We start from the raw sequence: 56,891 nt of genomic DNA on the forward strand, positions 1-56,891 counted from the left end.
CTCTAATTGTCCCTGCACGGCGGCCCGACCAGGCCGCCGTGGACAGATGCACGACCGACGCAGGACGGAAGGGAACGGACCCATGGACGCGCTCTACACCGCAGTGGCCACCGCGAACGGCCGGGAGGGCCGCGCCGTCAGCTCCGACGGACAGCTGGACCTCGCCCTGGCGATGCCGCCCGCCCTCGGCGGCAACGGACAGGGCACCAACCCCGAGCAGCTGTTCGCCGCCGGCTACGCGGCCTGCTTCGCGAGCGCACTGAGCCTGGTCGGCCGGCAGGCCCGGGTCGACACCAGCGAGGTCTCGGTCACGGCCGAGGTCTCCATCGGCAAGGACGGGGCCGGCTTCGGCCTGGGCGTGGTCCTGCGCGTGGAGCTGCCCGACTCCCTCGCGGGCGAGAACGGCCAGCTGCTGGTCAAGCAGGCCCACGAGGTCTGCCCCTATTCGCGCGCCACCCGCGGCAACATCCCGGTGGAGCTCGTCGTCGAGTGACCTCGCCTCACCCGCACGGGCGCAGGGCCCGTCCCGGCCCATCCCGGCCGCCTCGGCCAGCGGCGGGCACGGCTGCTTCGCTACCCGGCCGGGCCGCCGCCCGCCCGGCCGCCCGCTCCACCGGCTCCCGAAGCGGGCCCGCCCGGCGCCCCGCCACCCGAACCGGCACCACCCGAACCACCGGCACCACCGGCACCACCGACTGATCGGAGGACGTCGAGCCGGTGCCGGTACTCCTCCGTGTCGATCTCCCCGCGCGCGAACCGCTCGGCCAGCAGCTGCTCGGCCGCCGGTGGCGCAGCCCTGGGCGGCCCGCCGGGCCCACCCGGTCCGGCCGACCCACCCGGTCCGCCGGCACCGGCACCGCCCGACCCCCACGGAGCCGGCGCGACGGGCCGCGACGTCCGTGAGAGGTGGCGGACCAACGCGATCCCGGCCAGCACCAGCACCGCCAGGAGCAGCAGCATCCCGAACGCCAGCAGGCCCATCCCCCAGCCGCTCAAGCCGTTCCCGTGCCCATGCCCGTTCCAGTGATACATCGCGGACCTCCTCTGCCGGCCCGGGACCGGAGCCGCCGAGGCGCCCGGCCCCCACCCACCCATCGTGCGCCCGGAACCGACCGGACGAGCGTGAGGATTGTCTGAGAATGCCCGGAACCGACCTCCCGCCCCGTCGGGCGACCCACCGGGGGTAGCGTTACTGACCATGGACCGACACTCGCCGATCGACGACCCCGAGCGGCTCGTCGCGACCGGAGTGCTCCGCCGCTACGAGGACGGGCGCCTGCACCCGGCCCTCGGCTACTCGCCGATCTCCTACGTCTCGACCCGGCTCTGGGACGAGCTCACCGCCCTGGCCATCGCCCCGTCCGCCGCCACCACGACCGCACACGCGCTGCTGCGCGCCATCGCCGCCGATGCCGTCGACGCGGCGCTCGCCCCCGGCAACGAGCGGGCCCCGCACAACGACCTGTACGTGACCCACCCCGCGTACATCGGTCCGCACCGCAGGGTGGTCTGGTTCCAGCGCGCCGGCCCGCGCGGCCTGATCATCGCGACCCTGCCGCCCGGCTCCTGAGCCGGACCCGGAGCCCGCAGGCCCGGGCCCGCCCGCCGGCCCGATCCGCCGCCCCTGCCCCCGCTCTCAGCGCTCGACCCAGAGCGCGCGGCAGACCCAGCTGAGCCGGGGCGGCCCGAGCACGGGCGGCCGCGCGTGGTAGGTGCCGTCGGAGACGGACAGGTTGACGATCAGATAGGCGTGCCAGTCCGGACCGACGCCCCGCCGGTCGGCGTGGATCAGCGTGTCGTCGACGAACCAGTCCACGGACTGGGCGCCGAACACCGTGCGCAGCTCGAAGGTCGCGCCCGGGGCTATACCGGCCTCGGCCCCGTGCCAGTAGCGGTATCCGCCGCGGACGTGGTTGGAGATCTCCAGCAGGTCCGGGTTGTCAGGGTGGTACTCGAACACGTCCACCTCGTTGCCGCCGTCGCGCCACGTCCAGATCGCCGGCCACGCGCCGAGCTCGACCGGGAGCGTGACCTCTGCGCCGAGCACGTCCCCGGTGCGGACCTGGAAGCCCTCCGGGCTGCCCTCGGTGGTGAGCAGGTTGCAGGTCCACAGGTCGCTGCCGCGGCGCCGGGTGGCGGCGAAGACGCCGCCGGGGCAGTACGCGCGACTGAGGAAGTCGAGTTTGTGGTCGCCGCGGTTGGTCGGCCCCATCCGGGGATAGGCGCTGCTGCGCCCCGCCGTCCACTGCCTGGTCGAAGTGAAGTCCGCATCGAACACTACCGCCACGGCCGCCTCCCCGGTGCCCCTGCGCGCCGCCGGCCCTCCACCGGCGGACACACAGGGTGACTTACCCGGCACGCTCCGCATTATGCGAAGCGGACCGTCCGGATCCGTGGCGGCCGCGACGACCGTGCCGCGGCGGCGGTCAGCCGACCGGGGCCACCTCGGCGCCGGTCCCGCCGAAGCCGCGGAGGCTGGCGAGCCGGTCGGTGACCGAGACGACGCCGTCGACCGAGCGGCAGAGGTTCAGCACGATCGGGACGAGGTACGGCTCAGGGACGGTGCCGCTGAGCACCACGCGGCCCTGGTCGACCTCCACCCCCACCTCGGCCGGGCTGACCCCCTCGATCCGGCCGAGCACCTCCTCGACGATCTCGCGACGGATCACCCGGTCCTCGCGCAGGAACACGCGCAGCAGGTCACCCCGGCTGACCATGGCGAAGACCCGGCCGTCCTCGTCCAGCACCGGCAGCCGCTTCACGCCGTGCCGGGCCATCAGCCGCGCCGCCGCGACCACGCTCGTGCCGGGGGTGGTGCAGACCGGCGGACCGGTCATCAGATCGGCCGCGGTGACGGCGCCGCCCGGCCCGGTGCGGGTCAGCTCGGGGGCCGGCAGCAGGCTGCCCGGGTCCTCCTGGGCCGCCAGGGTGAGCAGGAGGTCCGCCTCCGAGACGATGCCGAGCGGCCGGCCCTCGGTGTCGACCACCGGCACCCCGGTGATGTCGTACTCGGCCAACAGGGCGACGATCTCCCGGAAGCCGGTCTCGGGCGCGACCCCGACCACCGGGCTGGTCATCACTGATTCGACGCTGGCATGCCGCACGCCGGTTCACCTCGTCCGCGAGCGATGTCGGCCGGACGACCGTCGTCCGGCCGCGGTACCTGGAGCATCGCCCCCGGCAGCGGGGGACCGCCAGGGGCCAAGGGGCTGAAAGCCCGGGACCAACGGCCCCTGCCGCCGAACACCCCGTTCACCACCGGCCGGCCGGGCTCGGCACGCCCCGGCGAGCGCCCGTGCTGTGGCGGCCCGCGTCCGGCGGGGTGATGCTGCTGGGAGAGACCGGCCCCCGGACCGCGCCGCGCCGTCCCCGCCAGCACCGCCCCGAGGCGTTGGAGCCGCCATGACCGCACCGACCGCCCCCGCGCCCCCGCTGCGCTGCCTGGTCACCGGCGCCACCGGCTACCTCGGCGGTCGCCTCGTCCCCGAACTGCTCGCCGCCGGCCACTCGGTGCGCTGCCTGGTCCGCGACCCGGGACGGCTGCGCGACCACGCGTGGCGTTCCCGGGTGGAGGCGGCCCGGGGCGACGTCACCCGCCCCGACACGCTGGCCGGGGCCTTCGCCGGCATCGACGTCGCGTACTACCTGGTGCACTCGCTGGGCACCGGCCGCGACTTCGAGGAGACCGACCGTGCCGCCGCCCGGGCCTTCGGCGAGGCGGCCGCACGCGCGGGCGTCCGCCGGATCGTCTACCTCGGCGGGCTGCTCCCCGGCGGTGTGCCGCCGCACGAGCTCTCCCCGCACCTGCGCTCACGCGCCGAGGTCGGCCGGGTGCTGCGCTCCTGCGGAGTGCCCACCGCCGAGCTGCGGGCCGCCGTGATCATCGGCTCCGGCTCCGCCTCCTTCGAGATGCTCCGCTACCTGACCGAGCGGCTGCCCGTGATGGTCACGCCGAGCTGGGTGGGCACCCGGATCCAGCCGATCGCCGTCCGCGACGTGCTGCGCTACCTCACCGGCGCCGCACTCCTGCCGCCGGAGGTGCACCGGGCCTTCGACCTCGGCGGCCCCGAGGTCCTCACCTACCGGGAGATGATGCAGCGGTACGCCGCCGTCGCCGGGTTGCCGCACCGGGTGATCCTGCCGGTCCCGGTGCTCACCCCCAGGCTCTCCAGCCACTGGGTCGGGCTGGTCACGCCGGTGCCGAACCGGCTGGCCCGGCCGCTGGTGGAGTCGCTGCGGCACGAGGTCGTCTGCGGCGAGCACGACATCGCCCGGTACGTGCCCGACCCGCCCGGCGGGCTCACCGGCTTCGACCGGGCCGTGGAGCTGGCCCTGCACCGGATCCGGGACGCCGACGTCACCACCCGCTGGTCCTCCGCCTCCGTCCCTGGCGCGCCGAGCGATCCCCTGCCCACCGACCCCGACTGGGCCGGCGGGAGTCTCTACCAGGACGTGCGGGAGCGCCGCGTGGGCGCCCCGCCGGCGGCGCTCTGGCGGGTGGTGGAGGGCATCGGCGGCGAGAACGGCTGGTACTCGTTCCCGCTCGGGTGGACGCTGCGCGGCCTGCTCGACAGGCTTGCCGGCGGGGTCGGCCTGCGCCGGGGCCGCCGCGACCCGGCCCGGCTGCGGATCGGCGACTCGCTGGACTTCTGGCGGGTGGAGGAGATCGAGCGGGGCCGGCTCCTGCGGCTGCGCGCCGAGATGCGGCTGCCCGGACTCGCCTGGCTGGAGCTCTCGGTCGCCCCGGACGGCAACGGCGGGAGCCGCTACCGCCAACGGGCCCTGTTCCACCCGCACGGACTGGCCGGACACGCCTACTGGTGGTCGGTCGCGCCGTTCCACGCGGCGGTGTTCGGGGGCATGGCCCGGCGGATCGCCGAGCGGGCCGAGGCCGGCCCGCGGGAGGCCGCCCCACGCGGCGCAACCATCACATGATCGACTCGTTGGACCGTCCACCACGACACACACGGCACCACGGACGGCCCGGCGGAGGACGCGTTGGCAGGACGGATAGACGCGGGGACACCGCCGCGCGGAACGACCGGGCGGCCGGTCGCGGATGCCGAGGCGGCACTGGTCCGCCACTACCGCCGGCTGGTCCGGCTGGCGTACCTGGCCCTGCCGGCCGACCGGGACCGGCACAGCCGGGTGCTCGCCGCGCACGCCGCCGTCCAGCGGGCGCTGCCGTCGCGCTGGACGCTGCGGGACCTGCTGGCCGAGCCCGTGGGGCCCGACGAGGAGCCGCTCTACGCCGCCCTGCGGCAGCGGGTGCTGCGAGCCGCGCTGCGGCCGCGGCCGGGCGAGCGCCTGCTCGCGCCACGGGTCTGGGGGCTGCGGCTGTTCACCCCCGGCGGCGGTGAGGAGGAAGCGGCGCTGGACCGCGAGCTGGCCGACCTCGACGCGCCCGCCCGCGCAGCGTTCGCCCTGCTCGCCGTCGACGGGCTCACGCCGGCCCAGGCCGCCGGGGCGCTGCGGCAGGCCGGTGCGTCCGAGCCCGGCCCGGCGGTCGAGCGGGCCGAGCGGCTCCGCGCGGGGTCGGAGCCGGCGCGGCCGGCCTTCGACCCGTGCGCGGTCCGCGTCCAGCCCACTGACCTGCTGCGCCGTCGCCGGGCCCGGGGCGTCTCGCTGGGGATCGCCGTACTCGCCCTCACCGCCTCCGCCGCCATCCTGGCCGGCGCGGGCTCCGGCTCCGGCGGGGGCGATGCTGCCGCCGCCCGCCCACGCGCCGTCCCGCCGAGCGGCACGGCGCCCGATCCGGGCCGGCTGGTCCGCACCCCGGCCGACCGGTGGCAGCACACCGCGCGGATGGACTTCTCCGCCTGGCCTGCCCGGGGCGACCGCCGGGACGACCCCGCGCTGCTCGGGCGCGCCCTGGCCGCCTGGGCACAGGCCGGCCCGCAGACCCGGGCCGAGCCGGGCACGGACACCGCCCCGCCGCAGGGCGCGCCGCACCTGCTCTTCGCCGGGACGGTCGACGGCACCGCCGTGGTGGTGCTGTACGACGGTGGCCGGCTCGCCCGCTACACCGACGGGCGCGGCGGCGGCCTGGACCTCGCCCGGGCCGACGACGCGGGCGTCACCACGGCCGCCGCCGTGGTGCTGCGCCGTGAGGGCACCTCGGCCCGGTACCTGCTCGCGCCGTGGATCGAGGCCGCCGACCTCCGGCGCTCGGACCGGCCCGACGCGCCCGCCAAGCCGCTGGAGCGGACGGACGGGGTGACCGCGGCGGCGGCGGCGCCCGCGACCGCCGCCTCCCCGGGGCCGTTCGCCGACTGCCGGGGCGCCGCGGTGCTCCAGCTGCGCTCCTCACCGGCCGTCGCCGAGAAGCACGTCTTCCTGCTGGCCGATCTCGGCGGGCTGGTTCCGGCGCACCTCGCCTACACGCCGCCGCCGGACCGCGCCCAGCCCGCCCGGCAGCCGCGCGAGGCGGCCGGCCCGGACGCGCTGCAGGCCTGGGCGCGGGGCGGCTGCGCGGCGCCGGACGCCTCGCCCGGGGTCAAACAGCTCAGCCTCTGGACGTTCGCCGTCCAGCAGCTGCCGCAGAACGCGGGCGCGGCGTCCTGGGTGTGCCTGCGGGCCGACCGCTGGGACGGCGAGGGAAGTGCGGCGACCGCCGTCCTGCTTCCGGGGGCGCGCGGGCCGCAGCGCACCGGCGGCGGCCCGGGGCGGGCATGCAGCCGGTTCGAGCAGGACACGGTCGGCTGGACGTGGTGGCGCTCCCCGCAGGGCACCGAGTTCCTGCTGGTCGCGGGCAGCCGGCGGGTCGCCCGGATCGGCGTCAAGGGGCCCGACTGGACGGCCGACCGCTCCACGCCCGACCACACCCTCGCCGTCGAGCGCCCGGCCCGCGCCCCGGTCACGGTCGAGGGCGTGCTCGACGGCGGCACCCGGATCGCCCCACTGCGCTGACTCCACGCCCCGGGACGGCTCCGGAGACCGGCACACCGGGAGCTGAGCCGGAGCGCCGAGGCCCGGGGCTCAGCGCGCGTGGCGCAGGGACTCCAGCTCGTCGGTCATCCGGCCGAGGAAACGGGCCACGGCGGCCAGCTCGGCGGGGGTGAACTCGCCGCGCACGGTCTCGGTGCGCCGCGCCACCGGCGCGAACCACTCGGCGGCCATCCGTCCGGCGCCCGGGAGGTAGTGGACGAGCACCTGGCGGCGGTCGGTGGCGTCCCGGGTGCGGCGGATGTGCCCGGCCCGCTCAAGCCGGTCGAGCACGGCGGTGACCGCCCCCGAGGTCAGGGCCAGCTCCTCGCGCAGCCGGCCGGGGGTGATCCCGCCCGGGCCGCCGCCCGGGCCGGGAGCCGCTCGCATGACGGCCAGCAGTGCCTGGACGTCGGTGGCGTGCAGGCCGCTGGCGGCGGCGAAGCCGTGGCCGAGCAGGTTGAGTTCGGAGGCGAGGTCCTGGAGCAGCCGGCCGAGCGCCGGTGCGTCCGACGCTGCCGGGTCGGCCGAGGCGGGCGCGCCGGGCAGGGCCGGCGGGGTCGTCCTCGGCTCCTGCTCCGACAAGGTGATCCGCTCCGGTCGCGTACGGCGTTTACCCGATCAGCCTATCGGCCGCACGCCGCACCCGGCCCCACCGCGTCGGCCCCTCCTCGCCAGCCCCGCCGACCGGCGCACCGTCAGACCCGCTCGCCGACCTGCTCCGGGACGGCCACCCGCTCCGCCGCCGGCCGCATCCGGGCCGGCCACCAGACCCGGTCGCCCAGGTCACGGACCAGCGCGGGCACCAGCAGCGAGCGAACCAGCAGGGTGTCCAGCAGCACGCCGAAGGCGACGATGAAGGCGATCTGCGCCAGGAAGGCCAGCGGGATCACGCTCAGCGCGGCGAAGGTCGCGGCGAGCACCACCCCGGCCGAGGTGATCACGCCACCGGTCGCGGTCAGCCCCTGCAACACGCCCTCCCGGGTCCCGACCCGCAGCGCCTCCTCCCGGACCCGCGTCATCAGGAAGATGTTGTAGTCCACCCCCAGCGCGACCAGGAAGACGAACCCGTACAGCGGCACCGAGGGGTCGGTGGCGGTGAACCCGAGGACGTGCGGGAAGACCACCGCACTGACGCCGAGCGTGGCCAGGTAGGAGAGCGCGACGGTGGCGGCGAGCAGCACCGGGGCCAGCAGCGAGCGCAGCAGCAGTACCAGCACGGCGAGGATGCAGAGCAGCACCGCCGGCATGATCAGCGACCGGTCGTGCTCCGCCGTGACCCGGGTGTCGTACTGCTGTGCGGTGTACCCGCCGACCAGTGCCTCCCCGCCCGGTACGGCGTGCACGGCCTCCCGCAGCCGCCGAACGGTGGCGATGGCCTCGTCGCCGTCGGCCGGGTCGGCGAGCGTGACGTCCAGCCGGACCCGGCCGTCGACCGTCCTGGGCTCGGTCCCCGGCGCCCCACCGGTGTAGGGCCGGACGCCGGCCGTCCCGGGCACGGCGGCCGCGGCGGCCACCGCCTCGGCACGATCGGCTGCGGCGAGCACCACCGCCGGGTTGCCGGCGCCGCCGGCGAAGTGCGCGGAGAGCATCCGCTGGCCGGCCGCCGAGGGCTGCGGTCTGACGAAGAGTTCGGACTGCGGGACGCCGCCGGAGTCCAGGGCCGGGGCGAAGGCGGCCAGCGCGGCCAGCACCGCGAGGCTCGCCGCCCAGGTGGTCCGGGGCCGGCGGCCGACCAGCGCGGCCACCCGCTGCCACACGGCGTGGACCGGCGCCCGCCCGTCGGCGGCGGGGCGGGCCGGCCAGTAGGCGGTGCGGCCGAGCAGGGTGAGCGCGGCCGGCAGGAAGGTGAGCGCCGAGACCACCGCGCAGCCGATCCCGATCGCGCCGACCGGTCCGAGCGCCCGGTTGTTGGTGAGGTCGGAGAGCAGCAGGACGAGCAGACCGAGGGCGACGGTGGCGCCGGAGGCCGCGATCGGCTCGACCGACTGCCGCCAGGCGGTGCGCATCGCGGCGAACCGGTCGCCGTGCAGGTGCAGCTCCTCGCGGAACCGTGCGGAGAGCAGCAGGCCGTAGTCGGTGGCGGCGCCGATCACCAGGATCGACAGCAGGCCCTGGACCTGGCCGTCCACCCGGACCACGCCGTGGTCGGCGAGCAGGTAGACCAGGGCGCAGGCGGTGGCGAGGGCGAAGACCGCGCCGAGGATCACCAGCAGCGGGAGCAGCACACTGCGGTAGACGGCGAGCAGGATCAGCAGCACCACACCGAGGGCGACGCCGAGCAGCAGCCCGTCGATGCCGGCGAACGCGCGGCCCAGGTCGGCCGCGACGGCGGCCGGGCCGGCCACGCCGACCTCGGTGTCCGGCACCTGCTCGGCCAGGGCGCGCACGGCCCGGACGCTGTCGCCGGTCTCCCGCCCGAGGTCGGAGCGGAGCTGGACGACGCCCTGGAGGGCTCGGCCGTCGGCGGCGGGCAGGGCGGGCGACACCCGCCCGGTGGCGCCGGGGACGGCCGCGGCGGCGCGCAGCGCGCCATCGGCGGCGGAGCGCTGCGCGGCGTCGACGGCGCCGGTGCGGCTCTCCCAGACCACGATCACGGGCAGCGTGGCGGGGGTCTGGAACTCCTGACCCAGCCGGGCGACTTCGGTCGACTCGGCGCTGCGCGGCAGGAACGCGGCCCGGTCGTTGGTGGCGACCTCGGAGAGCCGCCCGGCGTACGGGCCGAAGGCGCCGCCGAGGCCGAGCCAGGCCACCAGCAGGGCGAGCGGGATCAGCAGCCGGGCGCGGCGCCGGGCGGTGGGGCTGCCGGTGGGGCTGCCGGTGAGCATCGTGGAGCGCCCTTCGTGCCGGGGCCGGATACGGTTCGCCGCATCCTATCTCTCAATCATCGAGATACTTCACCGGCTGAGACTTCCGGCGGCGCGCCGCGGGCCCGTGCCCCTGGGCCGGCGGCGCGGGGGGCCGTGCCGCCGGGGCGTGTGCGCGGCGTCCCCGGGGTCCGTCTGCGGGCGCGCCAGCAGGCCGCCCACGGAGAGCGCGGCCCAGCCGACCGAGACCGCCACCGCCATCGTGCGGTGCCGCCGCTCCGGCAGCGCGGTGGCGAGCAGCGCGGCGTCCCCCAGGTCGGAGGCGATCCGCAGGAGGGTGGCGGTCCGCAGCGCGGACGCGTCCGGCGCCAGGACCATGGCGAGGCCGCAGGCGGCGTCGCGGAAGGCGAGCGGGCGCAGGCAGGCGGCCACGTCCGCGGGGACCGAGCCGTCCGGACCGCCGATCCCGGACGGGCGGGCCAGCAGTCCCGGGCGGCGGGCGACGGCGAACCCGTAGACGGCGGTGACGGCTCCGGTCAGGCGCAGCAGACGCTCGTTCACGGCGCGGCTCTCCTCGGGTCGGCGGGGAAACTCCCCGGACGCGTCCGCGGGGGCGCCTCCGCGGCGGCCCGCATCGTGGGCCCATCATGGACGACCGGACGGCCCGACGGGGGCCGACACGTCCGGCGGTGGCCCTTCCGGGGCGGGCTGACGGCCCGGTGAGCACCGCGGCCTCCGAGGACCGGGGGCCGCGGTACGGGCGGGAACGGCCGGGACGGCGTCAGGAGACGCGCTTCAGCTGCCAGCTGTTCTTGCCGAAGCTCGGCACCGCCGAGTAGGTACAGCCGGAGCTGTAGAACTCGCTGACCTGGACCCAGCCGGCCGGCGGCCAGGTCGAGGCGCAGGCGTTGACCACGGTGCCGACCGGGTAGCCGGTGAGCTGCATGATCTTCTTGCTGTTGGGCGTGAAGGTGCCCGACCCGCAGCCGGCGCTGTTCCACCACTGCACGTCGACGTAGCCGCTCGGGGTGAGCGAGCTGCCGCACATGGTCACCGTGTCACCGGGCGCGGCCTGCGCGGTGGTCATCGACAGCGTCAGTGCGGCGGCAGCGGCGCCCAGGGCCAGGACGGCGGGACGGAGACGGGACACGGAGCGGCTCCTCTCGTCGGCGCGGTCCGTCCGCACCTGGCACATTCCTATCGGCGGTCGACCGGACACGGACAGTGGTTTTCCGGTCCGGTCCCCGACGCGATTGCCGCCGTTGACAGGCGGCGCACGGCGTGCCGCAGGCCAACCCTCGATCGGCCGCTGCCGGGCGCCGGCCCGCGCGGGCGCCACCGACTCGAAGTCCTCGTCGAAGAGGTGTCCGGCCATCACCGGGGCGGCCCGGGGGCGGGTTCACCGTCGGCGGCCACGAAGCGGTCGCCGGCCGGCGCGCGGGCGGTCACCACGACTCGGCTGGTCGCGCCGTCGGGCACCTGCGCGGTCGGGGCCCGAGGCCCGGCGGTGCCGGCGGGCCCGCGCGGCATGACGCGGACCCGCCGGCACCGCTGCCGCTAGCCTCGATCTTTCGTGACGGTCCGTCGGTTCATCCGCCGGGCCGTTTCGGCTTCTCGGGCTGGTGATGGGCAGGGCGGTGGCCCGACTGTCGCGTCGGGTGGGCGCCGGGTTCCACGACTCCGGGGGTGTGGTTCTCGCTGGGACAGAGGCGTTGTCGCTGGTCAGCCCGGCTGCGGCAGAGCTTGGAGGCGGTCGAACGCGGTGGTGATCACGTCGGTCCAGGGCCAGTGGCGGGCGAGGCGGAGCCAGCGGCGGCGGCCGGTGGCGACGAGCTGGGCGGCGGCGGAGAACAGGCGAAGCCGCAGGCGCTTGGGCTCCCAGCGTCGGGTGTCGCCGGTCAGGGCGAGCATGGGCATCCAGGCGAGCAGGTCCAGGGCGATCTGAACGATCTCCAGCCAGACCTGGTTCTGGGCGGCGTCGTGCAGAGGCAGGTTGCGCAGGCCGGTGTCGCGGGCGGCGCGGATGCGGTCCTCGGCCCGGGCGCGCCGTCGGTGCCGCAGTTCCAGGACGGCGATCGGGGTGTGGGTGGTGTTGGTGGCGAAGCAGGTCAGCCGCATGCCGTCGGCGTCGGTGAAGCGCAACTGGGCGCCGGGGTGCGGGCGTTCTTTGCGGACGATCAGCCGCATGCCCTTCGGCCAGCCCTTGAGGACGTCGCCGGCGAGTTCGGCGACCCAGGCGCCGTCGCGGATCTTCCCGTCCGGCTCGACGGCCGCCGTCCAGGCAGAGGCGGGAACCAGCAGCACGGCCTGGTGGATCGCTTCCGTAATGGTCATCCCGATGGAGTAGGACAGCCATCGGCCGCGTGCGGTGAGCCAGTTGAGGAATTCGTGGGTGCCGCCGCCGGAGTCGGTGCGGATGAGGGTCCGCCGTCCGCGTCGGTGCTTCTTCGGCAACTGGGCCAGAGCCAGGCGGGTGGCGGCGATGTGGTCGGCTGCGGTGTTGCTGCCCGCGTTCCCCGGCCGCAGCAGGCCCGCGACCGGCTCGCCGGACCCTTCACAGCCGTGGTCGACGAACGCGAACAGCGGGTGGTGGCCGAAGGTCTTCTTCCAGGTCGCAGCCGCGTGCTCCTTCTCGGAGTGCGCCAGAACCAGCACTCCGTCGATGTCCACGATCACCTCGCTGCCGGTGTCCGGCGCGGCCTGACCGGCCAACTTCCATACCCGTTGCCGGACTTCGGACCGTGCCCGCCGGACGGCCGCGAGCGCGCGGGGACCGGCGGCGGCAAGGGCGTCGACCAGCCGGGACACCGTCGGATCCGAGGCCACCGGGCCGAACACGGCAGGCTCGGCCCGCAGCACGCCGATGTCGGACAGGCAGTCCCCGCCGAGTGCGACGGCCAGGGCGAGGTCGAGCAGGACCTTGCCGGGATCGTGTACCGCCCGGGGCTTGCGCCACGGCTCCAGCGCCGCCGACAACGCGGTGTCCAGGCCGATCCGGCGGGCGGTCTCCACCAGCAGAACCCCGCCGGCCTGTGAGACCGCCCCCTCACCGTCGCCCCGGACACGGACACGCGGATACAACCCACTACGCTTGTTCACCTGAGGAGTGCAGCTCTCTTGAGGATGATCAGGACCCTAGACAAGTCCCATCGTCCCAGGTCAGTGGCACTCCTCGTTCTCTTGATCAAGCCTCGGACAGCGCCGCTCGTGAAAGCGCGAGGCTAGAGCAGGCGCTTGATGTCACCGCGGGCCCGGTAGAAGGCCCCGGAGCCGGACTCCAGCACCTCGGCCACCAGGTAGCGGGCGCCGGGCACCCGGATGTCCTTCGGGAACTGCACCCGGCGGGCCGGGTCGAAGCCGGGCGACACCACCCGAACGCGCAGCCGACCACCCTCCGCGACGCACTCGACCTCGATGCCGCCCGCGGCCGCCGCCGATCCGGCGACCACCGACTCGACCTCGGCGCCGGCCACCGCCGCCGTCCAGCCGCTGCCGTCCACCTCGGCGGCCTGCGGCACCCGGCCGTCCTCGGCCGCCCGCACCGCCTCCTCGCTCGCGTCCAGGCAGACCAGCGAGCCGTCGGTGGTCACCAGGTACAGCCGGCCGTCGCGGTACTGCATGCTGTACGCGGAGCCGCAGCCGGTGCCGAGCTTCCAGAGCCGGGTGCCGTCCGCCGCGAAGCAGTACACCGAGGAGTGGTTGTCGCCGGCGAAGACGTAGCGGCCGTCGGGCGACGCGGCGCACGAGAAGACGGCGGCGTCGCAGCGGTAGCGGGCCGTCTCCGAACCGTCGGCCTTGCGCAGCCGGTGCACCGAACCGCGCGAGGTCGCGGCGAACACCTCGTCGCGCTCCTGCCAGCCGAACAGCACGCCGCCGTCGGTCCGGGTGTGCCACAGCGGCTCGCCGCCACGCGCGGCGTAGCGCGCCACCCCGCGCGAGTGACCGTGGTAGACGCCGTCCTCGTCGCAGCGGACCATCCAGCCGTCGGTGCCCTCGGCCTTGCGCCGCCACTGGAACTCGTCCTCGTGGTCGACGGTGGTGATCCCGCCGCGGGCGTCGGCCACGCCGAGGACGCCGTCGTGGATGTCCAGCCAGTAGATGTCGACGTCGGCGGCGATCTCGTACGCGACCCGCGGCACCTTGCCGCCGAGGTCGTACACCTTGCCGTCGTCGCAGCCGGCGTAGATCCACCAGTCGTCGGCGACGATGCACTTCACGCCGTCCGGGAGGCCGTAACGGCCGGTGACCTGCCCGTCGTGGGTGAGCGTGTAGACGTCGCCGCGCTCGTTGCCCACCCAGGCGTGCTCCTCGCCGACGAAGATGCCGAAGGCCGCGGCGCCGGAGCGGAACCGCCAGAGCACGGGGGCCTGGCGGGCGGTCGAGCGGCTGCTGGCGATCGCCCGGCGGGTCACCGCCCGGCGCTGCCGGACCCCGCGCACGGCCGGGGCGTAGCCCTTGCGGACCTTCTCGCCGATCTTCTTGGCCGCCGCGGCGGCCGCCTTCTCCGGCGACGGGTAGCTGGTGGTCTTCGCCTGGCCGCCCTCGCCGATCCGCCCGTAGGTGATCGTCACGTCCACGCCGGCGACCCGGACCTCGTAGAACTTGTGGGCGCTGCCGGTGTCCTCGGACAGCTCCAGGTAGGTGGTCTGCTCGTCGGCGGCGACAGGCATGCGGGCCCCTTCCGGGCGCTCGGCGGGAGTCGGTGCGGGCGGCGCGCCCGGCGACACCCCAGAAGCTATGCCCAGGGACTGACACCGCGTCCGGCGCCCCGGGTCCGACGGCGCAGCGGCCCGCCCGGGCCGGCCGGGCCGGCCGGTGGCCGACGTGCTCGGGCGGACGAACAGGGGAATCATGGGACAGTACCCCTCGAAAGGCGGAATGCGATGTTCCAGCTCCTGTGGATCCTCCTCATCGGCTTCGTCCTGGGTGTGCTCGCCAAGCTGCTCCTGCGCGGCCCGCAGGCGATCCCCTGGTGGCTGACCATGCTGCTCGGCGCAGGGGGCGCGCTGCTCGGCAACGCCGTGGCCGGGTGGATCGGGGTACGGCACACCAGCGGCATCGACTGGATCCGCCACCTGCTCCAGTTGGGCTTCGCCGTCGCCCTGGTCGCCCTGGTCGCCCCCGCCTGGACGAACTCCCGCTCCCGGCGCTAGGGCCTCTCCGCCGGATCCTGCCGGGCCCGCGCCGCCGGGCGAGGTCCGCGAGAGCGGACCGGGGTGCCTCGCCGGCGGCCCGGCAGCGGCGTCAGGCGACGTGGACGCGGGGGCGGCGGTCGCGGTCGGGCTCCGCCTCGCGCAGCACCTCGCGGGTCACCGGGGCGACCTCGCCCTGCCCGAGCAGGAAGAACCGGAAGAACTGGGCGAACGGGTTCCCCTCGGTCCACTCGAAGTAGATGTGCGGCTGCTGACCGGTCAGGTCGCGCACCTGGAGCAGCAGTGCGGCCAACGCGTTCGGCACGCTGGAGTGCTCCAGCGTGAGGACGCGGTAGCGGTCGTGCAGCACCTCGCCGTGGACGCTCAGCACCGCCTCGAACTCGGACGGGTCGCGGACCGTCACCTCGACGAAGACCAGGTCGTCCTCGGCCGGGATGTCGTTGTCGGTGCGGATCTGCCGGCTCTTCTCCTGGTACTCGGCGAGGTCGCGGCCGTTCGGCTGGTTGGCGATCAGCCGGATCGGGCGGTGGGTGTAGTCGCGGACGAAGCGCTCGGCGACCATGTCCAGCTCGACGTCGGTCACCCGCAGCTCGAAGGCGCGCTTGAGCCGGGAGGCCAGCGACACCAGGATGATGCCGGCGATGAAGCAGGCGCCGATCTTCACGCCGTCCGGCCGCTCGGCGATGTTGGCCGCGGTGGTGTAGACGAAGACCGCCGCGATCACGGCGAAGCCGACGGTCCGGTTGCGCTGGCGGGCCTTGTGGGCCGCGATGGTCACCGCGATGGCGGCGGAGCTGATCAGCACCAGCACGCCGGTGGCGTACGCGCCCCCCTGGGCGTCCACGTCGGCGTCGAAGATCCACGTCACCAGGAAGGCGATCGCGGTGAGCACCAGCACGGTGGGGCGGACCGCCCGGGCCCAGTGCGGGGCCATGCCGTAGCGGGGCAGGTAGCGGGGCATCAGGTTGAGCAGGCCGGCCATCGCCGAGGCGCCGGCGAACCAGAGGATCAGGATGGTCGAGAGGTCGTAGACGCTGCCGAAGGCGGTCCCCAGGTTCTCGTGGGCCAGGTAGGCCAGCGCCCGCCCGTTGGCCTCCCCGCCGGGCTCGAACGCCTCCGGGGGGATCAGCAGGGTGGTGATGAAGCTGGTGGTGATCAGGAAGACGCTCATGATCAGCGCCGCGGTGGTGAGCAGCTTGCGGGCGCCGCGGATGCGCCCGGTGGGCTTCTCCTCGGTGTCGTCAGGGTCACCCTCGATGTGCGGCATCACGGCGACGCCGGTCTCGAAGCCGGACAGGCCCAGCGCCAGTTTGGGGAACGTGATCAGCGCGACCCCGATCATCGCGATCGCGTTGCCGTGCTCGGCGGTCAGCGCGTCGGCCCAGTCAGTGATCAGGTGCGGGGACTCCAGGACGTGCCAGAGCCCGTTCACCACCACGATCACGTTCAGCGCGAGGTAGACGGCCACCAGGAAGACCGCCAGCCCGATCGCCTCGCTGAAGCCCTTGAGGAAGACACCGCCGAGCAGGGCGACCAGCAGCAGCGTGACCAGCACCTCCTTGTCGGTGAGCGCGCTGCTCAGGTGCGGGTTCTCGACCAGGTGCGCGGTGGCGTCGGCGGCCGAGAGGGTGATGGTGATCATGAAGTCGGTGGCGGCGAAGCCGAGCAGCGTCAGCACGAAGAGCTTGCCCTGCCAGAACGACAGCAGCCGCTCCAGCATGGCGATCGAGCCCTCGCCGTGCGGGCTCTCCTCGGCCACCCGCCGGTACACCGGCAGCGCGCCGCACAGCGTCACCAGCACCAGGACGACGGTCGCGATCGGGGAGAGCAGACCGGCCGCCAGGGCGGCGATGCCCGGCTGGTAGCCGAGCGTGGAGAAGTAGTCCAGACCGGTCAGGCACATCACCCGCCACCACCGGGCGCCCTTGTGCTCGACCGGCGCCTGGGCGTGCGGACCCGGATGCTGCTTCGCCATGTCGGACAGGCCTTCGAGCAGCCACGTGCGGAACCTCCCGCTCCGCGCCGACGGCGCCGCCCCCGGACCGGCCGAAGCTGACGAGCTCACCTGCACTCCTGTCCACGACTCCGGACGCCCGCCCGCACGCGGCTCCCGACCCACCGGCCCGGCACCGGCCACGGGCCGCCGGCACCCACGCGCCGGCCACCGGCCAGGCGCGCGACGGCCGCCGGTCGCCGGACGGGCGGCCCGGTCAGGCTATGTGACCGGAGCTCCGCTGCCCCGCAACGCCGAGGGCGCGCCCGGCCGCGTCCCCCGCTCGGCGCCCACCCGACCTGAGCAGGGGCGACGGCCGGGAGCCACGGGCGGTGGGAACGCACCCGCACCACCCCGGCTAGACTCGCCCGACCGGAGTGGACAAACGTCCGGTCGGGAGCGGGCGCCACGGGCGCGGCACCGGCCGTGGATCAACCGAGGGAGAGAACATGGTCGAGGCCTCCCCGAAGGTCGTCGTCGTCGTGCCCACGTACAACGAGCGGGAGAACCTCCCGGTCCTCGCGGGCCTGCTCGCGGACCTCCGGATGCCCGGTCTGCACCTGCTGGTGGTCGACGACAACTCCCCCGACGGCACCGGCGAGGTCGCCGACAAGCTCGCCGCGGACTCCCCCGGCACCGTCAGCGTGCTGCACCGCACCGAGAAGGACGGCCTCGGGCGCGCGTACGTCGCCGGCATGACGCGGGCCCTGGAGGACGGTGCCGACGTCGTCGTCCAGATGGACGCCGACCTGTCGCACCCGGCCTCGGTGCTCCCGCTCATGGTGGAGACGCTGCTGGCCGACGACACCGCCGTGGTGCTCGGCTCCCGGTACGTGCCGGGCGGCTCCACCGCCGAGGAGTGGCCCTGGCACCGCAAGGCGCTCTCCGCCTGGGCCAACCTCTACGTCAACACCATCCTCAGCCTGGGCGTCCGGGACGCCACCGCCGGGTTCAAGGCCTGGCGGGCGCAGACGCTGCGGGCGATCGACCTGCCGTCGGTCACCAGCAACGGCTACTCGTTCCAGGTCGAGCTCAACTACCGCGTGGTCACGCGCGGGCTGACCATCCGCGAGGTGCCGATCCGCTTCGAGGAGCGGGTCAAGGGCGCCTCCAAGATGAGCCTCGGCGTGCAGGTCGAGTCGGCGATGACCCCCTGGAAGCTGCGGCTCGGGCACCGCAAGCAGTCCTAGCAGCCCTCGGCAATCGGCCGGAACGGCTCTTTCGGGTATCCGTCGGCCGGATCGGCGGTGTGCGGGCCCGTCACGGGGAAGAACGGCCTCATGGCCCTTTCCCGGGAGTCCGTCGCCACCGTGGTGCGCCGAGGTGCCCGCGAGCCCTTCGTCGTCTACTCGATCCGGGCGACCGTCGCCGCCACGCTGTCCTACGCGGTGGCCACCCAACTGAGCAGCGAACCCGCGCCGCTCACCGCGCCGCTGACGGCCCTGCTGGTGGTCCAGGTGACCGTCTACTCGACGCTGACCACCAGCATCCGCCGAGTCAACTCGGTGGTGGTCGGGGTGCTGATCGCGATCGGCTTCAGCTCGGTGGTGGGCCTCTCCTGGTGGAGCCTCGGGCTGATCATCCTGGCCTCGCTGACCATCGGCCGGTTCGTCCGGGTGGACGAGTTCGTCCAGGAGGTGGCGATCAGCGCCATGCTCATCCTGGGGGTCTCGCAGGTGACCTCGCAGGCCTGGGACCGGGTGCTGGAGACGCTGATCGGGGCCGTCGTCGGGCTGGTGTTCAACCTGGTCTTCGCCCCGCCGGTGTGGCTCGACACCGCCGGCGAGTCGATCGAGGACCTCGCCCGGCGCGCCCGCCACCTGCTGCTGGGCATCGGAGAGGAGCTGGGGCGGCCGATCCCGGTGGCGCGCGCGGCCGAGCGGCTGCACGAGGCCCGGCGGCTCGACCAGGCGATCGCCGACGTGGACGCCGCACTGCGGCAGGCCGAGGACAGCCTGCGGCTCAACCCCCGGATCAGCGAGGGCCTGCTCTCCCGGCTGGTGCTGCGCACCGGCCTGGACACCCTGGAGATCTGCGTGGTGGTGATCCGGGTGCTGGCCCGTTCGATCACCGATCTGGCCAAGCGGCGGGCACCCGGCGAGCGGCTCTTCCCGGCCGACGTGGCGGTGGCGCTGGAGGAGCTGCTGGCGCACCTCGGCGGGGCGCTGGTGAGCTTCGCCGTCCTGGTCACCACCCCGGTCAGCCGCAACGCCGAGGAGGCCGAGCAGCGGCTCGCCTCCGAGCTGGCGGCCTCCTGGGCAAGTCGGGAGAACGTCGCCCAGCTGCTCCTGCAAAGGGTCCAGGAGCACCCGGAGGCCTGGCAGCTGCACGGTTCGCTGCTCGCCGAGGTGGACCGGATCCTGGACGAGCTGGACCTCGAACACCGAGGCCGGCGGCTGATGGAGGAGCTGGACCGCGCGGCGGTGGCGAGCCGGGAACGGTTCTCCCGGTTCGCCTGGCTGCGCCGGCTGGCACGCGGCGAGAGCCTGCGCGCCGACCGGCTGCGGCCGGCCCGGCGGCGGCGCGAGCGGCGTCCGCCGGCGGGCGACCGGGCCGGGCAGGCCTGAGGCCGGGCCCGGACCGAGGCCGGTCAGGGCATCAGCCAGGGCTCCTGCGGGAGCGGGCGGCCGGTCTCCAGGTAGGTCTTGAGGTTCGACAGGACCGCCGACCAGCCGGCCTCGGCGTCGGCCTGCTCACGCTCGTCGGCGAGGTTGTCGTGGGTGACGACGAGCCGGGTGAGGTCGCGGTGGCCCTGGAGCTGGAAGGTCACCCGGGACGGGCCGCCCGGGCGCTGCTCGTCCGGGCCGGCCCAGGTGGTGACCAGCCGGTGCGGGCGCTCGACCTCCGCGACGGTGCCGACCGCGTCGGCGATGCCGGAGCCGTCCGTACGACGGTGCTCCCAGGCGGCGCCGGGCAGCCAGGTGGAGACGTTGCGGTGCCCCCAGTAGACGCCCGACTCGTCCGCATTGGTGAGGGCGTGCCAGACGTGCTCGGGCGTGGCGTGCAGGTAGACGGTGTGGCGGACGGCCGGGACGGTCACGGCGTCACCCCCGCGCCGCGTCGAGGAGCGGCTGGATCTCGATCTTCCGCATCTGCAGGATCGCCGCCATGACGCGATCGGCCTTGGCGCGGTCCTGGTCGGAGATCAGCTCGGTCAGCACGCGCGGGACGATCTGCCAGGAGAGGCCGAAGCGGTCCTTCAGCCAGCCGCACTGGCTCTCCTCGCCGCCGTCCGCGATGAGCCCCGCCCAGAGCCGGTCCACCTCCGCCTGGTCGGCGCAGTCGACCTGGAGCGAGACGGCCTCGGTGAAGTGGAACACCGGGCCGCCGTTGAGGGCGGTGTAGCGCTGGCCGTCGAGTTCGAACTCGACGGTCATCACGGTGCCCGGCTCGCCGGGACCGACGTCGCCGTAGCGGGTGGTGGCGGTGATCCGGGAGTCGGGGAAGAGCGAGGTGTAGAGGCGGGCGGCTTCTTCGGCCCGGTCGTCGTACCAGAGGAAGGTGGTGATCTTCTGCATGGCCCGACGGTAGCCGCGGGCCCCGGCCGGGCGGCCGAGCCACGGCCGGGGGTCACCGGTTCGGCGCCCCCGGCCGGGTGGGGCGGCCCACGGTCGCCGCCGGCCGCCGCGAGGCCCCGTCAGTGCACCCGACCCGCGTAGCGCTGGGTGAAGCGCAGGCCGGTGCCGGCCGTCACCACGACGTCGTAGCGGCCCTGCCCGTCCAGCGGCCAGACCACGTCCACCTGCTTGCCGGGCCTGACCCAGACGGTCTGTGCGGTCCCCGCGAAGTCGTTGGGCGCGGCCGTGAAGCAGACGTCGGTCTGGCCGTCGTTGGCCAGCTGGAGCGTGAGCCGGGAGGAGTTGCTCAGATCGGCCGTCACGATCGGCACCCCGATGTCGTTCTGGCCGTCCCGGCCGTCCCGGACCACGGTGCCGGCGAAGCGGCGGACGAAGCCGTCCGGGCCGTGCACGGTGAAGTCGTACCGGCCGTTGGTCCCGGCCGCGTCCCAGACGTGGCCGGCGGTGGCGCCCGGGGCGACCGTGTACGGCGTGCCCGCGAACGGCAACAGGATGTTGGGGTAGACGGTGTACGGGAAGGCGACCGTGCCGTCGTTGGTCATGGTGCAGGTGACCTTGCCGGTCTTCCGGTCCACGTCCACGTCGGCCCAGGGCTGGTAGGGCAGCGGGCGGTGCGGGCGGTCGCCGCGCTCCTGGACCGGCATCGACTGGGTGCCGGCGGCGGGCAGCTGGACGCCGGGAAGCTTGGTCCCGGCGTCGGCCCTGGCCATCAGTGCGTTGGTGTCCGGGAGTTGCGGGATCGAGTGGTCCGGGGCGGCGAAGTCGAAGCAGCTGGTGAGGTCGCCGCAGACGGCCCGGCGCCAGGCCGAGATGTTGGGCTCGGCCACGCCGGTGACCTGCTCCATGAAGCGCAGGACGGAGGTGTGGTCGAAGACCTGGGAGTTGACCCAGCCGCCGCGCGACCAGGGCGAGACGACCCAGAGCGGGACGCGGTTGCCCAGACCGATGGCGCGGCCCTGGGTGAACTCCTCCGGGGTGCCCGGCTCGGGGGTGGGCGGGACCACGTGGTCGAAGTAGCCGTCGTTCTCGTCGTACATCACCAGGAACACGGTGTGCCGCCAGAGCGCCGGGTTGGACGTCAGCGACCGCAGCGCCGTGTCGACCCAGTGCGCGCCGTACGCCGGCCCGGCCTCCGGGTGTTCGCAGAACAGGTAGGGCGCGACCAGCCAGGAGATGGTCGGCAGGGTGCCGTCCTTGCAGTGCCGGTCGAAGGCGGCCGGGTCGAACCTGGTCATCGCGTTGACGTACCGCGGGTCGTCCTTCGGGAGGTCGTGGAACTGCTTGAAGTACGACAGGGCGTTGTCGTCGTAGTCGCCGGTCCGGTCGTCCTTGCTGGGGTTGTGGTAGACCCGCCAGGAGACGCCGGCCTGCTCCAGCCGCTCGGCGTAGGTGGTCCAGTCCGCGACGGGGTTGTCGGTGACGGGCGTGTTGTCGATCCAGGGACCGGTGGTGCCGTCCCGGCCGGGGCCGGCCGTGCCGGTCCACAGGTAGAGCCGGTTCGGGTCGGTCGGACCGGCGAGCGAGGTGAAGTAGGCGTCGCAGAGGGTGAAGGCGTCGGCCAGCGCGTACTGGTAGGGGATGTCCTCGCGGTTGAAGTACCCCATGGTGCGCTCGCCCTTGGCGGCGACCCATTTGTTCATCGCGCCGTTGTTGATCGCCTGGTGACCGGTGGCCCAGTCGTGCGGCAGGCCACCGGCGTTCTGCGCGTTGTACTTCGACGTGTCCATCCGGTACGGCAGCATCACACCGCCGTCACTGCGGCGCGGGTCGGGCTGGCGGAACACGTCGGTGCCGTTCGGGAACTGCAGCGCCTGCTTGTCGCCGAAGCCGCGGACGCCGTTCAGGGTGCCGAAGTAGTGGTCGAAGCTTCGGTTCTCCTGCATCAGCACCACGACGTGCCTGACGTCCTCGATGGTGCCGGTGAGACGGTCGGTGCCGGCCGCGGGTGCGGCGCCGGCCTGCGCGGCCGGAAGGCCGACCACGGCGGCGGCGCCGGCGGCCGCGGTGGCGCCGACGAAGGAGCGGCGGGAGAGATCGGGCATGACGATCGGGCCTCTCGGGGGTGGCGGAGGAGGGTCGGCGGGCGCCCCGGGGTCGGCGGACGCCTCAGGAGGGGGAGCGGCTGGACCGTCAGAGCCGGAAGGTCGCGACGGCGGCGGCCGTGTCCGAGGGCCACTCGTTGGCGGCCGCCGCCTGGTCGGTGCCGGTGGCGGGCCAGTCGGCGACCAGGGTGTGCGCCTCGACCAGCTTCAGCGGGCCGGCGTAGAACACGTAGTCGATCCGGTCCTGCGGCTCCGACCTGCCGGCGGCACGCTGCTTGCGGGTCGGGGACCAGGTGCAGCCCGGCGCCTTGACCGGGTCACGGTTCTCCTCGCGGAAGCTGTCGGTCAGCCCGGCGCCCTGGAGGGCGGTGGTGACCGGCCAGGCGACCGGGCCGACGCCGCCGTGCGCGGGGGCGGTGGCCGTGGTCCAGTCCAGGTGGGAGGGCGAGGAGAGCGCACCGGCGAGCACCACCGGCGTGCGGCCCGCGGCGTCGGCCCGGACCGCGGCGGCCAGCGCCTCGGCCTGCCGGAAGCGGACGGAGGCGTTCTCGGCGGCCGTCACCTGGGCGGCGCTCCGGCCGTCCTGGACGGCGTACGGGCCGTAGCCGGACTCGTCGAGGTGGGCGGCCCAGAACCGGACGGTGCGGCCGCCCGGGAGCCGGACGGTGGCCGCCGCGGCGGGCAGCGCGTCGGTCACCGGGATGACGGCGGTGAGCGGGTAGCGGCTGAGGATGCCGACGCTGCCGGCGCTCTGGTAGGCGTACCAGCCGAGGGCCGTGGCCAGAGTCCGGGCGGCGGAGCCGGCGGTCTCCTGGAGTGCGAGCACGTCCAGGCCCTGGGTGAGGACCACCCGCAGCTGCTTCTCCAGCGCGTCGGTGAAGGCGGCGCCCGCGTCGGCGAGGTTCCAGCTCGCGGCCTTAAGGCGCAACGGACCGGCCGGGTCGACGACCGGGATCTGCACGGTGACGGTGTCGGTGGCGCCGGCGCTGTCCTTGACACCGACGACGACCACCTCGGGGTTCCTGGCGGCGCCGGTGGGCGCCGTGCCGGCGAGGGTGCCGTCGGCGGAGACGGAGGCCCAGGCCGGCCCGGAGACCTTGCGGAACGCGGCGGTGCCGGCCGGGTTCCCGGCCGGGCGGCACCAGAGGCCGCCGAGCTCGACCGAGACGGCGGCACCCGGGGCGACCTGGGTGGTGGTCAGGGCGTCGACGGCGCTGTGCGGGCCCACCACGGCGGGCCGCGGGCGGAAGGTGAAGGGCGCGGTCTGGGCCAGGATGCCGTAGCCGTCCTTGGCCAGCAGGTACGCGGTGTACGGGCCGCCGGTCAGCGCCGAGGTGTCGAGCTGGACGTCGCCGGACGCGGCCGGCGTGTACTTCCAGAGCAGCGAACTGCCGGTGCCGGGCTTCCGGGTTCCGTCGTAGATGCCGACCCAGTTCTTGGCGTCCGGGGCGTCGGTGGTCCAGTGGAAGGTGAGCTTGTCGCCTTCGACCGGGTTGGCGGGTGAGGTGAGCGTCAGGGCACTGCCGGCCACGGTGGTCCTGTCCGCCGCGCTCGGGGTTCGGCCGTGCCCGGGTGGGGCGGTGCGGAGCCGGTACCGTCGGCGGCTGATCGCTGAGGGAGGGGAGGCGCTCGCAGTTGGCTGTACAACTGTGAGCGATCCCCATTCATCCGAAGGCCGGCGACCGGGACATGAACGACGTATGACGGGACATCGGGGGGTCCGGGAACTCCGGGCCCGGCGGAGCGGCGGGTGCGGCGGTCCGCCGGCCCGGCGGAGCGGGCGCACGTCAAAACCCTCGCCGGCGCACGTGCGGAGGCCCCTAAAAACTGCCGCCGTCTGCGGGAGGGGGGCCAGAGGGGGTGCGGCGGGGTCAGTCGAGACCGCGGCCCCGCCGGAGCCGGGCGGCGACGGCCTCCGGGTCCACCAGCGGCGCCGGGTAGTCGGCCGGCGGGCGGTCCTGGCGCCAGGGACGGTGCACGGACCGGCCGGGCAGCCCGGCCAGTTCGGGTACCCAGCGGCGGACGTAGGTGCCGTCGGGATCGAGCCGGTCGGCCTGGGCGAGCGGGTTGAGGACGCGGTTCGGGCGGGTGTCGGTGCCCGTCCCGGCCACCCACTGCCAGTTCAGCTGGTTGTTGGCCAGATCGCCGTCCACCAGCAGGCGCAGGAAGTACCGGGCCCCCGGTCGCCAGTCCTGGTAGAGCGTCTTGGTCAGGAAGGAGGCGGTGACCAGCCGTGCCCGGTTGTGCATCCAGCCCTCGTGGGCGAGTTGGCGCATCCCGGCGTCCACCAGGGGGAACCCGGTCCGGCCCGCCCGCCAGGCCTCGGCCTCCGCGGTGTCACGGAGCCAGTGATCGCCCTTGGACCGGTAGTCCCGGTGCGCGGCGTCCGGGCGGGCGGACAGCACCTGGTGGTGGAAGTCGCGCCAGGCCAGCTGCCGGACGAACGCCTCCGCCCCGCTGCCGCCGCGCCGTTCGGCGGAGGCGACCAGCTCGGCCGCGGACAGGCAGCCGAAGTGCAGGTAGGGCGAGAGCCGTGACGTCCCGTCGGCGGCGAGGTCGTCGTGCAGCTCGACGTACCGGTCCAGGTCGTAGCGCTGCCAGCGCCGGCGTCCGGCACGCTCACCGCCGGGTGGCAGGCCCGGCGACTCGGGCGCGGCGGTGGGCAGCGGCTCGCTCGCGATGTCCTCGGAAGTGCGCAGTGCCCGGGGCGCACGGTGGACGGTCCGGCGCGGGGCCTGCCGCCAGGCCCGGAAGTACGGGGTGAAGACGGCGTAGTGGTCCCGGCCGGCGGGGGTGACGGCGCCGGGCACGGCCACGGTGAGCACACCGTCGTGGACGTGCAGCCGGGAGCCGAGACGGGTGCGCAGGGCCTGTTCGCGGCGGTGGGCGAAGGCGCTCACCCCGGCGGCGACGTGCACCGAGGCGGCGCCGGTCTCGTCGGCGAGCCGGGCGACCGCGGCGGCGGCCGGCCCGCGGCGCAGGACCAGCCGGCCGCCGAGCGGGCGCAGCTGGGCGTCCAGGTCGGCGAGGCAGTCCGCGAGGAAGGCGGCGCGGTTGGGCGCGGCGAAGTCGGCGGCGTCGACGTCCGGGTCGAGGACGAAGAGCGGCACGACCTCGTCGGCGGCGTCGGCGGCGGCGCGGAGCACGGGGTTGTCGTGCAGCCGCAGGTCCTGGGTGAACAGCGCGATGGAGACGGTCATCAGTGGCGGGCCCGACGAGTGGAGGGGACGTGGCAGGGCATGCGAGCCTCCCACCCCGACCACCGGCCGGGCGAGCCGGCGCGCCGGGCGCGGGCATCGGTGCACGCGGGGCCCGTGCGGCCGGTCTCGCCGACCGCCCACCGGTTCAGGCCGACCGCCCACCGGTTGAGGCCGGCTGCGCCCCGGTTCAGGCCAGGGCGAGGAAGAGCTTCTCCAGCTCGGCCTCGCTCATCGGCGCACCGTTCTCGTCGGCGGCCGCCATGCACTGCCGCATCCCGCTGGCCACGATCTTGAAGCCGGCCCGGTCCAGCGCCCGCGACACGGCCGCGAGCTGGGTCACCACGTCCTTGCAGTCGCGGCCCGCCTCGATCATCGCGATCACGCCCGCCAACTGCCCCTGGGCGCGGCGGAGCCGGTTCAGGACCGCGCCGACCGCTTCCTCGTCCACCTGCATCTCTGGCCGCCTTCCACTCGTCGGACCGGCTGCCAGTGTACCCCGTGGGGTATCGACGCCGGTCCGGCCCGCACGCACCCGGACGGAGCCGCGGCGGACGGCGCGAGCGGAGCACGGCGCGAGCGGAGCACGGGACCACCGAGAGAGCTGGGCGGTCAGCGCCTGGCCAGGCGGCGCTCCCCGCCGGCCCCGGCGGCGTAGTCGAGCGAGTAGTGCGCGAAGACCGCCGGCTCGTCCCCCGCCGGCAGGATGTCGTCCGTGCCGATCGAGGGCGCCTGTTTGACCATGCTCTTCGGATACGCCACCCGCACGTACCCCGGCCCGAGGACGGCGCGGTCCAGGGGCACGAACACCAGCCGGCGCCGGGACGGCAGGCCGACCGTGACGGTGGCGAAGAACGGCAGGTCGCTCGCCGTCTCCACGTAGACGGATTCGAGCGTGCCGATCCGGCGGTCCTTCTCGTCGATCACGGCGTGGCCGCGCCACTCCCTGATGTCCGCCGAGCCGATCATCGCGGCCTCCCATCGCCGACCGGTTCCGGAGGTGTCCGGGAACCTCCATCCTGCAACGGCCCGGGCCGGTCCGCCCGGCGGGCGGTCCGCCCTGAAGATCCGGTCACCGGCGGCGCCGCTCGGCGACCGTTACCGCATCGACCGCAGTCCCGCAGTCCCGCAGTCCCGCCCGAACGGGCTGATCCGCCCGGCCGTGCCCGCCCGGCCGGACGCCGGAGACCTCTTCACGGACGAGCCGGCCCGGCTGAGCGCCGAGTCGGGCCCGGCGGACGGCCACCGCGCGCCCCGAGCCGGGCCGGACCGGTGCGGGCAGGCCGGGGCGGACCGGGGGCCGCCGGGTCAGGGGCCGCCGGGGTGGTGGACGGCGAGGAGGGGAGGGTCGATCGGCCAGGGGAAGGGGGCGGCGGCTGCCGCGGCGGCGGCGAGGCGGAGCGCACCGAGGAGGGGCGGGCCGTCCGGCCGGCGCAGGCGCGCGGCGGGGAGGCGGTCGGCCAGCGCCGCCTCGGTGGCCGAGCGGACACGTGCGAGGTTGAACAGTCCCCCGGTCAGGGCGAGGCGGGGCTCCGTCAGACCGGCCGCGGTCGCGGCGGCCGCCGCCGTGGCCGCGATCTCCTCGCCCGCCCGCCGCAGGACCACTGCGGCGACCGGGCAGCCGTCGTCGGCCGCCCCGGCCACGTCCGGCGCGAAGGCCGCGAGCAGCGCGGCCCGGTCGGGGCGCGGCTGGAGCGCGGCCGGCAGGCCGGTCACCGGGCCGTAGCGGCGCTCGGCCCGTTCGAGCAGTGCGGGCGATCCACCGCTCCGGCCGTCGTACGCGCGCAGCGCCGCTTCGAGCCCAGCCCGCCCGATCCAGCTGCCACTGCCGCAGTCGCCCAGCAACTGGCCCCAGCCGTCGGCCCGTTGCCAGCCCGCGCCAGGACGGTGGCCGATCGCCACCAGCCCCGTGCCGGCCGTGACGGTCACGCCGGCCCGGGTGCCGAGGGCTCCGACGTGGGCGGCGACGGCGTCCCCGGCCAGGACCAGCCTTCCCGCCCCGGTGGCGCGGGCCAGCGGACGAGGAAGCCCGGCGACCAGGTCACGGCCGAGCAGCGCCATCCCGGTCGCACCGACGGCGACCGCACCGATGTGCGCTTGGTGCGGCAACTCGGCCGTCAGTGATGCGAGTTCGGGGATCAGTCGGGCCAGCAGCGCGCCGGCGTCATGGCCGGCGGCCGCGATCCGCGCGGCGACCGGCAGGTCGCGGGTCCGCGCGCCGGCGAGGTCGTCCGACCGGTCGGCCGGGGCGAGGGCGAGCCGGGCGCCGGTACCGCCGACGTCGATGCCGACCACCCACACGGCAGCGACCGGGATCGGGGGCGGGGTCCTGGCCGGCCCCGCTGCCGCGCCGCGGTCACCGGCGTGGGTGCTCGCCCTCCCCGCCATCGGATCCCCCTGCTCCACCCGGTTCACCCGTTCCACCGCCGCCTCCCTCTCCCCCGGCGTTCCCCGCCCCGCCCGGGCCACGCCCCACGGGCGGGGGCCGGCGTCAGGGCCCACCCCACCCCGGCCCGGCCCGGCCCCGGCCCGGCGTCGGCTCAGCCCGTCCCGCCCCTCGGCTTGTCCTCGTCCACGATCTCGGCGTCGACGACCTCCTCCTCCCCCGCGCCGGCCTCTCCGCCGCCGGTACCACCCTGGGCCCCGGCGGCCTGCGCACCGGACGCCTGGCCACCCGCGGACTGGGCGTAGAGCGCCGCACCGATCTTCTGCGCGACCACCACCGCCCGGTCCATCGCGGCGCGGACGGCTACGGCGTCCTCACCCTTCAGCGTCTCCCGAAGCTCCGAAAGGGCCGCCTCCACCTCGGACTTCACGTCCTCGGGCACCTTGCCGGGGTTGTCGGCGAGGACCTTCTCGGTCGAGTAGACGAGCTGCTCTGCCTGGTTCCGCGTCTCCGCCGCCTCCTTGCGCAGCCGGTCCTCCTCCGCGTGCTGCTCCGCCTCGCGCATCATCCGCGCGATGTCGTCCTTCGGCAGCGCCGAGCCGCCGGTGACGGTCATCTTCTGCTCCCGCCCCGTCCCGAGGTCCTTGGCACCGACGTGCATGATGCCGTTGGCGTCGATGTCGAAGGTGACCTCGATCTGGGGCAGGCCGCGGGGGGCCGGCGGCAGGCCGGTCAGCTCGAACATGCCGAGCCTCTTGTTGTACGCGGCGATCTCGCGCTCGCCCTGGTAGACCTGGATCTGCACGGACGGCTGGTTGTCCTCGGCCGTGGTGAAGATCTCGGAGCGCTTGGTCGGGATCGTGGTGTTGCGCTCGATCAGCCTGGTCATGATGCCGCCCTTGGTCTCGATGCCGAGGGACAGCGGGGTGACGTCGAGCAGCAGGACGTCCTTGACCTCGCCCTTCAGCACGCCGGCCTGGAGCGAGGCGCCCACGGCGACGACCTCGTCCGGGTTGACGCCCTTGTGCGGGTCCTTGCCGGTGAGCGACTTGACCAGCTCCGTGACGGCCGGCATCCGGGTCGAGCCGCCCACCAGGATCACGTGGTCGATGTCCGAGACCTGGATCCCCGCGTCCTCCACGGCCTGGTGGAACGGTCCGCGGCAGCGCTCCAGCAGGTCGGAGGTGAGCTGTTCGAACTGGGCCCGGGTGAGCTTCTCCTCCAGGTGCAGCGGCCCGTCGGCGGAGGCACTCACGTAGGGCAGGTTGATCGTCGTCTCGGTGGCCGAGGAGAGCTCGATCTTGGCCTTCTCGGCGGCCTCGCGCAGCCGCTGCGCGGCCATCCTGTCCTTGGACAGGTCGACCCCGTAGCCGTTCTTGAACTGCCGCACCAGGTGGTCGACGACCTTCTGGTCCCAGTCGTCACCGCCGAGACGGGTGTCACCGTTGGTGGAATTCACCTCGACGACCCCCTCGCCGATCTCCAGCAGCGAGACGTCGAAGGTGCCGCCGCCGAGGTCGAAGACCAGGATCGTCTGGTCGTTCCCCTTGTCCAGGCCGTAGGCCAGCGCGGCGGCCGTCGGCTCGTTGACGATGCGCAGCACCCGCAGGCCGGCGATCTCGCCCGCCTCCTTGGTCGCGGTGCGCTGGGAGTCGTTGAAGTACGCGGGGACGGTGACCACGGCATCGGTCACGTCCTCGCCCAGGTAGGACTCGGCGTCCCGCTTCAGCTTCTGCAGTACCCGGGCGGAGATCTCCTGCGCGGTGTACCTCTTGCCGTCGACGTCCCCGGTCTCGGGAAAGCGCCACTGCGCATCGCCGACGTGCCGCTTCACCGACCGGGCCGTACGGTCGACGTTGGTCACCGCCTGGCGCTTGGCCACCTCGCCGACCAGCACCTCGCCGCCCTTGGCGAACGCGACCACCGACGGCGTGGTGCGGGCACCCTCAGCGTTCGGCACGACGGCGGGCTCACCGCCCTCCAGCACGCAGACGACGGAGTTGGTGGTGCCCAGGTCGATCCCGACTGAGCGAGCCATCGTGGTCCTCCCTCCTGAGCGACCCGGCCGACGCCGGGCCGCACGCCCGCACCGGATCGTGCGGGCGCACCGCCGCCCGGCGGGGCCTTGCCGCCGCTCTTCGCGACCGCTCATGAAAGTTGAGCGGATTCGTGTCAATTCAATTGTCACTCGATGCTGCCGGTAACGCCGCCCGGCGCGGGCGCCGGCGCTCCGGGCGACCGATCGCCGCGCTCCGACGGGCCACGCTCCGACCGCACCACGACCCGCCCGGGTCGGCCGGCCCCGCGAACCGGCACTGACCTGCGGCGCGCGGCCACGGGATCACCCGGGCGGGCGGCGACGACGGGCCCGGGCCGGGCGGGGGAAGTAGCGTGATGTGCCTGGCCCGACCGGTTCCTCCCGGTCCGCCCGGATCCGATCGTTCTGTCCGAAGCTGTCTTCACCCGCTGCCGGAGGAGGCCCGATGGGCGTGCCAGCCGCTCGCATCGTGTTCGACGAGATCGACCGTTCGGCCGTCGCGGACGCGGTGACCGAGATCCTCGCCACCGGCGCGCTGACGCTCGGCCCGTGGACCGAGCGGTTCGAGCAGGCCTTCGCCGCCGAGCACGGCGCCGCGCACGCGGTCGCCGTCGCCAGCGGGACGGCCGCACTGGAGATCGCGCTGCGGACCGTCGACGTCCGGGACCGCGACGTGGTCGTCCCGGCCGTCACCTTCTACGCGACCGCCGCCGCCGTCGTGCACGCGGGCGGCCGGCCGGTCATCGCCGACGTGGACGCGCAGACCTTGGCGCTGAGCCCCGCCACCCTGGAGACGGCGCTCACCCCGGACACCGCGGCCGTCGTCCTCGTGCACATCGGCGGGCTGGTCACCCCCGCGGTGGACGCCCTGCGCGCGATCTGCGACCGCCGGGGCGTCCCGCTGGTCGAGGACGCCGCCCACGCCCACGGCAGCACCCACGGCGGGCGCGCCGCCGGCACCTTCGGCCTGGCCGGCGCCTTCTCGTTCTACCCGACCAAGGTCACCACCAGCGGCGAGGGCGGCATGATCCTCACCGACTCCGCCGAGCTGCGCGACGAGGCCCGGATCTACCGCGACCAGGGCAAGGGCTCGTTCACCACCAACCACCACGTCCGGCTCGGCGCCTCCTGGCGGATGAGCGAGCTGAACGCCGCCGTCGGCACGGTGCACCTGCGCCGGCTCAAGGAGTTCGTGGAGACAAGGCGGCAGGTCGCCCAGCGCTACGACGAGGCGCTCGCCGCGCTCGACGGCCTGCAGCCGATCACCGAGCCGGCCGGATCCCGCGGCAACTACTACAAGTACGTGGCGCTGCTGCCGCCCGGCGTCGACCGCGCCGCGTTCAAGCGGGCCGTGGCCGAGGACTTCGACGTCCGCCTCTCCGGCGAGGTGTACGACCTGCCACTGCACCTGCAGCCGGTGCTCGCCCCCTATCGGCGGGGCCCGCTTCCGGTCGCCGAGGACCTCTGCGCGCGCCAGATCTGCCTGCCGGTGCACTCCGACATGACCGAGGACGAGACCGACCAGGTGATCGAGGCGGTCACGGCCGTCCACCGGCGGCTCGCCGGGTGATGCCGGAGCCGCCCCGGCGGGCGGCCCGAGAGAGTCCGTCCCAGAGTGCCCGTCCGAGCCGTCCGCCGAAGCGGACGAACCCCCGGGCGGGCCGGAGAAGGAGAGAGATCGTGCGCATAGCCGTCACCGGGGGGTGCGGATTCATCGGCTCGCATGTCGTGGACCGGCTGCTCGCCGCCGGACACGAGGTGCTCGCGGTGGACACCACCGACCAGTACCTCAACCCCGCCGCCGAGCACGCCCGGATCGACGTCCTGGACCTGCCCGCCCTCACCTCGGTCCTGGGCGGCAGCGAGGTGGTGTTCCACCTCGCCGCGATGGCCGACGTCGAACGCGTCGCCGCCGACCCGGTGCGGGCGGTGCGGACCAACATCGACGGCACCGAGGCCGTCCTGGAGGCGGCCCGGCGCAGCGGCCTCAGCCGCACCGTCCTGGCGAGCACCGTCTGGGTCTACGGAGCCGCCCTCACCGAGAACGAACTCGACAGCGGCGAGCAGGAGTTGGACGAGCACGTGCCGATCGAGCTGGAGCACAGCGGCCACCTCTACGTCGCCACCAAGCTCGCCGCCGAGATGCTGGTGCACAGCTACCGCGAGCTCTACGGGCAGCACTTCACCATCCTGCGCTACGGCATCCCGTACGGGCCCCGGATGCGGGACGAACTGGTCGTCGCCCGGTTCGTACAGGCCGCACTCGCCGGCCGCCCGATCACCATCGCCGGCGACGGCCGGCAGAGCCGCAACTTCGTCTACGTCGAGGACCTCGCCGACGCCCATGTCCGCGCCCTCTCCCCCGCCGCCGAGGACCAGACCTTCGCGTTGGAGGGCTCGACCGCGATCTCGGTGCGGGAGATCGCCGACACCGTCGACCGGTTGCTCGGGCCGGTCAGCATCGAGCACATCGAGGCCCGCGCGGCCGACTACGCCGGGCGGCGGATCTCGGCCGCCCAGGCGAAGCGGCTGCTGGGGTGGTCGCCGCGGACCAACTTCGCGGACGGCGTGCGGCGGTACGCCGACTGGTACCGGGAGGCGACGGCCGTCACGGCCCGCCCCAGGACCGGCCGCCCGTCCGGCGCCGCCTGAGGCGCGGCGCGGTGCCGCACGCGCTGCTGGTCTCCGGTTCGCTGGGCCAGGGCCACGACGTGATGGCCAGGGCCTGCGCGGACTCGCTGGAGGCCCGCGGCTGGACCACCGCCACCGTCGACGCGATGGCCCTGCTCGGCGAGCGTGCGGGCGCCGCCGGAGAGACGGTCTTCCGCCGGCTGCTCGACCTGCCGGGGGTCTACGACGCCTTCCACTTCTCGGCGCTGCGGCCCGGCGCGCGGATCGCCCTGGCCGCCGACGCGGCGGCCCGTCGACGGCTCGTCCCGGCCCTGCGCGCGCTGGTGGACGAGCAGCGACCGGCGCTGGTGGTGTCCGTGTTCGCCACCGCCACCTCGGCGGTGAACCGGTTGCTCGGGTGGGGCCGCGGGTGCGGGGCGGGGCCCCGGCCCGGGACGGAGCCGGCCTTCCGGCACATGGTGCTCTGCACGGACGTCACACCGCACCGCCTCTGGGTCCAGCCGGGCACCGACCTCTTCCTGGTCACCTCCGAGGTCGCCGCCTGCGCAATCCGGCGCTACCGCCCGGACGCGGCGGTCGCCGTGCTGCCGGCCCCGCTGCGCGAACCGTTCTACCACCCGCCCGGGCGGGCCGAGGCCCGGGAAGAGCTCGGGGTGCCGCCCACCGCCCGGTGCGTGCTGTTGATGTCCGGTTCCTGGGGCCTGGGCCCGCTGGCCCGCACGGCCGCACAGCTTTCCGACGCCGGGCCGCACGTGCTGGCCGTGGCCGGCCGCAACCGCGAACTGGAGCGCCGCCTGCGCCGCGCCGCCCGCCGCCGGGCCAACCTGCACCCCTTCGGCTACACCGACCGGATCCCCGCCCTGATGGCCGCCGCCGACCTGGTGGTGACCAGCTCCGGCGACACCTGCAGCGAGGCCCGCGCCCTGGGACGCCGCCTGCTGCTGCTGGACGTCGTCCAGGGCCACGGCCGCGACAACCTCCAGCACGAGCTGGAACTCGGCCACGCCGACGTGGCCTCCGCCCGCCCCGCGGAGGTGGTCCGCAACGCGCTCGCCGCCCTGACCCGCCCCGCTCCTCCCCCGTCCCCCGGCGCCACCCCCACCGCCTGGCGCACCGGCTTCACGGCAGCACTGCGGCATCTCGGGTTGGAGGGGAACGATCAGTAGCTGGCCGTCCGACCGCCACGGTGCCGTGTCACGGGGTTGACGCGCCGCGATTGGCGAAGTCAAGGAAGTCGGAGCCGTTTACGTGCATGTCCAGCTGGGTCGGGCTCGGTAGAGCGGCTCGGACGAACTGCTGGCCTGGGCGGATCCGGCTCATCTCCATGATCGCCATCATCGATCGGACGCCGTGGTAATAGGAGGGGATGGTCAGGAAGGCGTCGAGGACACCCTGCTGGACGTCGAAGACGTCGTGTTCCCCCTGGTCCGGACAGCTGGGCTCGACACAGCTGACCATCGAAATCCCCTTTCGTCGGAAGAGGGCGTTGAGTACGATCGCGCGCTGCAACATGAAGTCCGATTCGTTGTCCTGTTCGTCGATGCCGGCGATGTCCATGTAGCCACGAAGCCGGCTGAGGAAGTCCAGCACCTTCGACTCCGGCGGGGACGCCTCGGCCTGGTGCTTGAACTTCGAGAACCGGTCGAACTGGCTGCCGCCGAACACGAAGATCGAAGCGCCAATCCGATGCAGGGTCTCCGCCTGCTGGAAGGTGCCGTCCTGGATCGGCGCGAGGAAGTACCGGAGCCAGCCCAGCTCCTGGTCGTCCAGCGGGGTGTCGAACTCGTCCCAGAACGCGAGCGGGATCTTGCCGCCCAGGGCGATGTCGCGCACCCGGTGGAGCGCACTAACCAACTCCCCCGGGGAGTGGAACTGTGACAGATTGAACTCGATCAGCTCGATGGGCTCATCGGCCTCCTGCGTCTTGATGATCTGCTTCACGGCATACGACTTTCCCGATCCGGGCGCTCCGAAGGTCGCGATACCCAACGGCGGGGTGGTAAGTTTCACCGAGGCCCGGTAGTTCATGATGAGATTCTTGATCGAATTCAGCCCTTCGATCTCCATACGATCAATCGTCACAAGCTCCCCGAAGCGACCTATGGGAATGTCATGGCTATACGGAGAGTCATTGAGATTGATGCGGCGGAAGTACTTTGTGCCACCTACCGCAATATGCCTGGCGAGCCGATGCGTAACGACCGCGGGATTCTCCTGTCGCTTGCTGAGTGAAATGCCAGATTCGAATCCGTGGTTCAGCTCGACAGCCTTTACGACTGCAAGGTCAGGTTCATCGGCCGGCTCGAAGACACCCTGAAGGTTGATCACGACCCTTGTCTGATTGTCAATACGTCGGAAGCCCGCATCATAGAGGCGGCCCATTGCACCCAGGCCCGCCAAGAGGGCTCTTGGAAAGTCGGGCTCGTCCGGGTTTAGAAGGAGCTCCCGAGTGACGGTCGCACAGAGCGCGCTGCCGTAGCCGAACATGGTTCCGTCGCGGTGGCTCTCCCACCAGGAACGCTCCATCCGCTCACGATCGAAGGCGAGCGTACACAGTCGAGCGTCATCGATCCGGTCCAGGTACAACACGCCTGACGGGCCGAAGGAGACGATGATGCGTCGACAGGCAGCGAGGTCCTTGATGGCCGGGCAACGCTGGATCTCGCGCACTACGTCCTCAATGCACCGCTCCCAGGACAGGTCGCGGCTGATTCCGGCGCCAGCCTCGCGCAAACAGGCCGCGCTGGTCAGCAGGACCAGCCGATCGGCCAGCCAGTCATGCGGTTTCCGGATGCGGTCGACGACGTACTTCCAGAGGTCCCCGCCAGCAATGGACTTGCTGGCCTTGAGGAGGACCCATGGCCGGTCGTCCACGGCGAGGCCCGGCTGAATCACCTGCGCCAGCTCCTGCCAGTTCCCCCTCTCACGGAAATCCAAACCCGCATCGTCCACCACGACCACATTGAACGATCCACCCGCCGGGAGGGCCGGCACGAGCCTGTACCGCTCAGGTTTCAACTCCCCGCCAGGCATCTGCCCGAAACCCAGGTACTCCTTGACACGAACCTTCGGATCATATTCTGCGAGTACTGCAAAGGAGTGCCTATAGGGATTCTTAAAAGCCTTGAGGGTCCTCTCCTTGGGGACTCTTGGGGATGACACTAATACCTCTGACATGCGGACTGGCGGGCTTGAATTCGTCTTTCCGGGCCACTGATCAACCGCCTGCTCGATCATCGCCCTCAGGAGGAACACGCCGCCAGAAAGCCACCTAACCACGACCTCCGTCCGCAGCCTGTCCTCGTATTCATTGCTTCGCTGTTGCGACTTCTCTTCAAGAAACCAATCGATGGTCATGTCACCAATGGCCGCCACGCGCCATCCATCGAAAGTCATGCGAACCATCTTCTTCAAGCACTGTCCGATAATTCCATTAGCCTCGATCTTTCGTGACGGTCCGTCGGTTCATCCGCCGGGCCGTTTCGGCTTCTCGGGCTGGTGATGGGCAGGGCGGTGGCCCGACTGTCGCGTCGGGTGGGCGCCGGGTTCCACGACTCCGGGGGTGTGGTTCTCGCTGGGACAGAGGCGTTGTCGCTGGTCAGCCCGGCTGCGGCAGAGCTTGGAGGCGGTCGAACGCGGTGGTGATCACGTCGGTCCAGGGCCAGTGGCGGGCGAGGCGGAGCCAGCGGCGGCGGCCGGTGGCGACGAGCTGGGCGGCGGCGGAGAACAGGCGAAGCCGCAGGCGCTTGGGCTCCCAGCGTCGGGTGTCGCCGGTCAGGGCGAGCATGGGCATCCAGGCGAGCAGGTCCAGGGCGATCTGAACGATCTCCAGCCAGACCTGGTTCTGGGCGGCGTCGTGCAGAGGCAGGTTGCGCAGGCCGGTGTCGCGGGCGGCGCGGATGCGGTCCTCGGCCCGGGCGCGCCGTCGGTGCCGCAGTTCCAGGACGGCGATCGGGGTGTGGGTGGTGTTGGTGGCGAAGCAGGTCAGCCGCATGCCGTCGGCGTCGGTGAAGCGCAACTGGGCGCCGGGGTGCGGGCGTTCTTTGCGGACGATCAGCCGCATGCCCTTCGGCCAGCCCTTGAGGACGTCGCCGGCGAGTTCGGCGACCCAGGCGCCGTCGCGGATCTTCCCGTCCGGCTCGACGGCCGCCGTCCAGGCAGAGGCGGGAACCAGCAGCACGGCCTGGTGGATCGCTTCCGTAATGGTCATCCCGATGGAGTAGGACAGCCATCGGCCGCGTGCGGTGAGCCAGTTGAGGAATTCGTGGGTGCCGCCGCCGGAGTCGGTGCGGATGAGGGTCCGCCGTCCGCGTCGGTGCTTCTTCGGCAACTGGGCCAGAGCCAGGCGGGTGGCGGCGATGTGGTCGGCTGCGGTGTTGCTGCCCGCGTTCCCCGGCCGCAGCAGGCCCGCGACCGGCTCGCCGGACCCTTCACAGCCGTGGTCGACGAACGCGAACAGCGGGTGGTGGCCGAAGGTCTTCTTCCAGGTCGCAGCCGCGTGCTCCTTCTCGGAGTGCGCCAGAACCAGCACTCCGTCGATGTCCACGATCACCTCGCTGCCGGTGTCCGGCGCGGCCTGACCGGCCAACTTCCATACCCGTTGCCGGACTTCGGACCGTGCCCGCCGGACGGCCGCGAGCGCGCGGGGACCGGCGGCGGCAAGGGCGTCGACCAGCCGGGACACCGTCGGATCCGAGGCCACCGGGCCGAACACGGCAGGCTCGGCCCGCAGCACGCCGATGTCGGACAGGCAGTCCCCGCCGAGTGCGACGGCCAGGGCGAGGTCGAGCAGGACCTTGCCGGGATCGTGTACCGCCCGGGGCTTGCGCCACGGCTCCAGCGCCGCCGACAACGCGGTGTCCAGGCCGATCCGGCGGGCGGTCTCCACCAGCAGAACCCCGCCGGCCTGTGAGACCGCCCCCTCACCGTCGCCCCGGACACGGACACGCGGATACAACCCACTACGCTTGTTCACCTGAGGAGTGCAGCTCTCTTGAGGATGATCAGGACCCTAGACAAGTCCCATCGTCCCAGGTCAGTGGCACTCCTCGTTCTCTTGATCAAGCCTCGGACAGCGCCGCTCGTGAAAGCGCGAGGTTAGACACCCGATGTCGGCGCATGAAAACCCTTCGTACACACGACGGGCGTGCACCCGACAGTTCCTATCCCAGCGCATGGTGAAGGAGGGGGCCGAGGGTGAGGGAGTGGGCTCGGCAGTGGGCGGCGATCAGCGGGAGGGCGGCGAGGGTGGCGCGCCAGGAGTCGGGGGCCGAGGTGCAGTCGGAGTCGTGCAGGAGGAGGGTGGCGCCGCCGGTGAGGCCGGGGCGGGCTGTGGCGTAGACGGAATCGCCGGTGGCCCGCCGCGTCCAGTCCCTCCCCCAGGCCGTCCAGAGCACGGGGCGCAGGCCGAGGCGGCGGGCGGCGAGGGCCGGACCGGCGGTGAGGACGCCGTAGGGCGGGCGGTACCAGCGCGGGCGGGCGCCGCAGAGGTCGGTGACGGCTTCGGTGGCCCGGCGCAGTTCGCGCAGGTCGCGGGCGGGCGCCGGGTACCACTGCTGCCGGTGGTGCCAGCCGTGGACGGCGGCCTCGTGGCCACGTTCGGTCAGTTCGCGGCCGAGGTCCGGTGCCCGCTCCAGCATCGCGCCGAGCAGGAAGAAGGTGGCGCGGATGCCCAGCCGGTCGAGGGCGTCGAGGATGTCCGGGGTGCTGCGCGGGTCGGGCCCGTCGTCGAAGGTGAGCGCGATGTGCCGGGGGTCGGCCCCGTAGCCGGCCAGCGGGCGGGCCACCGTCCTGCGCAGGGGCGTCAGGCGGACGGCGGCCGGGGCGAGGTGGAGGAGCTGGACGCCGGCGGCCGCGAGGGCGGCCCGGCGGGCGGCGCGGGCCCGGTCCATCGGCGGGCGCTCAGCCGAAGCGGGACGCCATGCGCCGGAACACCCCCGGCGCGGCGCCGTGGATACGGGCCGGGAAGCCCAGCCAGTGCGGGACGAAGAGGCGGTCCTGCGGGGTGGTGAGGGTCGCGAAGACGGTGTCCGCGACGCGTTCCGCCGTCACCGGGCGCGGGCGTTGCCGCTGGTAGTCCATGCCGCGGCGGGCGAAGAACGGGGTGTCCACCGCGCCCGGGAGGACCAGTCGGACGCCGACGCCGGTACCGCGCAGCTCGTACCAGAGGCTCTCGGCGAACATCGCGAGCCCCGCCTTGGTGGCCGCGTAGGCGGCCTCGTCGCGGACGCCGACCTGCCCGGCCATCGAGCCGAGCAGCACGATCCGGCCGCGGCCGCGCTCCAGCATGCCGGGCAGGAGCAGGCGGGTCAGCCGCAGCGGGGCCGCGAGGTTGACCTCCAGCATCTTGTCCAGGGTGTCGGTGGGGGTCTCGGCGTAGGCGCCGCGCCAACCGAGCCCGGCGCCGGCGATCAGGGCGTCGACCCGGCCGCCGGCTGCGAGAGCCGCTTCGGCGAGGCGCTGCGGCCCGTCGGGCTTGGCGAGGTCCTCGGGCAGCGGGCGTCCGCCGGTCCGACCGGCGACGTCGTCCAGGCGGGTGCGGTCGGTGCCGGACAGCAGCAGCCGCCAGCCGGCGGTGGCGAGGCGGGCGGCGGTGGCCGCGCCGATTCCGGAGGAGGCGCCGGTGATCAGGGCCACCGGCGGGCCCGCCGGGCGGAGCCGCGGTTGCCGGGAGGGTCGATGGGCTACGTCCGTCATGGCTCCTGCCGCTCTGCTCGCGCCGCGCCGTCCGTTTTGTCCGGCAAGTCACCTTCGCATGGCGAGGCCGTTCGGGCTACCGGGCCGAGGAGGTGCGGTCGGCGGAGGCGGCGGCGGGCGCGCTGGGGGCCGTGGGGCCGACCTCCGGCTCGACCTCCCCGAAGCGGGAGAGCACGAACGTGCCGCCGACCGCCACGGCGAAGCCGGTCACGGCGCACCAGCCGTAGCCGGGGCGCGCCGCGTCACCCAGGGCGGCCACCCCGACCAGGGCCGGGCCGAAGGTCTCGGCGACCGTGCCCGCGGCGGTCGCCGCCGTGACCGTGCCCCGCTGGAGGGCGAGCGCGTACGCGAGGTAGCCGCCGAGGCCGCCCAGGGCGAGGCCGTAGGCGGCCGGGTCGGTGAAGACGGCGGCCACACCGTCGACGTCGAGGACGCGGACGGCGAGGCTGGTCACGCCGAAGCCGACGCCGGCGAGCAGGCCCAGGCCGGCCGCGGCGGCGTTGCCGTTCAGCCGGGCGAGCACGAGGGTGAGCAGGAGCATCACCACCGTGGTGGCGAGCAGGGCCCAGTGGAACGCCGGGGGCGCGTGGTCGCGGCCCTCCCGGCCGGAGCCGAGTGCCAGCAGCGTCAGGCCGACCACCACGGCGGCGATGCCGAGCAGATCGCTGCGCCGCAGGTGCGCGCCGAGCAGCCAGACGGCGGCCAGTGCGGTGACCGCGAGGCTGGCGTTGGTCACCGACTGGACCAGGAACAGCGGCAGGGTGCGTAGCGCGACGATGCTCAGTGCGAAGCCGGCGATGTCGAGCCCCGTGCCGAGCAGGAACTGCCAGGACCGGACGAGCGCGGCGAGCAGCCCCACCCGCACCCGGTCCGCGCGGGGCGCCGACCTCGCGCCGCGGGCCTGGAAGACCGACCCGAAGCCGAAGCACACGGTCGCGACCAGGGCGGTGGTGAGTCCGAGCAGCATGGCTCTCCCAGCCTCGGCGGCAGGATCCACCACCAGTCTGGTCCCCCGCCCCGCGCCCCGCTTCCCCGTCCTCGGCGGCGACGGCCGGAGCGGCGAGTGGTCACGGGAGCACGGCGCGGGGCGGTGACCGCCGTCGGCGGCCCCCGTCAGGCGAGGCCCGGGTGGGCGGCGGCGATCTCGGGCGAGCGGCCGGCGCCCCTTCCGGTCACCGGGAGGGCGCTCCAGGCCGGGGGGCCGACCGGGTGCTCGCCCGCGTCGGCGGCGGGGTCGGCGGAAGCCGGCGAAGCCGCGACCGGGGCGGCTTCGAGGGCGTGGACGGTGTAGTGGTGCGGGGCCATGGCGGTGTCCCGGCCGGGGAGGGCGGCGACCACCGCCCGGTGGGCGGTGAGCGGGGTGACGTCCGGGTCGGCGGTGGCGATGCGTGCGGTGATCCGGCCACCGGCCACGTCGACCGCGGTGACGGCGTCGGCGCCTAGGGCGTCGGCGACCAGGCTCCGGACGGCGTCCAGGTCGATCCAGCAGTTGTCGATCCGGTGCCAGGCGCCGGTCCGGTCTGCGGATCGCAGTCCGGTGAGGGCGGGCAGGGCGGAGAGCGGGACCGGGCCCCGGGCGGCGGACTTGAGGAGTGCGGTCAGGGCGAGCGCGAACCGCTCGGTCTCCGCGCGGTCGAGCACCTGCGGGCAGGCGAGCAGGACGAACTCCAGGCAGTCGACGGCCCGCAGGACGTTGAGCATGACGCGGACCGCGAGCGGCTGGTCGGGCAGCCGGGTCAGCTCGGGGTCGGTGACCGGGGCCGGGCGGGCGTCGGACATCAGATCGGGGATGGTCAGGCTGAGATCGTTCACGACCACGTGACGGACGAAGCGGGCGCCGCGCAGGTGGGTGACGTCCTCGATCAGCTGCCACACCTTCTCGGAGTCGAGGGTGCCGTGCCAGTAGCCGGCGAGCGAGGCCGCCTTGGTACGGCCGATCAGCTGGTCCAGGTCTGCGGTGTCGGTGTCCAGGACGAGCAGGGCGTCCTGGGCGAGGGTGCCGATGTGGTCGGCCATGACGGCGCGCTGGCGGTTGGCGGAGAGGGCGGCGAGGACCAGCTCCGACCGGCCCGCCCGGTGGGCGACGAGGGCGGCGAAGGCCGCGAGCAGGACGACCGAGGGGGTGGCGCCGGTGCGCTGCGAGGTCGCGGCGAGGTCGGCCGCGGCGGCGCGGGAGCGCAGGACGACGGCGGCGAGACCGTCCGGCGGACCGGTGATCCGGGAGTCGGCGAAGACCGCCTGCGGGCCGGTGGCCAGGACCTTCTCCCAGTGCCGCAGGCTGGCGGCGGTCTTGCGCCGGCCCTGGTCGCTGTGCTCCAGGGCCGCCACCTCCAGCGGCGTGCGGGCGGTGACGGGCGGGAGCTCCATGCCGGCGGCGAGGGCGATCCAGTCCTGGAGCAGCAGGGTGGTAGCAGCGCCGTCGGCGCCGGCGTGGCAGACCGTGACGACCAGGCGCCGGACCAGGTCCGCGTCGGCCAGCAGGGTGAAGCGGAGCCGGATCCCGCTCGCCAGGTCGAACGGGACGGCGACGTCGGCCCGGCCCGATTCGTCGGCGAGGCGGTCGAGTCCGGCGTCGCCGAGGCCCTCGGCGCCGAGCACGGTGACGGTGAACTCGCCCTCGGCGCGGACCTCCTGGCATTCCGGAAAGCCGTCCGGCGCAGGGCCGGGCGGGAAGACGGTACGCAGCGAGTCGTGCCGCTCGACGAGGGTGCGCAGGGCGTCGAGGGCGGCGACGAGGGTGGTCCCCGCGGGCACCGGCCAGACGGACTCCTTGTTGATCTGCTCGGGCCGGTCGCGCCGGATGCAGCGGACCATGTTGTCCTGGCCGAGGGTGAGCGGGCCGGAGCCGCTGCTCGCGCCGCTGAATCGGACGGTGATCCGCCGGTCGTTCTCTGTCACGTCGTCCGCGCCTTTCGGCTCGCCGGGCCCCGCGGGTGTGCCGCCTGGGGGTGTGGTCGGCGGCGCCGCCAGCGGTCCGCCGAGTGGTCCGGGCCGAGGACCCGGGAGGGGCGCTCGATCCTCAGTGCGTTGTCAGTCAGTGATGTCCGGTGCAGCGGCGGGACGCCACCGGTGGATGCGCAGCCGGAACGGGCGGTCGCCGACGGCGGCGACGGCGGCCCGGAACGGGCCGGGCACCGGGGCGTCGTCGATCGTGCACGGACCCGGGCCGAGCGCGCCGGCGTCGGCCAGGACGCGGGGCGCCGGGCCGGCCAGCGCCAGTCCGAAGCCCTGGACGAGGCGGCCGCCGTAGGCCTTGACGCAGGCCTCGCGGCGGCACCAGAGCTCGGTGAAGCGCTCGGCCCGGGCGGCCGGTGTCGGGGCGGCGGCCAGCAACTCGGCCTCGCGGCCGGGGAAGTAGCGGTGGGCGATGCGGGAGGCCACCCGTGCGTCGCGGATCTCCTCGACGTCGGCACCCACCTCCCGCCGTTCGGCCAGGGCGAGCACGGCGAGCGCACCGGAGGCCGACCAGCTCACTCCGAGCCGTCCGCCGGCCGGTCCGCGCCCGTCGACCGGCTCGGGCTTGCCGTGCCGACCGTACCGCCAGCCGAGTTCGGCCGCCGGGACGCCGAGCCGTTCGGCGACGAGCAGCCGGACGGCGCCGCGCACGACCGTGAGCCGCCGCCCCAGGGCGGGATCCGGTCCGGCCGCGCGGGCCCGCTCGTCGGGGTCCAGGACCGTGCGCAACTCGACCAGGACATCGTCCGGCTGGTCGGTCGGGATGATCCACAGGTCGACGCGGTCGGTGGGGGGCGGGGCGGTCACGGGCCGGACCCGAGGGTGAGGGTGCTGAGCACGCCGAGCCTGCGGTCGAGTCCGGCGGCCACGACGGGGCGCTGCCGGGCCCGCCAGGCGGGCAGCGCCCGGGCCAGCTCGGTCCAGAGCCCGGTGAACGGTTGCCCGCCCGGGGCCACCGCCGTGGCGGCGCCACCGAGGGCGGGTTCGCCCGCGAGTCCTGCGTCGAGCACCAGCGCCGCGTCCGCCCCGGCGGATCGCACCCGGTCGCACACGGCCGCGACCGCCGGCCCCGGCTCCGTGCAGGGCTCCTGGGTGACCGCCAGACAGCCGCCGCGCTCGCCGCTCCCGTGGGCCGCGCCGGTCTGAGCGGTCTCCTCGATCTCGTCGCAGACCAGGACCACCGCGCAGTGCCGCTGGGGCAGTTCGACCGGCGCGGCGGGCCGGTAGTGCAGCGCGGTCTGCTCCGCCAGGACGACCACCGCCCGCCGGCAGCCACCGGTGCGGTGATGGGCGGCGGCGATCCGCAGTGCGCCGAACGCCCCCGCCGTGCCCTGGTCGCAGAGCGCGAAGGCCAATGGCTCACCCGGGCAGGACCGGCTCAGCGCCAGTGAACTGGGAGCGCCGGGACGGACGTCGGGCGAGTCGAAGGCCAGGATCAGCAGGTCGACCGGCCGCCCGTCGGCGACCGCCTCGCACAGCAGGGCGTCGGCCAGCTCCGTGTAGGAGTGGCCGGCCCCTTTCTGCAGCAGGTCCTCGCGCAGCGGCAGCCCGTACGGGCGGACCAGGTCGGAGACGAAGACCCGCAGGTCCGGATCGAGCGAGGTCTCCGACCGCCCGTCGGTGTACGCCGACAGGACCCGGGTGATTCCCAGCCCGGTTCCGGGCGACGGGGCGGAGGAGGCGGGCACCCGGTCAGTCCTCGGCGATGACGTGGCCGGCGACGTAGTCGGCGAGGCTGGTCACCGAGCGCAGGTCGTCCTCGCCGATCTGCTCGACGTCGACCTGGATGTCCAGCGCTTCCTCGATCTCCAGGATCAGCTCGATGATGCTCGCCGAGGTGAGGCCGAGGTCGTCGAAGAGGCAGGCGTTCTCCGGGATTTCGGGCAGGTCGCGCTTGAGGACGCGCGGCAGCAGCTCGCCGAGACCGTGCAGGATCCGGTCACGCAGCTCGGTGTCGATGGTCTGGACCACTTGGTCTGACATGGGTGTCCCGTCCCGTCGTGCTGAGAGGTGGATGGGGGCGCGGGGCGCACTCGGCGGCGGTACGGCCGGTCCGGCGCACAGTCGCTCCGGCGTGCAGCGCCGACGAAGCGTCAGTGCTCGACGGCCATGGCGGAGAAGGTGGCTCCGACGCCTGCGGCGGCGATCAGGTAGCGGTCGCCGCGGCGCAGCAGCCCCCGCGTGGTGGCGGTGTGAAGATTGATGAGGCTGTCCGCAGCGAAACTGTGCCCGACCGAACGCACGTTGTCCAGCACCACCTTCTCGACCGGGAATCCGATCCGGCGGCAGATCATCCGCCAGGAGGCCTGGTTGACGTTGTGCGGAAGGATCGCGGCGAGGTCGGAGAGCTCCAGACCCGCCTGGTCGAGGGCTGCCTCCATGGCCTCGACCATCACCGCCGGGTACTCGCGCTGGTAGCGGGCGAGCAGGTCCGGGTCCCCGGCCAGCCGGCCGTCGAACTCGGGGCGGTGGCGCACGGCGAAGGAGAGCACGCGGTCGCGCTCGCCGCTCGCGCGGACCAGGCAGGCGGCGGCACCCTCAGCGAAGATCCCGGTCTCGGGCACCACTTGGGCGTCCCTGGTGAAGGTCTTCTCCCCGGCGAGCACCAGCGCCAGCGCGTCGGAGTCCTGGCAGCCGGACAGCAGCCGGCCGGCCAGGTCGACGGCCAACAACCCTACTGCGCAGGCGTGGTGGGTCACGGTGAAGGCAACGGCCCGGGACAGGCCGCGACGGGCGATCAGGTCGTGGAGCGGGTTGAGCGGATAGGGCACCGCCACCGGCATGCTGCGGGCGTGGATCACGAAGCGGACGTGCCGTTCGCGTCCGCGCAGCTGCGGCAGGGCCTCGACGGCGGCGTCGAGCAGGTCGGGCAGCGTCCCGTCCGGGTCCAGTCGCAGCTGGTCCAGGCCGTGGAAGCGGCGGAAGAGTCGAAGTTGACGTGGGGTCAGGCCGATCCGGTCGCCCACCGCCTCGATGGGCACGGCGTGGTGGGGGAGGTGAACGGCCACTGCCTCCAGTGCGGTCACGCGGGCTAGTATTCCGACGCCCGGCGGGTCGCACAAGTGATCTCCGGCCCTTCGAGGAATCGTCCGCCCCCTGCCGTCGAGCTGGTGGAGCCCCCCATGACTGATGCCGAACCGCCCGTTTCCCCTGCCCCGGTACGCCCGGCGCCGCTGCACACCGCCGCGGCACCCGGCGATTCGCCGCGCCCCGGCCCGGTCCGCCCCGAGCTGGTCGCGCTGCTGGTCGAGGCGGCCGACGCACCCCCGGGCTGGGCCGAGCAGGTCACCCCGCAGGCCCTCCTGGACGCCGATCTGATGCTGGACGAGTACGAGATCGCCGCCCTGGACGCCCTGCTGTGCGACCGTTTCGGGCCGTCTGCCGGCCTCGGCCGGCTCCGCGCCGGTCTGGACCTCGCCGCTCTCGAGGCGCTGACCGTCGCCGACGTGCAGCGCCTGCTGCCCGCCGGGGAGGGCGACCGGTGAGCCGCTTCCTGTTCGTGGTCCCGCCGCTGACCGGCCACGTCCACCCGGCCGTCGGCATCGCCCGGGAGCTGGCCGCCCGCGGCCACGACGTCGCCTGGACCGGGACCGAGACGGTGCTGCGCCCGCTGCTGGGGCCGCAGGCCCGGGTGCTCGGCACCGGGACCAGGGCGTTCCGCACCCAGGGCGGGTACGGTCTGGCGGCCCTGCGCTCACTCTGGGAGGGCTTCATCGTCCCGTACGCGCGGTTCACCGCGAAGCCGCTGGACGCGGCCGTGCGCGGGTACCGCCCGGACGCCGTGCTGGTGGACCAGCACACCCCGGCCGGGGCCCTGGTGGCGCACCGGCACCGGCTGCCGTGGGCGAGCCTGGCACCGGGGGCGATGGAGCTGGGGCGGCCGTTCCGCGGCCTGCCACGGGTGGAGGCCTGGATGACCGGCCTGCTCCGGAACCTCTGGCGGCGGGCCGGCCTGCCCGAGGAGGAGTTCACCGACCCGCGGTTCTCGCCCGCGCTGGTGCTGGCGCCGACCGGCCCCGCGCTCACCGGTCGCGTGCCGACCGGGGCGGCGGCGCTGCCGGCCCGGGTCGCGCAGATCGGGCCGGTCCTCGCCGAGCGCCCGGCCGACCCGGCGTTCCCGTGGGAGCGGCTGGCGCCCGGGCGGCGCCGGGTGCTGGTCACCATGGGCACCCTGGCCGGGGACGTCGGTGCCGACTTCCACATCCGGGCCGTCCGGGCGCTCGCCCTGTGCGGCGACGACGTGCAGCCGGTGATCGCGGCGCCGCACGATCTGCTGCCGGAACTGCCGGACCACGCGGTCGCCGCGGAGCGGGTGCCGGTCCTGGAGCTGCTGACCCGGGGCGCGCTGGACGCGGTGCTCTGCCACGGCGGGATGAACACCGTGGGCGAGGCGCTGGCGCACGGCGTTCCGCTGGTGACGGCACCGATCCGGCACGACCAGCCGTTCGTCGCGGCGCAGGTGGAGGCGGCCGGGGCCGGGCTTCGGGCACCGTTCCCCCGGGCCACGCCGGTTCAGCTGGCGGCGCGGCTCCGGGCCGTCCTCGACGAGCCCCGGTACCGGGCGGCGGCCGCCCGGGTCGGGGCCGAACTACTGGCCGGCGGTGGGGCGGTGACGGCGGCCGACCGGCTGGAGTCGCTGGTGGCGGGCCGGGCAGAGCAGCGGAATCCATTGGTCTAGGCCATTGTTTCCGGAGGCCCGCAGACCCTAGGGTGGGCCCGCAGCACCACCTCACGGTGCCCCGGCAACCCATCCCCGCACGGGAGTTCTGGTTGATCGAGACCAAGGGACTGCGTAAGTCCTACCCCTCCGGAAAGCGCGGCCAGGCCGCCGTCGACGCCGTGCGCGGCATCGATCTCGACGTCGCCGCAGGCGAGATCTTCGGCTTTCTCGGCCCCAACGGCGCCGGCAAGACGACCACTCTGCGCATGCTCGCCACGCTCATCCGCCCGGACGGCGGCGAGGCCCGGATCGCCGGAGCGGACCTGCTCGCCGACCCGGCCGAGGTCCGCCGCCGGATCGGCTACGTCGCCCAGGGCGGCGGCACCACCGACGCCGTCACCGGCCGCGAGGAGCTGGTGCACCAGGCCCGGATGCACGGCACCCGCAGGGCCGAGGCCCTGCGCCGCGCCGACGACGCGCTGCGGGCCTTCGGGCTCACCGAGTTCGCCGACCGCCCCTGCCGCACGTACTCCGGCGGCCAGCGCCGCCGGGTGGACATCGCCCTGGGCGTCATCCACGCGCCCAGGGTGCTCTTCCTCGACGAACCCACGGTGGGCCTGGACCCGGCCGGCCGCGGCCACGTCTGGGCGGAGATCCGCCGCCTGCGCGCCGAGGGCATGACCGTGGTGGTGACCACCCACTACCTCGACGAGGCCGACGCCCTCTGCGACCGGGTGGCCATCGTCGACCACGGCGGGATCGTCGCCGAGGGAGCCCCCGACACGCTCAAGCGGGAGATCTCCGGCGACGTGGTGCTGGTCGGCCTGCCTGCGGGCGAGGCCGAACGGGCCGCCAAGGCCCTGCGCGAACAGCCCTACCTGCACCGGCTGGAGGCGCAGGGCGACGACGGGCTCCGGCTCTACCTGGACGACGGCGCCGCCGCGATCCCGCTGCTCATGCGCGCCCTGGACGGCGCGGGCGTCGCCCCCGGCACCGTGCAACTGCAACGCCCCAGCCTGGACGACGTGTTCCTGGCCCGCACCGGCCGCTCGATCGAGCAGTCCTGATCCGAGAACGAGAGGCGCGATGAAGCTCGCCCGCGACACCTGGCTGGTCTTCCAGCGACAGCTGCTGCTGATGTGGCGGACGCCGATCTGGATCGCCGTCGGCATCATCCAGCCGGTCTTCTACCTGTTGCTGTTCGCGCCGCTGCTGAAGAAGGTGCTGGCCCCGATGGGCGCGACCACCTACGCCGAGGCCTACCAGATCTACGTGCCGGGCCTGTTGGCGGTGCTCTGCATCTTCGGCGGCCTCTACACCGGGTTCAGCCTGCTCGGCGAGCTGAAGGCCGGCATCATCGAGCGCTCCCGGGTCACCCCGGTCAGCCGGCTGGCGCTGCTGCTCGGCCGGGCGCTGCGCGAGACGGTCGCCCTGCTGGCGCAGGCCGTCATCATCACGCTGATCGCGCTGCCGTTCGGCCTCCGGGTGCGGCCGGTGGACCTGCTGCTGGCCTACCTGCTGCTCGGCCTGCTGGCGCTCATGACCTCGGCGATCTCCTACGGCATCGCCCTGCTGCTCCCGGCCGACGAGGCGATGGCCCCCGTGGTGAACACCCTCGCGCAGCCGATCGCCCTGCTCTCCGGCGTCCTGCTGCCGCTGGCGCTGGCACCGGTGTGGCTGCAGACGATGGCCAGGTGGAACCCCTTCTACTGGGCCGTGGAGGGCATGCGCGCGCTGTTCTCCGGGCACGTCGGGGACGACGTGGTCTGGCAGGGGCTGCTGGTGGTCGTGCTGATGACGGTGGCGGCGGTCTCCTGGTCGGCCCGGCTGTTCTCCCGCCGGGTGCGCTGAGCGCGGGCACCCGAAGGGGCGGGGCGGGTGGTCGACGACCACCCGGCCCGCCGCCGTCCCCGTACGGTGGGCGCTCTCCCCCGCCGGCCGGTCGGCGCTGCCGCGTCAGCCGGCCTCGGCGCGGACGAACCCGGCCAGGGCGGCCACCCCGTCGACGATCTGACGTTCAGTCAGCGAACTGACCGAGAGCCGGAGCCGCCGTTCTCCCCCGCCGGCCGGGTAGAACGGCGCCGTCGGCGTCCAGAGCACGCCGTGGTCGCGCGCGCACCGCTCCACCGCGGCCTCGTCGGCCGCGAACGGCACGGTCAGCACGGCGAAGAAGCCGCCCTCCGGCTCGTTCCAGGAGATCCCCAGCCGGCGTCGCTCCGACGGCGGGAAGTGCCGCTCCAACTCCCCCAGCAGCACGGCCGTGTTGGCCGCGTAGTAGGCCGCAGCCGGGGCGTTGGCCTCCCGCAGTCGGCAGTCGTGCCGCAGCAGCATGCCGCCGATCACGGCCTGGCTGAGCGCGGGCGTGTTGACCGTCGTCATGCTCTTCAGCCGGGCCAGCTCGTCCGCCAGCAGCGTCCGCCGCCCGCCGGGGCCGACCACCTCCTGGTCGGCCACCACGTAGCCGAGGCGGGCGCCGGGGAAGCAGGTCTTGGCGAAGGAACCGAGGTAGACCACCTGGCGGCGGCGGTCCAACGCCTTCAGAGTGGGCCGTTCACCGGCGTCCCGGGCGAAGAATCCGTACGGGTTGTCCTCGACGACCAGTACGCCCTCCTCCGCCGCCACGTCCAGCAGCCGGCTGCGGGCGCGCACGGGCATGCTGGTGCCGGAGGGGTTGGCGAAGTCCGGGACGACGTAGAGCGCGCGCGGGCGCCGGCCCCCGGCCCGGACGGCGCGTGCCGCGGCGCGCACCGCCGCCGGATCGGGCCCGCCCCCGGGCCCCTCGGGCACCGGCAGGGTGGTGAGGTCGAGCAGCCGGGCGGCACCGGTCACCCCGACGTAGCACGGCGAGCTGACCAGCAGCACGTCCTCCGGGCCCGCGCAGAGCGCCCGCAGCGTCAGCAGCATGCCCTCCTGGGCGCCGACGGTGAGCACCAGGGCCTCCGGCCGCACGGTGAGGCCCTCGTCGTTGGCCAGGGTGCGGGCGACCAGGTCGGCGATGACGCCCTTGGTCGGACCGTACTGGAAGAGCGTGCTGCGGACGGCGTCCCGGCCGGCGCCGCGGGCGGCCAGGTGGTCCAGGTAGGTGTCGAGGTACCGGTGGACGTCGGCGGGCTCGAAGAAGCCCTCGTAGGGGCGGCCGGGCGCGAAGGAGACGGCGTGCGGGTAGCGGGTGGTCGCCTCGTTGAGGAAGGTCATCGCGTCCAGCAGCGGATCGGCGAGGGAAGCGTGCAGGTCGCCCAGCCGCAGGGGTGCCGGTGGCCCGCCCCGGCCACGCTCGGCGGCCCTCTCGGCGGCCCCCTCGGGGGCGGCCGGCGCATCGCGGGCGCTCACCGCAGGGCCTCCCGCAGCCGCTCGGCCGCGTAGCGCTGCGCCTCGCCGGCCGTGTCCAGCACACCGGTCATGGCGAAGAAGCCGTGCGGCATCCCGTCGTACCGCCGTGCCGCGACCGGGACGCCGGCCGCGCGCAGCGCCTCCGCGTACCGCTCTCCCTCGTCGCGCAGCGGGTCGTACTCGGCCGTGATCACGGTGGCGGGCGGCAACCCGGCGAGGCTCGGGGCGCGCAGCGGGGAGGCGTGCGGGTGGTCACCGTCGGCGGGGTCGGCCAGGTAGTGGCCCCAGTACCAGGCGACCGAGCGGCGGTTGAACAGCAGCGGGTCGTCGTGCTCGCGCAGTGAGGCGGTGTCGGCCCGGTGGTCGGTGTTGGGGTAGACGAGGAGCTGGTGGCGCACGGCCGGGCCGCCCCCGTCGCGGGCGAGCAGGGTGAGCGCCGCGGCCAGGTTGCCGCCGGCGCTGTCCCCGGCGACGGCGAGACGGGCGGCGTCGATGCCGAGCGCGCCGGCCTGCTCGGCCAGCCAGCGGGCGGCCGCGTGGCAGTCGTGGACGGCGGCCGGGAAGGGGTGCTCGGGGGCGAGGCGGTAGCCGACGGAGGCGGTGACGCAGCCCACCGCGTTGGTGAGGCGGCGGCAGATCGCGTCGCTGGTGTCGGGCGAGCCGAGGGTCCAGCCGCCACCGAAGAGGTAGAGCAGCGCGGGGAGCTCGCGGCCGGGCGGCTCCGGCCGGTAGAGGCGTACGGGGAGCGGGCCCCCGGGGCCGGCGATCCGGTGCTCCTCGACGGCGGCGACGGGCTCGGGGGTGCCGGTCGAGGCCCGGATGTCGGCCAGGTCGGCCGCCCGGGCCTCGGCCGGGGTGAGGCTGTAGAGCGGTGGGGTGCCGGCCCGGGCGCGGCGCTCGCGCAGGGCCTGGGCCTGGGGGTGCAGTGGCATGGGCGATCGTCCCGTCGGGTTGGTGGTCGGGTCGCCCGGGGTCGCCCGGGCGTTCGGGTGGTCGTACCGGGCGACGGGGCCTAGCGGTCGGCCTCGACGTAGACGGTCTCGTCGCTGCGGAAGGCCGTGTCGAGATCGGCGACGTCGGCGCGGGCTCCCCGGCGGTAGCCACAGCGGCGGATCCGCTCGGGCTCGAAGCCGGCCAGGGCGAGCACGTGGCGCAGCTCGTCCAGATCGTAGATCCAGTGGTGGCCGTAGTACCGGAAGATCTGGTTGACCAGGAAGGCCGGGCGCTGCGGCATCGGCGGGCCGAAGCCCATGGTGGTGAGACGGCGGCGGTGCCGGGCGAGGAAGCCGTCGCCGGTGGCGTAGCCGACCAGGTAGCGGGCGAGGTCGGGGGTGGTCAGTCGCAGCACGCCGCCGGGGCGCAGCACCCGCCGGGCCTCGCGCAGCCAGCCGGTCGCGACCGGCAGGGTGACGTGCTCGATCAGGTGCTCGGCGTAGACCCAGTCGACGCTCGCGTCGGCGAAGGGAAGCGGCCGCGCGATGTCGAGCTGGGTGAACCAGCGGTCGCCGTCCACGCGGTAGAGGGTGCCGGGTTCGGTGGTGGCGTCGGGGCTGCGCAGGGCGGTCAGGTCGGTGCCGAGGCCGCTCGGGTGGGCGGTGCGGAAGGCCGCGAACTCGATTCCGGTGAGGCCGAGTTCCCGGAAGTCGGCGTGGCTGTGCGGGAGGCGGTCGGCCGGTTCGAGGGTCTTGCAGGTGGCGACCCGGGCGCTGATCCCGTCGAGGCGGGTGGCGAGGCCCTCGGGGTCGTCCCAGTCCCAGCCGGGGAAGGCGTCCTGCTTCGTCATGTCGGTGCTCTCTCGGTCGGGTGTACCGCGCCGGGTCGGGGCCCTGGTGCGCGGGTGCGGGTGCGGGTCGGGTGCGCGGGCGGGTGCGGGTCGGGTGCGCGGGCGGGTCCCGCGGTGCGGCCGGCCCGTACGGGCGACCTCCCTGGAACGTGGGGGTGCCGTCGCAGGATCGGGCGGGCAGTGCCGTGCCGGCCTGCGGTCGGAGTACTGCACGGCTACGGGCCGCACACGCCGGCGTCCGGGCGGTGCACCGGCCACGGCGCCAGCACGGTGCGGTCGAGGTCGGCCGGGGTCGGGCGCCCCAACAGGGCCAGGGTGTGTTCCAGTTCGGCCCGGAGCAGTGCGAGGACGTCGGCCACGCCGTCCGCACCCCCGGTGGCCAGTCCCCAGAGCACCGGGCGGCCGACCAGCACCGCGCGGGCGCCGAGGGCGAGGGCGACGGCGATGTCGGCGCCGGTGCGGACCCCGCCGTCGAGCAGTACCGGCAGGTCCGGCGGGACGGCCGCGGCCACTTCCGGGAGGGCGGCCAACGCGGGCAGCGCGCCGTCCAGCTGGCGGCCGCCGTGGTTGGAGACCACCACGGCATCGGCTCCGTGCTCGGCGGCCAGCCGGGCGTCCTCGGCGGTCAGGATGCCCTTGAGGACCAGCGGCAGGGCGGTGCGCTCGCGTAGCCAGGCGAGGTCCGCCCAGGTCAGGCTGGGGTCGAACTGCTCCAACGCATGCCCGGCGATGCCGGAGGAGCCGGCGCCGGCCCGGTGGCTGGCGGCCATCAACGCCGGGTCGAGGTTGACCGCGCGGATCTCCGGCGGGACGGCGAAACCGTTGCGCAGGTCGCGCAGGCGGTGCCCGATCCGCGGGGCGTCCACGGTGAGCATCAGCGCGGCGAAGCCGGCCGCCTCGGCGCGTTCGACCAGCGCGGCGAGCGCGTCGCGGCGGCGCAGCCAGTAGAGCTGCAGCCAGAGCGGCCCGGTGGCCTCGGCCGCGATGGCCTCCAGGGTGCGGCTGGCGAAGATTCCCGCGACCAGGAGAGCGCCCGCCCGGCCGGCCGCCCGGGCGGTCGCGGTCTCGCCGTCCGGGTGGACCAGACGGTGGTAGGCCATCGGGGCGATTCCGACCGGCAGTCCGAGCTCGGCGCCGAGGAGCGCGGTGCCGGTCGCGCAGGCCGAGACGTCGACGAGCGTGCGCGGCCGCAGTGCATAGTGGCCGAACATTTCCCGGTTCCCGGCGAGGGTGCGTTCCGCCCCACTCCCGCCCTCGATGAAGTCCCATATTTCCGGCGGAAGTTGGGCGCGCGCAGCGCGCTCGATCCCGGCCAGCGTGAGTGGTCCCACGGGCATCCTCGCTCCCGGACGGCCGCGCTCGGACCAGTCCCGGCTCGGCAGCGTAGGAGGTTCGGACCACATTGGTATAGACCTTGATTTGACCAATCGTCTGTGCAAAGGTCTGGCAACGGAATTGGCCGTTTCCTGTGAACGGCGTCCATGACAAATCTCCTCACTGTGTGGAGTGGCGTTGACCGGCATTTCCCCTTCTCCGCTTCCGCCTTCTTCGCCGCCGCACTCCGACGCCCCCGACGGCTGGGTCGAACGGTTCCTGCTGGCCGGTCCCGTGGGCGAGGAGTGCCTGCGACTGGGCACCCCCGTCGACCGCGGCGCGCTGCGCGCCCTGGTCGACGAGCAGATCGAGCGGCTGGCCGCGGCCGGCCTGGGCCCCGGCGGTACCGCGGCCCTGCGGCTGCCACCCTCCCTGGGCTTCGTCGCGGCGCTCCTGGCGTGCTGGCAACTGCGAGCTCAGGTGGCCCTGCTGGACCACCGGCTGACCGACCACGAGATCGAGCTCGCGGTCGAACAGCTGGCTCCACAGGTGCTGGTGGGGTCCGCCCACCGGCCGTCGGCGGCGCTGCGCGGCTTCGCCGACGCCGACCCGGTCGCCGTCCGGCTGCCGGACGGCCGACCGGCCCGGACCGGCCACGCGCTGGTCCAGCTCAGCTCCGGGTCCACCGGCCCGGCCAAGGTCATCGCGCGCACCACCGGCGACCTCCTGCGCGAACTCGGCTGCTACCGGCAGCTGGCGGGGTTCCCCGGGGAGGGCGAGCGGGTCGTCCTGCTCTCCTCGGTGGTGCACGTGCTCGGCCTGGTCGGCGGACTGCTGAACAGCCTGCACGCCCGGGCCCCGCTGACCGTGCCGGAACGGATGACGGCCGCGGGCATCCTCGCCGCCGTCGCGGAGGAGGAGCAGCGCCCGACCACCGTGATCGGTGTGCCCTTCCACGCCGAACTGCTGGCCGGCGCGGCCGTACCCCCGCCGCTGCCGAGGCTGCGCCGGATGGTGGTGGCCGGGGAACTGGTCCGGCCGGGCCTGCCCGCCGCCTTCGTCGCCGCGTACGGCGTCCCGCTCGGCACCATGTACGGGATGACCGAGCTCGGCGTCATCGCCACCGACCTCGACGGCACCCTGCACCCGGCGAAGCAGCCGGTCACCGGGATGGAGATCCGGCTGGTGCAGGGCGAGTTGCAGATCCGCACCGCCGCCTCTCCCTACCCGGGGCTGGACGACCCGACCCGCTGGTCGGACGGCTGGCTGCACACCCGGGACGCCGCCCGGCTGGACGAGGCCACCGGACGGGTCACCGTCCTCGGTCGCCGGGACTCGCAGGTCTCGATCGGCGGCCTCAAGGTGGACCTCACCGAGGTCGAGCAGGTCCTCACCGCCCTGCCGCGGGTCCGCGAGGCCGTGGTGGTCTTCGACGAGGGCGCCATCGAGGCCTACCTGGCCACCGAGGAGGGCGCGGACCAGGACCTCGTCCGGGACGGACTGACCCGGCAGCTCGCCGCCTACAAGCGGCCCCGCCGGCTCGCCTTCCTGACCCGACTGCCGCGCACGGCCACCGGCAAGCTACTGCGCGACCCGGCGGCGCTGCGCGCGGCCACCGGCTGACCCGCCTTCCGCCCGAACCGCCCTCCCCCAGCACCGGACCCGCCCCACCCCCGACGATCACCGCGCACACCGCACGTGCGCGGCCCTAGGAGCAGACCATGCAGGACCGCATCCGCGCGTTCGTCCTCGCCGCCCTCACCGAGATGCAGTACGACGTCTCCGAGGTCACCGGCGACACCGACCTCGGCCCGGCCGGGCTCGACCTCGAATCGCTCGCCCTCGCCGACCTCTCGGTGCAGGTCGAGGACGAGTTCGGCGTCAAGTTCGACATGGACGAGATGGAGAGCACCGCGATGATGACGCTGGACGAGTTCACCGCCGACGTCGCCGCGCGTATCGCCGCCACCGCCGCCGCCTCGGGCAGCGCCGCGTGACCAGCCCCGTCCTCCCCGACCGGGCCGAGGTCCGGACGATCCTCGCGGCGTTCGGGCAGCGCGCCGCCGAGGATGTCCCCGAGGAGCTCGGATCCCTCGAACTCACCTGGCTGATAGCCGAGTTCGAGCAGCGCTACGGCGTCCAGCTGGACCTCGACGACGAGCAGTTCGAGGCCGTCCGGACCGTCGAGACCGCGGCCGAGGTGCTCCGGGCGGCCGTGCTGGCCGCCGGTGCCACCGCGGCGGCCGCCGCCGCGACGTCCGGGGCCGCGCAGCCATGACCGGCCACGCCCCGCCCGCCGTCCGGCCCGTGGTGACCGGGGTCGGCGTGCTCAGCGCGGCCGGCGCCGGACTCGGCGCGCTCGCCGAGGCCACCGCCCACGGCAGGGCCGCCTTCAGCGCGGTGGACCGGTTCGACGTGTCCGCGCGCCGCACCACCCGCGCCGCGCTGCTGCCCGGGCAGCTGCCACTCTCCGACGCCGTCCTCGCCGCGGTGGACCAGGCCTGCCGCCAGGCCGGCCTGCCCACCGGCCCGAACACCGCCGACGGCGCGGGCGGGGGCGCCGCCCTGCCGGTGCTGCTCGCCCTCCACAGCGGCCTGCGCACCCGGGAGGTCGCCGCGGCCGTCGCCGCCGGTGTGTCGGCCGGGTGGGGCGCCGCCGGCGTCACCCGGGTCTACACCGGCGCCTGCGTGGCGGCCGGCACCGCGGTCGCCGACGCCGCCGCGTCGGTCGCGACCGGACGGCACCGGCGCGTCCTGGTCGTGGCCGGACACCTGGTCGAGCCGGGCGTCTTCGCCGCATTCGACGCCGGCCGGGCCCTCGCCCGCGACGGCGTGCTGCGCCCTTTCAGCGCGGGCCGCACCGGCACGCTGCTCGGCGACGCGGCGGCCGCCGTGGTCGTCGAGGCCGAGCCGGCCGCCGCACGGCGCGGTGCGCCCGTGCTGGCCCGGCTGGCCGGTTGGGGCCGGGCCGGCGACGCCCACCACGTCTGCCGCCCCGACCCGGAGGGCGACGGCGCGGCCCGGGCCATCGAGGCCGCCCTGGCCCGGGCCGGGGTCGAGCCTTCGGACATCGGCTACGTCAACGCCAACGGGACCGGCTCCCCGTTGGCCGACCGGGCCGAGGCCGGCGCGCTGCGCCGGGTATTCGGAGCGCACGTCGCCCGGCTGCCGGTCAGTTCCAGCAAAGCCGTCCACGGCCACGCCCTGGAGGCCTCGGCCCTGCTCGAACTCGCCGTCACCATCGCGGCGTTGCGCGACGGCCGGCTGCCCGTGAACGCCGGCTGGCTCGGGCCGGACCCGGAGCTCGGGCTCGACCTCGTCCTGGACGGCCCGCGCGCCGCCCGGCCGCACCACGCGCTCACCCTCAACTCCGCGTTCGGCGGCGCCAACACCGCGCTCCTGGT

51 protein-coding genes (1 of these 51 cut by a window edge) are annotated in these 56,891 nt (G+C 74.5%); 18 read left to right on the top strand and 33 right to left on the bottom strand.

Translation table 11 applies throughout. From position 1 onward, the window contains the following. The first annotated feature begins 82 nt into the window (after positions 1 to 82). On the top strand, positions 83 to 493 hold the full coding sequence (locus tag ACF9IK_RS03155) for an organic hydroperoxide resistance protein (protein WP_395292697.1): 411 nt from the start codon (positions 83 to 85) through the stop codon (positions 491 to 493). Positions 494 to 573: 80 nt separating this feature from the next. Here the strand turns inward: ACF9IK_RS03155 and ACF9IK_RS03160 are convergent, their stop codons facing one another. Beyond that, the gene (locus tag ACF9IK_RS03160; RefSeq protein WP_395292698.1) at positions 574 to 1,032 is read right to left on the bottom strand and encodes a hypothetical protein; all 459 of its coding nucleotides are present in this window, start codon (positions 1,030 to 1,032) and stop codon (positions 574 to 576) included. 166 nt (positions 1,033 to 1,198) lie between these two features. On the opposite strand from ACF9IK_RS03160, the gene ACF9IK_RS03165 reads away from it, so the two are divergent. Continuing rightward, the gene (locus ACF9IK_RS03165) at positions 1,199 to 1,570 is read left to right on the top strand and encodes a hypothetical protein (protein ID WP_395292699.1); all 372 of its coding nucleotides are present in this window, start codon (positions 1,199 to 1,201) and stop codon (positions 1,568 to 1,570) included. Between the two features lie 66 nt (positions 1,571 to 1,636). On the opposite strand, the gene ACF9IK_RS03170 is transcribed toward ACF9IK_RS03165, so the two are convergent. Next, positions 1,637 to 2,287, bottom strand: a complete 651-nt coding sequence (locus tag ACF9IK_RS03170; RefSeq protein ID WP_395292700.1) for a beta-glucanase — start codon at positions 2,285 to 2,287, stop codon at positions 1,637 to 1,639. A gap of 139 nt (positions 2,288 to 2,426) precedes the next feature. Beyond that, entirely contained in the window at positions 2,427 to 3,104 is a 678-nt protein-coding gene (locus ACF9IK_RS03175) for a CBS domain-containing protein (RefSeq protein ID WP_395292701.1), read from the bottom strand. Positions 3,105 to 3,402: 298 nt separating this feature from the next. Here ACF9IK_RS03175 and ACF9IK_RS03180 point away from each other — a divergent pair, with 298 nt between their 5' ends. Further along, positions 3,403 to 4,935, top strand: coding sequence for an SDR family oxidoreductase (locus tag ACF9IK_RS03180; RefSeq protein ID WP_395292702.1), 1,533 nt, complete (start codon positions 3,403 to 3,405; stop codon positions 4,933 to 4,935). A 63-nt stretch (positions 4,936 to 4,998) separates the two neighbouring features. After that, positions 4,999 to 6,909 (top strand): hypothetical protein, encoded by a 1,911-nt coding sequence (locus ACF9IK_RS03185; protein ID WP_395292703.1) that lies wholly within the window; start codon positions 4,999 to 5,001, stop codon positions 6,907 to 6,909. Between the two features lie 69 nt (positions 6,910 to 6,978). On the opposite strand, the gene ACF9IK_RS03190 is transcribed toward ACF9IK_RS03185, so the two are convergent. The 6 genes from ACF9IK_RS03190 to ACF9IK_RS03215 form a co-directional block, all read right to left on the bottom strand. Further along, positions 6,979 to 7,509, bottom strand: a complete 531-nt coding sequence (locus ACF9IK_RS03190) for a MarR family transcriptional regulator (protein ID WP_395292704.1) — start codon at positions 7,507 to 7,509, stop codon at positions 6,979 to 6,981. 113 nt (positions 7,510 to 7,622) lie between these two features. Next, positions 7,623 to 9,752 (bottom strand): MMPL family transporter, encoded by a 2,130-nt coding sequence (locus ACF9IK_RS03195; RefSeq protein ID WP_395292705.1) that lies wholly within the window; start codon positions 9,750 to 9,752, stop codon positions 7,623 to 7,625. A gap of 69 nt (positions 9,753 to 9,821) precedes the next feature. Beyond that, positions 9,822 to 10,292 carry a hypothetical protein gene (locus ACF9IK_RS03200; RefSeq protein ID WP_395292706.1) on the bottom strand — a complete coding sequence of 157 codons (471 nt, stop codon included), beginning with the start codon at positions 10,290 to 10,292 and terminating at the stop codon, positions 9,822 to 9,824. 220 nt (positions 10,293 to 10,512) lie between these two features. Next, on the bottom strand, positions 10,513 to 10,881 hold the full coding sequence (locus ACF9IK_RS03205; RefSeq protein WP_395292707.1) for a hypothetical protein: 369 nt from the start codon (positions 10,879 to 10,881) through the stop codon (positions 10,513 to 10,515). A 572-nt stretch (positions 10,882 to 11,453) separates the two neighbouring features. Further along, entirely contained in the window at positions 11,454 to 12,830 is a 1,377-nt protein-coding gene (locus tag ACF9IK_RS03210; RefSeq protein WP_395292246.1) for an IS1380 family transposase, read from the bottom strand. A gap of 122 nt (positions 12,831 to 12,952) precedes the next feature. Then, positions 12,953 to 14,401 carry a WGR domain-containing protein gene (locus ACF9IK_RS03215; protein ID WP_395292708.1) on the bottom strand — a complete coding sequence of 483 codons (1,449 nt, stop codon included), beginning with the start codon at positions 14,399 to 14,401 and terminating at the stop codon, positions 12,953 to 12,955. Between the two features lie 213 nt (positions 14,402 to 14,614). Between ACF9IK_RS03215 and ACF9IK_RS03220 the strand changes: the two genes are divergently transcribed. After that, positions 14,615 to 14,884, top strand: coding sequence for a GlsB/YeaQ/YmgE family stress response membrane protein (locus tag ACF9IK_RS03220; protein WP_395292709.1), 270 nt, complete (start codon positions 14,615 to 14,617; stop codon positions 14,882 to 14,884). Between the two features lie 91 nt (positions 14,885 to 14,975). Here the strand turns inward: ACF9IK_RS03220 and ACF9IK_RS03225 are convergent, their stop codons facing one another. After that, on the bottom strand, positions 14,976 to 16,949 hold the full coding sequence (locus tag ACF9IK_RS03225; protein WP_395292710.1) for an amino acid transporter: 1,974 nt from the start codon (positions 16,947 to 16,949) through the stop codon (positions 14,976 to 14,978). A gap of 377 nt (positions 16,950 to 17,326) precedes the next feature. Here ACF9IK_RS03225 and ACF9IK_RS03230 point away from each other — a divergent pair, with 377 nt between their 5' ends. Continuing rightward, entirely contained in the window at positions 17,327 to 18,067 is a 741-nt protein-coding gene (locus tag ACF9IK_RS03230; RefSeq protein WP_395292711.1) for a polyprenol monophosphomannose synthase, read from the top strand. Positions 18,068 to 18,157: 90 nt separating this feature from the next. Beyond that, a complete protein-coding gene (locus tag ACF9IK_RS03235) occupies positions 18,158 to 19,444 on the top strand; it encodes an aromatic acid exporter family protein (RefSeq protein WP_395292712.1) in 1,287 nt (428 codons plus the stop codon). Positions 19,445 to 19,467: 23 nt separating this feature from the next. Here the strand turns inward: ACF9IK_RS03235 and ACF9IK_RS03240 are convergent, their stop codons facing one another. From ACF9IK_RS03240 to dnaK, 9 genes are all read right to left on the bottom strand, one after another. Further along, positions 19,468 to 19,917, bottom strand: coding sequence for an SRPBCC domain-containing protein (locus tag ACF9IK_RS03240; RefSeq protein WP_395292713.1), 450 nt, complete (start codon positions 19,915 to 19,917; stop codon positions 19,468 to 19,470). 4 nt (positions 19,918 to 19,921) lie between these two features. Then, positions 19,922 to 20,395: a VOC family protein gene (locus ACF9IK_RS03245; RefSeq protein ID WP_395292714.1), complete on the bottom strand. Its 474-nt coding sequence runs from the start codon at positions 20,393 to 20,395 to the stop codon at positions 19,922 to 19,924. Between the two features lie 119 nt (positions 20,396 to 20,514). Beyond that, the gene (locus ACF9IK_RS03250; RefSeq protein ID WP_395292715.1) at positions 20,515 to 22,497 is read right to left on the bottom strand and encodes a phosphocholine-specific phospholipase C; all 1,983 of its coding nucleotides are present in this window, start codon (positions 22,495 to 22,497) and stop codon (positions 20,515 to 20,517) included. Between the two features lie 88 nt (positions 22,498 to 22,585). Next, positions 22,586 to 24,028, bottom strand: coding sequence for an endonuclease/exonuclease/phosphatase family protein (locus ACF9IK_RS03255; protein WP_395292716.1), 1,443 nt, complete (start codon positions 24,026 to 24,028; stop codon positions 22,586 to 22,588). Between the two features lie 340 nt (positions 24,029 to 24,368). Beyond that, on the bottom strand, positions 24,369 to 25,697 hold the full coding sequence (locus tag ACF9IK_RS03260) for a cryptochrome/photolyase family protein (protein WP_395292717.1): 1,329 nt from the start codon (positions 25,695 to 25,697) through the stop codon (positions 24,369 to 24,371). A 187-nt stretch (positions 25,698 to 25,884) separates the two neighbouring features. Beyond that, a complete protein-coding gene (locus tag ACF9IK_RS03265) occupies positions 25,885 to 26,151 on the bottom strand; it encodes a metal-sensitive transcriptional regulator (RefSeq protein ID WP_395292718.1) in 267 nt (88 codons plus the stop codon). A 155-nt stretch (positions 26,152 to 26,306) separates the two neighbouring features. Then, the gene (locus ACF9IK_RS03270; RefSeq protein ID WP_395292719.1) at positions 26,307 to 26,663 is read right to left on the bottom strand and encodes a PRC-barrel domain-containing protein; all 357 of its coding nucleotides are present in this window, start codon (positions 26,661 to 26,663) and stop codon (positions 26,307 to 26,309) included. Between the two features lie 339 nt (positions 26,664 to 27,002). Beyond that, the gene (locus tag ACF9IK_RS03275; protein ID WP_395292720.1) at positions 27,003 to 28,118 is read right to left on the bottom strand and encodes an N-acetylglucosamine kinase; all 1,116 of its coding nucleotides are present in this window, start codon (positions 28,116 to 28,118) and stop codon (positions 27,003 to 27,005) included. Between the two features lie 116 nt (positions 28,119 to 28,234). After that, positions 28,235 to 30,118, bottom strand: a complete 1,884-nt coding sequence (gene dnaK, locus ACF9IK_RS03280; RefSeq protein ID WP_395292721.1) for a molecular chaperone DnaK — start codon at positions 30,116 to 30,118, stop codon at positions 28,235 to 28,237. A gap of 451 nt (positions 30,119 to 30,569) precedes the next feature. Between dnaK and ACF9IK_RS03285 the strand changes: the two genes are divergently transcribed. From ACF9IK_RS03285 to ACF9IK_RS03295, 3 genes are all read left to right on the top strand, one after another. Continuing rightward, positions 30,570 to 31,688, top strand: coding sequence for a DegT/DnrJ/EryC1/StrS family aminotransferase (locus ACF9IK_RS03285; RefSeq protein WP_395292722.1), 1,119 nt, complete (start codon positions 30,570 to 30,572; stop codon positions 31,686 to 31,688). 110 nt (positions 31,689 to 31,798) lie between these two features. Further along, complete coding sequence (locus ACF9IK_RS03290) at positions 31,799 to 32,770, top strand: NAD-dependent epimerase/dehydratase family protein (protein ID WP_395292723.1); 972 nt, start codon at positions 31,799 to 31,801, stop codon at positions 32,768 to 32,770. A gap of 11 nt (positions 32,771 to 32,781) precedes the next feature. Continuing rightward, on the top strand, positions 32,782 to 33,915 hold the full coding sequence (locus ACF9IK_RS03295) for a hypothetical protein (protein WP_395292724.1): 1,134 nt from the start codon (positions 32,782 to 32,784) through the stop codon (positions 33,913 to 33,915). A gap of 28 nt (positions 33,916 to 33,943) precedes the next feature. Here ACF9IK_RS03295 and ACF9IK_RS03300 read toward each other — a convergent pair whose 3' ends face one another. The 10 genes from ACF9IK_RS03300 to ACF9IK_RS03345 form a co-directional block, all read right to left on the bottom strand. After that, positions 33,944 to 36,163, bottom strand: a complete 2,220-nt coding sequence (locus ACF9IK_RS03300) for a hypothetical protein (RefSeq protein ID WP_395292725.1) — start codon at positions 36,161 to 36,163, stop codon at positions 33,944 to 33,946. Positions 36,164 to 36,347: 184 nt separating this feature from the next. Further along, the gene (locus ACF9IK_RS03305) at positions 36,348 to 37,724 is read right to left on the bottom strand and encodes an IS1380 family transposase (RefSeq protein WP_395292246.1); all 1,377 of its coding nucleotides are present in this window, start codon (positions 37,722 to 37,724) and stop codon (positions 36,348 to 36,350) included. Positions 37,725 to 37,911: 187 nt separating this feature from the next. Then, positions 37,912 to 38,640 (bottom strand): polysaccharide deacetylase family protein, encoded by a 729-nt coding sequence (locus tag ACF9IK_RS03310; protein ID WP_395292726.1) that lies wholly within the window; start codon positions 38,638 to 38,640, stop codon positions 37,912 to 37,914. Between the two features lie 10 nt (positions 38,641 to 38,650). After that, positions 38,651 to 39,445 carry an SDR family NAD(P)-dependent oxidoreductase gene (locus ACF9IK_RS03315; protein WP_395292727.1) on the bottom strand — a complete coding sequence of 265 codons (795 nt, stop codon included), beginning with the start codon at positions 39,443 to 39,445 and terminating at the stop codon, positions 38,651 to 38,653. A 76-nt stretch (positions 39,446 to 39,521) separates the two neighbouring features. Beyond that, the gene (locus ACF9IK_RS03320) at positions 39,522 to 40,412 is read right to left on the bottom strand and encodes a hypothetical protein (RefSeq protein WP_395292728.1); all 891 of its coding nucleotides are present in this window, start codon (positions 40,410 to 40,412) and stop codon (positions 39,522 to 39,524) included. Positions 40,413 to 40,558: 146 nt separating this feature from the next. Beyond that, a complete protein-coding gene (locus ACF9IK_RS03325) occupies positions 40,559 to 42,343 on the bottom strand; it encodes a condensation domain-containing protein (RefSeq protein WP_395292729.1) in 1,785 nt (594 codons plus the stop codon). Positions 42,344 to 42,475: 132 nt separating this feature from the next. Then, positions 42,476 to 43,207: a 4'-phosphopantetheinyl transferase family protein gene (locus ACF9IK_RS03330; protein WP_395292730.1), complete on the bottom strand. Its 732-nt coding sequence runs from the start codon at positions 43,205 to 43,207 to the stop codon at positions 42,476 to 42,478. Then, entirely contained in the window at positions 43,204 to 44,088 is an 885-nt protein-coding gene (locus ACF9IK_RS03335; protein WP_395292731.1) for a hypothetical protein, read from the bottom strand. Before ACF9IK_RS03335 ends, ACF9IK_RS03330 begins: the two co-directional genes overlap by 4 nt. Before the next feature lie 4 nt (positions 44,089 to 44,092). After that, entirely contained in the window at positions 44,093 to 44,383 is a 291-nt protein-coding gene (locus ACF9IK_RS03340; RefSeq protein ID WP_395292732.1) for a phosphopantetheine-binding protein, read from the bottom strand. Between the two features lie 110 nt (positions 44,384 to 44,493). After that, on the bottom strand, positions 44,494 to 45,426 hold the full coding sequence (locus ACF9IK_RS03345; protein WP_395292733.1) for a 3-oxoacyl-[acyl-carrier-protein] synthase III C-terminal domain-containing protein: 933 nt from the start codon (positions 45,424 to 45,426) through the stop codon (positions 44,494 to 44,496). 96 nt (positions 45,427 to 45,522) lie between these two features. Between ACF9IK_RS03345 and ACF9IK_RS03350 the strand changes: the two genes are divergently transcribed. The 4 genes from ACF9IK_RS03350 (at position 45,523) to ACF9IK_RS03365 (ending at position 48,911) form a co-directional block, all read left to right on the top strand. Further along, positions 45,523 to 45,885: a hypothetical protein gene (locus ACF9IK_RS03350; protein ID WP_395292734.1), complete on the top strand. Its 363-nt coding sequence runs from the start codon at positions 45,523 to 45,525 to the stop codon at positions 45,883 to 45,885. Then, a complete protein-coding gene (locus tag ACF9IK_RS03355) occupies positions 45,882 to 47,078 on the top strand; it encodes a glycosyltransferase (RefSeq protein WP_395292735.1) in 1,197 nt (398 codons plus the stop codon). Before ACF9IK_RS03350 ends, ACF9IK_RS03355 begins: the two co-directional genes overlap by 4 nt. A 92-nt stretch (positions 47,079 to 47,170) precedes the next feature. Then, complete coding sequence (locus ACF9IK_RS03360) at positions 47,171 to 48,127, top strand: ATP-binding cassette domain-containing protein (RefSeq protein ID WP_395292736.1); 957 nt, start codon at positions 47,171 to 47,173, stop codon at positions 48,125 to 48,127. A 19-nt stretch (positions 48,128 to 48,146) separates the two neighbouring features. Next, entirely contained in the window at positions 48,147 to 48,911 is a 765-nt protein-coding gene (locus ACF9IK_RS03365) for an ABC transporter permease (protein ID WP_395292737.1), read from the top strand. Positions 48,912 to 49,016: 105 nt separating this feature from the next. Here the strand turns inward: ACF9IK_RS03365 and ACF9IK_RS03370 are convergent, their stop codons facing one another. The 4 genes from ACF9IK_RS03370 to ACF9IK_RS03385 form a co-directional block, all read right to left on the bottom strand. After that, on the bottom strand, positions 49,017 to 50,390 hold the full coding sequence (locus ACF9IK_RS03370; protein WP_395292738.1) for a PLP-dependent aminotransferase family protein: 1,374 nt from the start codon (positions 50,388 to 50,390) through the stop codon (positions 49,017 to 49,019). Beyond that, positions 50,387 to 51,322: an alpha/beta hydrolase gene (locus ACF9IK_RS03375; RefSeq protein WP_395292739.1), complete on the bottom strand. Its 936-nt coding sequence runs from the start codon at positions 51,320 to 51,322 to the stop codon at positions 50,387 to 50,389. Before ACF9IK_RS03375 ends, ACF9IK_RS03370 begins: the two co-directional genes overlap by 4 nt. Positions 51,323 to 51,402: 80 nt before the next feature. Then, complete coding sequence (locus tag ACF9IK_RS03380) at positions 51,403 to 52,173, bottom strand: class I SAM-dependent methyltransferase (RefSeq protein WP_395292740.1); 771 nt, start codon at positions 52,171 to 52,173, stop codon at positions 51,403 to 51,405. Between the two features lie 215 nt (positions 52,174 to 52,388). Continuing rightward, positions 52,389 to 53,510, bottom strand: a complete 1,122-nt coding sequence (locus tag ACF9IK_RS03385; protein WP_395292741.1) for an alpha-hydroxy acid oxidase — start codon at positions 53,508 to 53,510, stop codon at positions 52,389 to 52,391. 169 nt (positions 53,511 to 53,679) lie between these two features. Between ACF9IK_RS03385 and ACF9IK_RS03390 the strand changes: the two genes are divergently transcribed. The 4 genes from ACF9IK_RS03390 to ACF9IK_RS03405 all read left to right on the top strand — a co-directional run. Continuing rightward, on the top strand, positions 53,680 to 55,110 hold the full coding sequence (locus ACF9IK_RS03390; protein ID WP_395292742.1) for a class I adenylate-forming enzyme family protein: 1,431 nt from the start codon (positions 53,680 to 53,682) through the stop codon (positions 55,108 to 55,110). Positions 55,111 to 55,208: 98 nt separating this feature from the next. After that, positions 55,209 to 55,484 carry a phosphopantetheine-binding protein gene (locus ACF9IK_RS03395; RefSeq protein ID WP_395292743.1) on the top strand — a complete coding sequence of 92 codons (276 nt, stop codon included), beginning with the start codon at positions 55,209 to 55,211 and terminating at the stop codon, positions 55,482 to 55,484. After that, positions 55,481 to 55,765, top strand: coding sequence for an acyl carrier protein (locus ACF9IK_RS03400; RefSeq protein WP_395292744.1), 285 nt, complete (start codon positions 55,481 to 55,483; stop codon positions 55,763 to 55,765). The genes ACF9IK_RS03395 and ACF9IK_RS03400 overlap by 4 nt, the downstream gene beginning before the upstream one ends. Continuing rightward, on the top strand, positions 55,762 to 56,891 hold the 5' portion of the coding sequence (locus tag ACF9IK_RS03405; RefSeq protein WP_395292745.1) for a beta-ketoacyl synthase N-terminal-like domain-containing protein. 13 nt of this gene lie beyond the right edge of the window; 1,130 of the gene's 1,143 nt are visible here — the first part of the coding sequence; it begins with the start codon at positions 55,762 to 55,764; its stop codon lies beyond the right edge, outside the window. Before ACF9IK_RS03400 ends, ACF9IK_RS03405 begins: the two co-directional genes overlap by 4 nt.

This window comes from Kitasatospora hibisci (assembly GCF_043950205.1).
Classification (GTDB): domain Bacteria; phylum Actinomycetota; class Actinomycetes; order Streptomycetales; family Streptomycetaceae; genus Kitasatospora; species Kitasatospora hibisci.

What these genes read in the sequence shown, in the direction of transcription:
- ACF9IK_RS03230 (WP_395292711.1), top strand. Translation starts at nt 17,327, where the DNA reads ATGGTCGAGGCCTCCCCGAAGGTCGTCGTCGTCGTGCCCACGTACAAC.
- ACF9IK_RS03270 (WP_395292719.1), bottom strand. Translation starts at nt 26,663, where the DNA reads ATGATCGGCTCGGCGGACATCAGGGAGTGGCGCGGCCACGCCGTGATC.
- ACF9IK_RS03180 (WP_395292702.1), top strand. Translation starts at nt 3,403, where the DNA reads ATGACCGCACCGACCGCCCCCGCGCCCCCGCTGCGCTGCCTGGTCACC.
- ACF9IK_RS03320 (WP_395292728.1), bottom strand. Translation starts at nt 40,412, where the DNA reads ATGCTGCTCGGACTCACCACCGCCCTGGTCGCGACCGTGTGCTTCGGC.
- ACF9IK_RS03375 (WP_395292739.1), bottom strand. Translation starts at nt 51,322, where the DNA reads ATGCCACTGCACCCCCAGGCCCAGGCCCTGCGCGAGCGCCGCGCCCGG.
- ACF9IK_RS03350 (WP_395292734.1), top strand. Translation starts at nt 45,523, where the DNA reads ATGACTGATGCCGAACCGCCCGTTTCCCCTGCCCCGGTACGCCCGGCG.
- ACF9IK_RS03195 (WP_395292705.1), bottom strand. Translation starts at nt 9,752, where the DNA reads ATGCTCACCGGCAGCCCCACCGGCAGCCCCACCGCCCGGCGCCGCGCC.
- ACF9IK_RS03165 (WP_395292699.1), top strand. Translation starts at nt 1,199, where the DNA reads ATGGACCGACACTCGCCGATCGACGACCCCGAGCGGCTCGTCGCGACC.
- ACF9IK_RS03155 (WP_395292697.1), top strand. Translation starts at nt 83, where the DNA reads ATGGACGCGCTCTACACCGCAGTGGCCACCGCGAACGGCCGGGAGGGC.
- ACF9IK_RS03380 (WP_395292740.1), bottom strand. Translation starts at nt 52,173, where the DNA reads ATGACGAAGCAGGACGCCTTCCCCGGCTGGGACTGGGACGACCCCGAG.
- ACF9IK_RS03365 (WP_395292737.1), top strand. Translation starts at nt 48,147, where the DNA reads ATGAAGCTCGCCCGCGACACCTGGCTGGTCTTCCAGCGACAGCTGCTG.
- ACF9IK_RS03315 (WP_395292727.1), bottom strand. Translation starts at nt 39,445, where the DNA reads ATGACGGACGTAGCCCATCGACCCTCCCGGCAACCGCGGCTCCGCCCG.
- ACF9IK_RS03245 (WP_395292714.1), bottom strand. Translation starts at nt 20,395, where the DNA reads ATGCAGAAGATCACCACCTTCCTCTGGTACGACGACCGGGCCGAAGAA.
- ACF9IK_RS03395 (WP_395292743.1), top strand. Translation starts at nt 55,209, where the DNA reads ATGCAGGACCGCATCCGCGCGTTCGTCCTCGCCGCCCTCACCGAGATG.
- ACF9IK_RS03310 (WP_395292726.1), bottom strand. Translation starts at nt 38,640, where the DNA reads ATGGACCGGGCCCGCGCCGCCCGCCGGGCCGCCCTCGCGGCCGCCGGC.
- ACF9IK_RS03385 (WP_395292741.1), bottom strand. Translation starts at nt 53,510, where the DNA reads ATGCCCGTGGGACCACTCACGCTGGCCGGGATCGAGCGCGCTGCGCGC.
- ACF9IK_RS03235 (WP_395292712.1), top strand. Translation starts at nt 18,158, where the DNA reads ATGGCCCTTTCCCGGGAGTCCGTCGCCACCGTGGTGCGCCGAGGTGCC.
- ACF9IK_RS03160 (WP_395292698.1), bottom strand. Translation starts at nt 1,032, where the DNA reads ATGTATCACTGGAACGGGCATGGGCACGGGAACGGCTTGAGCGGCTGG.
- ACF9IK_RS03260 (WP_395292717.1), bottom strand. Translation starts at nt 25,697, where the DNA reads ATGACCGTCTCCATCGCGCTGTTCACCCAGGACCTGCGGCTGCACGAC.
- ACF9IK_RS03220 (WP_395292709.1), top strand. Translation starts at nt 14,615, where the DNA reads ATGTTCCAGCTCCTGTGGATCCTCCTCATCGGCTTCGTCCTGGGTGTG.
- dnaK (WP_395292721.1), bottom strand. Translation starts at nt 30,118, where the DNA reads ATGGCTCGCTCAGTCGGGATCGACCTGGGCACCACCAACTCCGTCGTC.
- ACF9IK_RS03215 (WP_395292708.1), bottom strand. Translation starts at nt 14,401, where the DNA reads ATGCCTGTCGCCGCCGACGAGCAGACCACCTACCTGGAGCTGTCCGAG.
- ACF9IK_RS03250 (WP_395292715.1), bottom strand. Translation starts at nt 22,497, where the DNA reads ATGCCCGATCTCTCCCGCCGCTCCTTCGTCGGCGCCACCGCGGCCGCC.
- ACF9IK_RS03340 (WP_395292732.1), bottom strand. Translation starts at nt 44,383, where the DNA reads ATGTCAGACCAAGTGGTCCAGACCATCGACACCGAGCTGCGTGACCGG.
- ACF9IK_RS03265 (WP_395292718.1), bottom strand. Translation starts at nt 26,151, where the DNA reads ATGCAGGTGGACGAGGAAGCGGTCGGCGCGGTCCTGAACCGGCTCCGC.